Consider the following 53960-nt stretch of genomic DNA (forward strand, 5'->3'; position numbering starts at 1 on the left):
CCCGCGCTGTACCGTTCGAGGCCCTCGCCAACGGCCTTCATGTAGGCGGCGTCCCAGTCGACGTCGACACCAGCGGACTGGGCCGCGGCCTCGGCGTCGCTGAACCCCGAGGTGTCGCTCACTGCGGCGAGGTAGTAGGGCGCGGGGAACGACTCGCGCTCGCCGACCGCGGTGAGCAGGCCGACCCGGTCGTCGACGAGCGGTTCGGCTGCCGCGAGCGCCTCGTCGAGCGAGCGGTCCTCGCCGCCGCGGCGGAGCGCGTCGTCGGTTGCGTCGCCGCAGTCGCAGTGCGGGACGGGCGCGACGAAGCGTTCGACGTACGGGAGTTCGAGGACCGTTCCGGGGCGGGCGTTCCCGCGGAGCGCGTCGGCGGCGAGGCGGCCGGCGTGGGCGCCCGCGAGGCGGACCGCCGACCGGTCGGCGGTCGGCGACTCGGCCGGCTGCTGGTCGGTCGCCGCGACCCGCCTGGCGAGACAGTCGAAGCAGGGGCCGTCGGGTGCGAGGACGGCGACGCCGGCGTGCACGCCAGCTAGCGGGTGGCCGCCCAGTCCGCCGACTTCGACGGTGACGAGCGGCGTGTCGCCGGCCAGTGCGTGGTCGTTCGCGGCGCGGAAGCCGCCGGCGCCGGCGACGCCGACCACGACACCGAGCGCGGCGTCCGCGACACCGGAGACGTCGGTCGATTCGACGGTCGCGTCCACGTCGCCGAGTGCAGCGCGGACGGCGTCAACTGCGGGGCCGTCGCCGACGACGGCGACGGTCACTGCGGGTCCTCCGGGAGCATGGCTACTGGGAGGCGCGAGGACGGGAAAACAGTACGGGATTCGGTAGTGGGAGCCGGTCTACGTGAGCATCGACTGCGCGACGTTCGCGAGTTCCGCGGGCGGTGCGTCGGCGAGGCGGTCGTCCGCCAGCTTCAGGCGGAGTCGCGGGCGGCCGACGTCGATGGGAACCTTCTCGGTGTCGATGAGGCCGAGGTCCTCGAGCTTCGTCTTCGTGCGGGAGAACGTCGCCTTCGAGGCGATGCCGACGTCCTCGCCCCACTTGCTGATGTCGTAGAGCAGTTCGCGGTTCTTCGCCGCGACGAGCAGGCTGACGGTGACCTCGTCGAGCCCGTCACCGTCGCCGCGGGCAGTCTCCATCGACGCGAGGACGCCGCTGAAGTCCTCCTCGACGTCCGGGCTGATCTCGTCGTTCAGCGTCTGGCGGACGCGGTCGATGGCCGGCGTGCGGAGGTTGAACGGCTCGGCGCCCTCCCAGTCGGTGGTGATGGATTCGTAGGCCGTCCCGGTGAACTCGGCGTCGTCAGTGGCGAGGCCGCCGACGAGGCCGCCCGCCTCGAGGAGCGCGACCGTCCGGTCCTCGGTGACAAGCATCGAGCTCCGGGCGTCGTCGCCGAGCACGCGGAGTTCGAGGTCGCCGGCTTCGACGAGATTGGCGGTGTTGCTCGCCACGATGAAGTCGTCCATGACGTCCTTGAGCGTTCGTTCGTCGCCGAGCAGGCGAATCGACGGCAGGTCGCCGTCGAAGGCGTTCGCGGCGTCGACTAACTGTTCGACGGCGCTCCCCGCGGGGTTGACGACGAACAGCTCGTCGGGTTCGGCCGCGAAGACGGCCTCGAAGACGTCTTCGACGTTCGTGCCGAGAAGATTCGATGGCATCTATGGCTGCGTATAGGTATCCAGGGTATTTAATTTTACCGGAAGAGGCGAGTGTAAAACGGCAGTATGACGGGCTTACTCCCCGAAATTCCCGGTCTCGCGGGTGTGGTTTTTATCGGCGAGGAGGGTGGCTGCCTCGTCGGCCCAGTAGAACTCCCCGTCGACGATGACCGGGTGGTCGGCGCCGTCGAACCACGCGGCGAGGTCGGCCGCCGACGCCGCCAAAGCGGTGGGGTTGCCACAGAGCCTCGGTGGGTTCTCCGCGTCGGCGGCGACAGCGTAGCTCCCGCCGTGGCCGTCGCCAGCGAGTTGCTCCCAGGAGACGTGGTAGTCGTCGGGCCGGCTGGTGACGTGGGCGACGAGTGCGTTCTCCGCGTCCGTTCGGGAGAGCGTCTGCATCCCGTCGCCGACGACGGCGTAGTCCTTGCCCATGCGGATGCGTCGGCGGGCCAGGCGGAGCGCCGTCTCGATGGGGAAGCCGTGGACGAGCAGGCGGGCGAACGCGGTCCCCACCTTCGCGGCCTGTTCGTCGAGGACCTTCCGGAACGTCACCGCGCCAGCCACGCTTCCCTTCTTGACGAGGTCCAGTCCCTCGTAGTAGGAGCCACAGGCGTTGAGGAAGAACGTCTCGACGTTCGTCTCCGGGAGCTCCGAGACGGAGAGGGTGCCGTCCGCGCAGCGCAGGCCGCTCACCTCGCAGTGGCCGACGTAGTGGACGAACTCGTGGTGGTCGACGAGCACGTCGGCGAGTTCCGCCCGCGTCAGCCCGTCGTACAGCGCCACGTCCATCGGCAGCGACTCCGCCCGGTCGCGGTAGATGTCCGCGACAGCGTCGTGTTCGCCCGCCATGCTCCGGTCGTTCAGCACGACGGCGACCGACATCCCTTCGTCCGGCCTGTCGAGGTAGCGGAGGTGGTTTCGGTAGGCCTCCGGGAGCGTCTTGAACACGTCGATGGGGGTGCCGTCGGCGAGCCACCCCTGGGCGCGCCCGGGTCGCTCCTTTGGTTTCAGCATCTCGACGGTGGCGACCGGTCCGGGCGCGCCGCGGTAGAAGTCGTCCAGCGACCGCTCCATCAGCTCCCGCTTCTCGAGTTCCGCGGTCTCGGGCGGGTAGACGACGGCGAGTCGGTCGAGCAGGAACGGGAGCGTCTGGACGTGCTCGAGGTTGGGGGCGACGTGCATCGAGAGGTGCCACTCCGGGAACCGGTCAGCCACGCGCCCGAACGGGACGTCCAGGTAGGTCCGCAGACGCTCGGCCGGCGACGCCGCGTAGGCGGTCGCCGGGTCGAAATCGAGGCTCGCGAGCACGTCTCGCTCCGCGAGTTCACACTCCCCCCGCGGCCCCGTGGTCCGGGCGAGGCAGTCCAGCCAGAAGACTCGCGCCAGCGTCTCCGGGGCGTCGGTCGCCAGTGACTCGAAGGGGTGGTTGACGCCCGTCGAGGTGGCGCGCAGTCGCGGCGTCGCGCCCGACTCGACGCTCACGCTGGCGCCGAGGTAGTAGGCGAGGGGCGCGGCCACGAACAGCGAGCGGAGCGACCGCGGAACGACGAACTCGATGCCCGTGTCTGGCGTCTCCTCTACGACAGTGGCCGGGATGTCGAGAGCGTCACCGAACTCGAACTCCGGAGGGTGGCGCCGCATCAAGCGGGCCGTCCGGTCGGGCGTGGTGACGCGGTGGGCGGAGGCCGCGTGCGTGATGGCCGTGGCGACGCCCTCCAGCGTCTTCGGGATGGTGACCGTCTCGGTGGGTGCGCGCGTGGCGGTCCGGAAGCCCACGGCCACGCGCGTCGGGTCATCGAACTCGACACGCAGGGCGTCATCGCGTTCGAGGACTGCCGGGGCCTCGAGGCGCACGACCAGTTCGACGGCCGGCGACGCGTCGAGAACGTACTCGCCCGCGTCGAGTCGCGTCCGTCCAGTGAGGGCGAGCGCCGTCCGCTCGCCAGTCTCGGCGTTCCGGGCTGTGGTGACGCCAGCCGGCAGCGAGAGTCGACTGACGACGCCGACAGCGTGTCCGTCGACAGGTTCAGTTCCTGACCACTCGGCGTCGACGGGTTTCCAGTCCGGGGCGCGAACTTCGACGTCACTGACGCTGTCACCGATACGCAGCCCAGTGCCCGTTCGCGTCCACCCGTTCACTCACCGAACAGGTTGACTGCGGGGCATATATTTCTGTCGAGGGATGTTCGTGAATTTAGTGCCCGACGGTGGGCGCTCGGTAGACTTATGCCTCGCGCGACGGCCTGTTGAGACATGAGCTACGAGGATGTCCGGGAGGTAGACCCGGCCGTCGCGGACGCGCTCGTGGGCGAACGGGAGCGCCAGAACGGTACGCTCGCGATGATCGCCAGCGAGAACCACGTCAGCGAGGCCGTCCTGGAGGCCCAGGGCAGCGAACTCACGAACAAGTACGCCGAGGGCTACCCCGGCAAACGCTACTACGGCGGCTGCGAGTTCGCCGACGACGTCGAGACCCTCGCCATCGACCGCGCGAAGGAGCTGTTCGGTGCCGACCACGTCAACGTCCAGCCCCACAGCGGGTCGTCCGCGAACATGGGCGTCTACTTCGCGACGCTCGACCCCGGCGACAAGATTCTCTCCCTGGACCTCACGCACGGCGGCCACCTGAGCCACGGCCACCCGGCGAACTTCGCTGGGCAGCTGTACGAGGTCGAGCAGTACGAGGTCGACCCGGAGACGGGCCGCCTCGACTACGACTCCCTCCACGAGATCGCCGAGGAGTTCGAACCGGACATGATCGTCTCCGGGTTCTCCGCGTACCCCCGGGAGGTCGAGTGGGAGCGCATCCAGGAGGCAGCGGACGCCGTCGGCGCGCTCCACACGGCGGACATCGCCCACATCACCGGCCTCGTCGCGACGGGCGAACACGCCTCCCCGGTCGGCGTCGCGGACTTCGTCACCGGGTCGACGCACAAGACCATCCGCGCGGGCCGCGGCGGCATCATCATGTGCGACGAGGAGTACGCCGACGACGTCGACTCGGCCATCTTCCCGGGCGCACAGGGCGGCCCCCTGATGCACAACATCGCGGGGAAGGCCGTCGGCTTCAAGGAGGCCCTCCAGCCGGAGTTCGAGGACTACGCCGAACAGGTCGTCGAGAACGCGAAAGTGCTCGGTGAGACCCTCCAGGACCACGGCTTCTCGCTGGTCTCGGGCGGCACCGATACCCACCTCGTGCTCGTCGATCTCCGGGACTCCCACCCGGACATCTCGGGCGGTGACGCCGAGGACGAACTCGAGGAGGTCGGGATCGTGCTGAACGCGAACACCGTCCCGGACGAGTCCCGGTCGGCGTTCGACCCGTCTGGCATCCGCGCCGGCACGCCCGCGCTCACCACCCGCGGCTTCGACGCCGAGGCGATGGAGACGGTCGGGGACTGCATCGCGAAGGTCATCGACAACGTCGGCGACGGCGAGGTGTACGCGGAGGTCGCGGCGACCGTCGAGGACCTCACGAACGAGTACCCGCTGTACGAGTAGCGAGCGGTCGCTCCCGGGCGGCTACTCGAAACCGCTCGTGAAGATGGCGACCCACTGGCCGTAGTCGGGCGCGGTCTTCACCTCGATTCTATCCACCCACTTCACCCACTGGAAGCCGCGGCGCCCGGGCGCGACGAGACGCAGCGGGAAGCCGTGACCGTAGGACAGCGGTTCGCCGCCGACGTGCGTGGCGAGCAGCGCGTCGCGGGCTTCAGCCAGCGGGAGCGTCCACCGGTAGCCCGTGACAGACTCGAAGGTCACCCAGCCGGCGTCCTCCGTGGGGCCCGCGTCGTCGAGCAGGCGGCCCACTCTGACGCCCCGCCACTCCCTGGTCGCGTACCAGCCGCTCGTGCAGTCCAGTAGCGCTTCGGCCGAGTCGTCGGGCGCGACGTCGTCGTAGCCGTACTCGACGCGGCGTTCGAGGGCGCCCTCGACGGCGAGCGTCCACTCGTCCGTGTCCACGGGGCCGGGGTCGTCGGCGACCCACGACGTCTCCGGGAAGTCGTTTCCCTCACCGCCGACGTGCTTGCTGCCAGTGAACCGGCCGAGGGTACCGAACGCCGCGGAGAGCCGTTTGCGGGCGTCGAAGCCCGCGAGACCCACGGCCGCGACGACGGAGTAGCCGACAGCGGCGCGACGCGCGGCGTCGACGTCCGTGCGGGGCGGTCGGAAGCGGACGGCGAGGTGGACGAGCAGCGGCAGGACGACGAGCAGACCGAGGACGGCGTGGACGGTGAGTCCGGTCGTCGGCCCGACGGAGAAGCCGCTTCCGAGCGCCCAGTAGAGCCCCGTCACGAGCGCCGCGAGCGTGAGGACGAGCGCGCCGACGCTCGCCACCGTCCCGGCGGTCCAGTTCCCGGGCCTGAGACGGCTCCGGACCCGGCGGAGTTTCCAAAACAGCAGGACCGGGAGGCCGATGCCCGCCGCCGCGTGCACGCCGTACACCCACGCCAGGCGCGGCGTCGCTGCGAACAGGCTGGCGACGCCAGTCGCGAGCAGGACGGTCACGGCGCCGAGGACACCCCAGTCCACGAGCGACGCGGGCGGTTCGAGACGCATCCGGTGACAGTTTGCGCGCCACGGCCATCAACCCATCCCCGAAATCCGCGCTCTACCCCCAAGAACGTGGTTATATCTGTGTGTATCACTGCGGAGTTGAGCACGAACCCGAATGTTGAAGGACGCGGGCCGCCCACTTACTGGTAATGACGAACGTCATCGACGGGAACGCAGTGGCCGCCGAGGTCCGCGCGGGCCTCGAGGACGGCGTGGCGACGCTGAAAGACGCCGGCGTCACGCCGACGCTCGCGACCGTCCTGATGAACGACAAGCAGGCCAGCGCGACGTACGTCTCGATGAAACAGCGGGACTGCGAGGAACTCGGGATGGGCACCGAGGACGTGCGTATCGACTCCGACGCGCCCGCCGAGGAACTGTTCGACACCGTTGAGGAGCTCAACGCCCGCGAGGACGTCCACGGCATCCTCGTCCAGGACCCGACGCCGGACCACGTCGACGAGGAGCGCGTGCTCTCGGCCGTCGCCCCGCGCAAGGACGTCGACGCCTTCCACCCCGAGAACGTCGGCAAACTCGTCGGCGGCAACCCCCGGTTCAAACCCTGCACGCCCCACGGCATCCAGAAGCTCCTCGAGAGCGAGGGCATCGACCCGGAGGGGAAGGACGTCGTCGTCGTCGGCCGCTCGAAGATCGTCGGCAAGCCACTCGCCAACCTCCTTATCCAGAAGGCGCCGGGCGCCAACGCCACAGTCACGCTCTGTCACAGCAGGACCGAGGACCTCGCCGCCCACACGCGCCGTGCCGACATCGTCGTCTCCGCCGTCGGCGTCGAGGACCTCATCGACGGTCCGATGCTCTCGGACGGCTGTGTCGTCATCGACGTCGGCATCAACCGCGTGGACGCCGACAACGAGAAGGGGTACCGGCTCACCGGCGACATCGACTTCGAGAGCGCCAGGGAGAAAGCGAGCGCGATCACCCCCGTCCCCGGCGGCGTCGGCCCCATGACCCGCGCGATGCTGCTCTACAACACCGTGAAGGCCGCAGGCGAACAGCACGGCGTGGACGTCTCCCTCCCCTGAGCGCTCGCGTACGGCGACGGACTAACTCAAGAGCGGCTGTGCAGCTGCTGACCCCGCTACGTACTGTTTCTGTGTCGGCCTACCCGAGGCGGTCGAGGTGTGTTCGCGCTCGCTCGACGCCGCTGTCGTCGCCGCTGAGCGAGTCCCCGATGGCGCGAGCCGCGAGCACGAGGCGCTCGCTGTCCTCTGGGTTCACGTCGCCGTCCAGGGCCTTCACGCGTTTCACGTGGTCGCGGAGTCGGTCGAGGAGGCCGCGCTCCGGGTCGGGCACCGCGTCGTCGCAGTAGGCCCTGATGTCCACCCGGTAGGCGCCCACCGCCGCCGCGTACGCGAGGCCGCGGGCCGCCCGCATCGACTCGGGGACGTCCGCCGGTTTGGGGCGTTCGCCGCTGTCCGCGCCGTTGAGGAGCGCGAGCAGGTAGCGCGTCTCCGCCTCGTCGACGCGCATCGCGCCGCCGACGAACACCGCCGCGCGGCGGAGCTCCTGGGCCCCGAGATAGGTGTCGTCCAGGTCGAGGAGTTCGCCACCTGCGATGAATCCGCGGGAGCGGACGTACTCCCGGCAGGCGTCGACGGCGGGGTCGAGCGCGCCCCGGAGGTCGTCGACGGCCGCGTTCCGGGCGTCAGTGAGGTCGAGTTCCGCTCTGCCGTCCGTCTGCGTCGCGCGCTCGCCGACGCCGACGCTGCGCATACTGCCACACTCGGGACACTCGACGCTGCCCGTCTCGAAGTACGACCAGCGCGCCCCACACGCCTTGCACTCGCGCTCGCCGCGTACGTCCATGCGAGCAGGTTCGACCGGGGCGGGGAAAACTCCCGTGCTCCGGTCAGGCCGGAACCCGCGCCAGCCAGCGCGCGGGTTCCCCCAGTTCGTCGTCGGTCGGGAGGTACTCGGGCCCCTCCCAGACGACCGAGGCCCCCTCGAGGCCGCGGTCGGCGGCGACGGCCTGGAAGAACGCCCGGCCGCGCTCGTACTGCTCGCGTTTGAGTCGGAACCCGAGCACGCGCTTCAGGAGACGGACGAGCGGGCCGCCGCCCTTCCGTCGCGCGTCTACCTTCCGCCGGAGGTCGTCGTACTCGTCGTCGAAGGCCTCGTCCATCAGCAGTTCGGCGTACCCCTCGACGGCGGTCATCGCGACGTTCAGTTCGCGGAACGCCTCGCGGTTCAGGTCGCCGTCGGCGAGCGCCGCCACTCCGTCCTCCAGGCGGGCCTCGAGGTAGTCCGGGAGCCACGGCGCGGCGCCGAACTCGGCGGCGTGTGTGACCTCGTGGAACGCGATCCAGCGGCGGAACCGCGGGAGGGCGACGTCTAGCTGGTCGGCGACGCGGACGATGTTCGGGTGGACGAAGTAGAGGCCGTGCTCGCCGTCGGCCAGCAGCAGCGGGTCGTACTGGCCGAGGACGTTCCGGGAGATGAACGCGAGCGCGCCCGCCGTCGTCGCGGTGTTGATGGAGCGCGAGAGGTCCGGCAGGAACGTCGCGCGCTCGTTCAGCGGTTCGAACGCCCGGCGAAACGTGGCGACGTTCGCGTCGATCCAGTGGTGGCGGTTCTGGAGTTCGAGGGTCTCCGGGACGTCGAAGTCGACACCCGACACCTCCCGGATGCGGCTACGGGCGTCGCGAACGTCGGCCGCGTACGCCTGGGGCTCGGCGCCGGACTGGGGCAGGTCGCCGGGCGCCGTGCTGGACTTGGCCGCGTCAGCGACCGCGTCCCAGTCGATGGCGCCGTCGCCGCTCGCGTCCGCGACGGCGCGGACGCTCTTGAGAATATTCATACTGCTAGTCCGGCCCGAACGGCCAAATTCCTTCCGGGGGTTACTCGCGGATCTGGATCGCCTTGTCGCTCTCGCTGCTCTCGCCACCGCTCCGACGCCGCATGCCGACGAGCGCCGCGAGACCGACGAAGACGACGAGCGCGACCACCGCCCCCATCCCGAGTCCGCCGTCCTCGTCCTCTTCGGAGTCCGTATCCAGGTCGAACGACTCGTCGTCCTCGCTACCACCGCGGCTCATCGACGGCGAGAAGTCGAAGTCAGGATCGTGCAGGTGGAACTCGATGATTCCCATGCTCGTACGTAGGTGGAGACGACATTTAGCCGTTGGGGCGGCCGCGTTCGCGGCAGTCGCCCGTCCCCCACGTGTGCCTCCATCTCCCCGGGATTCTTGTCGTCGGCCGGGGGAGGAACCCTATGGACGAGCACCGACGCGAGTTCCTCGACCGACTCCTCGACGCGCGGAGCCCCGCCGGCTTCGAGACGGCGGCCCAGCGGGTGTGGGTGGAGTACGTCACCGAGTTCGCCGACGACGTGCAGACGGACGCCTACGGAAACGCGGTCGCCACCTACGAGGGGAGCGACGACCCGGACGCGACGTCGTTCGCGTTCGCCGGCCACGCCGACGAGGTCGGGTTCATCGTGGCGAGCATCGCCGACGACGGCTTCCTCCGCGTCGAACCCATCGGCGGCGTCGACGGCACGGTGAGCGAGGGGACCCAGATCCAGATCCACACCGACGAGGGCGCCGTCAACGGCGTCATCGGGCAAACAGCCGTCCACCTGCGCGGCTTCGGCGGCGACGACGAGGCCGCGGACGTGACCGAGCAGCACGTCGACATCGGGGCCGAGGACGGCGACCACGCCCGCGAACTCGTCTCGGTCGGGGACCCGGCGACGGCAGCGGCTGGCGTCCACGACCTCGCCGGCAGTCGACTCGCCGGGCGCGCGCTGGACAACCGCACGGGATCGTGGGTGGCCGCCGAGGGACTGCGGCGGGCCGTCGAGCGGGACGTCGACTGCACGGTCCACGCGGTGAGCACAGTACAGGAAGAACTCGGGACGAAGGGCGCCCAGATGGTCGCCTTCGACCTCGAACCAGACGTCTTCGTCGCCGTCGACGTGACCCACGCTGCGGACAACCCGACCTACCCCGCCGACCGCGCGAGCGAGGTGGAACTCGGCGACGGCCCGACGGTGAGTCGTGGCGCGTCGAACCACCCGAACGTCGTTCGCGCCGTGCTGGACGCCGGTGAAGCAGCGGACGTGGACGTGCAGGTGGAGACCGACGGCATCAGGACCGGGACGGACGCGGACGCGTTCTTCACGGCCAGAGGCGGCATTCCGACGCTCACGCTGGGGATTCCGAACCGCTACATGCACACGCCCGCGGAGGTCGTCGACACAGACGACATGGGGGGCGCGGCCGACCTGCTCGCGGCGTTCGCGGACCGCGAGGCCGCCCGAGACTCCTTCGCCGTGGAGTTCTGAGTAGCGGTCCGGTACGCTTATGCACGCGACCCGATGCGCTAGGAGTATGAGCGGCCGACCACTCGACGTGTTGGAGGAATCCCTCGAGGAGTCCGTGACGGTCCGCCTCAAGGACGGGGAGGAGTTCACGGGCGTGCTGACGGGCTACGACCAGCACATGAACATCGTGCTGGAGGGTGAAGACACAATCATTATCCGTGGCGACAACGTCGTCACCATCAAACCATGACGGGAGCTGGAACCCCGAGCCAGGGGAAGAAGAACATCACGACGCACACGAAGTGCCGCCGCTGCGGCGAGAAGTCCTACCACACGAAGAAGAAGGTCTGCTCGTCCTGTGGCTTCGGCAACTCCGCGAAGCGCCGTGGCTACGAGTGGCAGAGCAAGACCGGCGACAACTAACGACCCTTCTCTCCGCGGTTCTCGAAGCGCGTAGCCGTGGCTCCGGCAGCGGAGCCGCGACCGTCCCTACCGCTCGTTGTGCACGTACGTGGACAGAACGTGTCGCGCTATCGGCGAGGTCGACACGGTTGCGGAAGGTTTACCGGGTGGCGCGCGGTAGGAGGAGCTATGTCACGCGGGCACGAGGACGGCCCCGAGTTCGACCACCCGACCGAGAAGTGCGGCGTCGTCGGGGTGTCGCTGTCGGACCGTGCGGCCGCCCTCCCCACGTACTACGCGCTGTACGCCCTCCAGCACCGCGGCCAGGAGTCCGCGGGGATCGTCACCCACGACGGCTTCCAGCAACACCAGCACGTCGGCATGGGGCTCGTCGGCGACGCCTTCGACGAGGACGACGTCGAATCGCTCCACGGGAGCGCGGGCATCGGCCACGTCCGCTACCCGACCGCCGGGAGCGTCGACAAATCCTGCGCACAGCCGTTCTCCGTCTCGTTCAAGGGCGGTGCGCTCGGCCTCAGCCACAACGGCAACCTCGTCAACGCCGACGAGATCCGCGCGGACCTCGCGGCCAGCGGCCACGCGTTCACGAGCGACGGCGACACAGAAGTCATCGCCCACGACCTGGCGCGCAACCTCCTCGACTCCGACCTTGTGCGCGCGGTCCAGACCACGATGAACCGCATCCATGGGTCGTACTCGCTGACCATCATGCACGACGACACCGTCATGGGCGTTCGCGACCCGCTCGGGAACCGGCCGCTCGTGCTCGGCGAACTCGACGACGGCTACATCCTCGCCAGCGAGTCAGCCGCCATCGACACGGTCGGCGGCGAACTCGTCCGCGACGTGAAACCCGGGGAACTGGTCGTCCTCCACGAGGACGGCACCGGCTTCGACTCCTACCAGCTCGTCGACGAACCGAACACCGCCCACTGCTTCTTCGAGTACGTCTACTTCGCGCGCCCGGACTCCGTCATCGACGAGGAGCTCGTCTACGAGGTGCGCCGCGAACTCGGCCGACAGCTCTGGCGGGAGGGCGGCGTCGAGAGCGACGTCGTGATGCCCGTCCCCGACTCCGGGCGCGCGTTCGCCTCCGGCTACGCCGAGGAGGCCCAGGACGACGGCGAGGACGTGGAGTTCGCGGAGGGCCTGATGAAGAACCGCTACGTCGGCCGGACGTTCATCATGCCCACCCAGGAGGCCCGCGAGCGCGCGGTCCGCCTGAAGCTCAACCCCATCAAGTCGACCGTCGAAGACCGCGCGGTCACCATCATCGACGACTCCATCGTCCGCGGGACGACGAGCGGGCAGCTCGTCGACCTGGTTCGGGAGGCCGGCGCCAGTGAGGTCCACGTCCGCATCGGCGCGCCGCCCATCAACGCGCCCTGCTACATGGGCATCGACATGGCGACCCGCGACGAGCTCATCGCGGCGGACAAGACGACCGAGGAGATCGCCGACGTCATCGGCGCTGACAGCCTCTCGTACCTCTCGCTCGACGCCGTCACCTCGGCCATCGGGAAGTCCGAGGCCGACCTCTGCACCGGCTGCGTCACCGGCGAGTACCCCTACGACGTCGAGGGCGAAGCGTCCGACCGAGACGCCAAGCGCCCCCAGGTCGACGTGCCGGCCGACGACTAGTTGAGGACGTACAGCAGGAGGTAGACGACGATTCCGAGGGCGAAGGAGACGAGCCACAGCGACGCGGCGACGCGGCCCACCTTCGCGTGGTTGGTGTCGTATATTTCCCGAACACGGCGCGTGGTCGCGAGCAACAGCGCGTAGTAGACCAGCGGGATGGCGACCAGCGCCAACCCGATGTGGATGGCGAGAACCGGGAGGTAGACGAACGTGTAGACCGCTCCGTCGCCCGGGAACTCGGTGGTGCCGTGGACGACGATGCGGTAGAGGTAGAGCGCGAGGAACGCGGCGAACAGCGCCGTCGTCGTCACCATCGCCGCGCGGTGTTTCTCGACCTCGCCGCGGCGAATCGCCCGCCACCCCAGCAGGATGGTGCCGATGGCGATGGCGCTGATGGAGGCGTTCAGCGTCGGAATCGCGTCAACGAACCACGACGGAGCGTGCGGGAGCACCGTCGCCGGGACGGCGCCCCTGACGGCGGCGACAACGAGCGCGATGGAGACCAGCGAGAGCACCGCCGTCAGGGAGCGAACGTTCCGCCGGGCGAATCCGTCTGCCATTGGTCTGGCTTGGGAGGCGGCCCCCATATCGGTTTCCGTGTTCCCCACCCACGTGGGGCGCCAGAATCGTAGGGGTTTTAATCGGGCGGTGGGTACCGAGTAGTGCGGAAACGCACCAGCGAGCGTGGGTAGCCGAGCTAGGTCAAAGGCGCAGCGTTGAGGGCGCTGTCCTGTAGAGGTTCACCGGTTCAAATCCGGTCCCACGCATCGCTAGGGTGGGCGAAGCCCACCGAAACCCGAGGCGGCTCCGCCGCCGAGGCCGACACGCGATGCACGGTGATATCCCCCTCAAGGGACATCACCCACGCACAATCCTACCGAAGCTACACCCGACAGCCACGCGGCTGTGGTTCTCCTCGGCGTCGTCAACCGACGAGCCACCGGCTCACCGGTTCGGGAGACACGGGAACCGGAGGCGCCGCAGAACAGTCAGTCGGCGAAGACGGCCGCGAGACCGGCGTCGGCGTCGGGTTCGCAGTGCGAGACGCTGAGGTGGACGCCATCGACGCCGACGGAGACGTTGACATCGTCGACGCCGCAGGCGTACTCGCTGACGTGCTTTCCCGACCGTCGGATGCGCAGTTCTTCCTCGAGCAGACCGGCGTCGGCGAGCACGTCGATTTTCCGGTAGGCGGTCGAGGACGGCAGGTCGCAGGCCTCCCCGATCTCGGCGGCGGTGAGCGACTGCTCGCTGGTCGCCTCGAGGATGGCGCGGCAGTCGGGGTCGTCGAGCGCCGCGAGGATGGCCTGGACGGCACTCTCGGCGGTGAGTTCCGTGGGCTTCTCTGGAGTCGAGCGGTGCGACGGGACGGACGGCGGTGACTGGCTCATACCTCATGAGAGGGATGCCAGGGGGAAGAGTGTAGGCCCACGGTATCGGGGTGGATTTAAGTAGGGCGGAGCAGCGCGTGGTCCGAGGAGTCTGCCGTCAGCACTCGTCCTCCAGAACGTCCGCGAAGAGCTTGCGCTGGGCGGCGAGGAGGTGTTCGGTAATCGTCGAAGGCGAGACATCCAGGGTCTCGGCGACCTCGCTGGCGTTCGCGCCCCGTGGGCGCTCGAAGTAGCCCATCTCGTAAGCGGTCTGGAGGACCTCGAGCTGGCGCTCGGTGAGCGTCGAGCGGTCGACGAAGACGGCGTCGCGGGAGGCGGCCTCCGTCGGTGCGCGCACGAAGCGCTGGATGTCAACCTCGGGGAAGCGCTCCCGGAGTTCGCCCACTATCTCCTGGAGTTCCTCGAACTCCCGGGCGTGGAACACCAGCTGTAGCGCCCCGCTCTGGGCGAAGTACCGGTCGACGGGCGTGTCGAACTCGCCGAGGCACGCACAGGGGCAGTCGGCGTCGTCGTGGCGGACGCGGTAGAGGTTGCGGTCGGCGTACGTGAACACGAGGTCGGCGTCGTAGTCTTCCGGGACCGCGTCGGCGTCCACGAGGAACTCCGTGACGCTGCCGTCGTCGGTGGCGACACTGGTCGAGACATCGCTGACGACGGTGTCGGCGCGCGCCGACAGGTCGGCGATGGGGCAGACCGGCGGCGCGGGGAACTCGACGGTCACGCGGATCCCGGCGGGCATTCCTCAGCCGGTTGACTCGCTCCGCACTTCACTCTGCGGATTGCCGGGAGCGAGGAGAGAGTGCCGACGCGGAAATCGACCGGGGACTCAGTCGTCCTCGAGTTCGATGTGTCGGCCGCTGACGCTGTCGGCGTCGAGCTGGTAGAGCTGGATGCGGAGGTCCTGTTTGGACTCGCCCCACACCTCGAACAGCGGGCGTTTCGCGTCGCCGAACTGCTCGACGTGCTCGACGGTCATCTCGTCGGTCGTGATCTCTTCGAGGCTGCCCTTCGCGACCGCGCTCCGGTAGGTTCGGCCGTCCTCCTCGTGGACGACGACGCGGGCCGCCGGCGACGAGGAGAGGAACGCGCGCTTCTCGCTCTCTGGCGTGGAGACGAGGCGGAGGTAGAACGTCCGGTCGTCGGCGTCGTAGCCGTAGGAGATGGGAATCGAGTACGGGTCGTCGTCCCGGGCGAGCGACAGCACCCCGGTCTCGTGGCGGCCGAGGAGAGCATCCGTCTCCGCCGCGGTCATCTCGGTCTGTTTCTCCAGGGCCATCGTGGTACGCCGGCACCTTCTCGGCGGGAATCTTTATAGTTGCTCATCTGCAGGGGGAGGAGAAATCGGGCCAGTGAGAACTGCCTAGGCGGCCGGCGGCTGGAGCGTCACTCCGGGGCGGCGTCCTCGCCGACCGAGAACGCGTCCTCGGGCACGGGCGACCCGCAGACGACGCAGCCGTTCTCGACGAGCGCGTCCCGCATAGCGGGGTTGACCATCATGGACTCCCCGCAGTCGGGACAGACGAAGACGATGTCCTCACTGGGGCTCATCGCTACGTCAGTTTACGTTCGCTCGGGATAAATCAACCTCCTTCGTTCCAGCCTGCTGGGAAGCAGCGTCGAATCGCCTAACGTGTTCGGGTCGAAGGGGTCACCGGAACCGTCCAGTCAGCGAGGAGAGGCGGCGCCTGAGGGCGTCCAGACGACCCGCGAGGGAGAGTCCGGGGCGCGACCGACCGCCGCCCAGCCCGGGGACATCAGGCAGCAGGCGGCGGGCGTAGCGCCGGACCGCCAGCAGCGCCGTCGCGACGACGAGCAGTGGGAAGCCGGCGAGCGCGACGACCGACAGGGGTTCGACCGCCGGCGACACCTGCGCGCCGAGACCGTACGCGACGTAGACGCAGCCGACGAGGATTGCGACCGTCGCGCCCGCGGCGGCGAAGCCGAGGCGCCGTGTCTGGCGGTGGAGGTGCGCGCAGTACGCCTCGACGGTGTCCGCGACGTGGACGGTGGAGTCGCCACTGGACTCGCGCCGGCCGGCCCGGCGCGTCGCGCCCGCGTGTTCGCGCGTGAACCTCGCGAGGCCGGGCCGAGGACTGAGGGCGCCGTGGACGACGACGCCGGCGGCGAGCGCGGCGCCGACGCAGACGGCCGCGACGCCCGCGGACACCGGTGGCGTCAGGGTGAACGGGTTGCCGTCGGCCGGCCGGTAACGCTGGACGACGGCGAGCGTCGCCGCGAGCATGAACGCGCCGAGGGCGAGGACCCGCCACGCGAGCGTTCGGACGCCGTCGAGGGCGTCCACGTGGGCGTCGAGGGAGAGGTCGTCGAACGCCACCATCCCTCCGCCGTCGTCCGGCGGGTCGGGCCGGCGGTCCGGCGGGGTGCCGCCGGGCGGGACGTCGAAGGCCAGCGGGTTCTCGACCGTCTCCTCGACGAACCGCGCGGGGGTGGTGAAGCGGTCCTGGAGCGACGCGGCGACGGCGTCGTCGAAGCGGTACAGCGAGGACTCGCCGAGCGCGTCGCCGGCGTCCAGCGAGAGCAGCGAGACGTGGTCGAGTGCCGGCTGGACGTTCGTGAGCGTCACGACGCCCCACTCGCCGGCCGGCTCCTCGACGTCGGTCAGGCGCGCGACGTCGTCGCTGTCGGCGGTCGTCGACCAGACCTGACCGACCGAGCGCACGCCCCAGTTGCGGTGGAAGAGGACGTAGTCGCCGCGGTCGAGGTCAGCCAGCACGTCGGTCTCCCGGGTTGCCCAGACGTGGGTGTCGGCGAGCGAGCGGAACAGCTCCGAGACGGCGGGCGGTTCGGTGGCCGTCTCGTAGCCGTCACCGAAGGCGTCCGCCAGGTCCGCGCTTCCGAGCGCGGCGAGGTAGACGCGGCCGGCGATGTCGGCAGGCATACAGGAGCGCTCACACCCCTCCTACTTAGACCCACCCGACCCGCAAGCGGGGTATTGAAATGGTGGCACTCCTATACGGGAGCGTATGCCGAAGTATTCGACGGGCGGCGCTGGCAGCGGCGGTGGCGGCCAGACCTGCGAGCTCTGCGGGTCTACCTCCGACTCGCTGCGAACCGCGAGCGTCGCCGGGGCGGAGCTCACGGTCTGCCCGGACTGCGCGAGCCACGACGAGAGTCCCGACGCCGAGGAGACCACCGACTCCACGGTCGACCGCAAGAAGCGGGCCGCACAGAACACGGCCAAGCAGTTGGACGCCGCGACAGGGGGCGACTCCTCGCACTGGGAGGAGGGCGGCACGAACTACGAGAGCGACCGGCTCCCGTACCTCGTCTCGGACTACGGCGAGCGCGTGGTGCGCGCCCGACAGGACGCCGGCCTCCAGCGGGAGGAACTCGCCGAGGAACTCGAAATCGACACCGCGGACCTGCTGGCGGTCGAGCAAGGTCGCGCGACGCAGGCGAACGTCGGGGGCTCGGTCGTCGCCGCCCTCGAGGAGCACCTCGACGTGGAACTGAGCGACGAGTAACGCCGGTTCGTTTTTCTACCGCGGGCGACTCGCGTCAGTCATGGCGGACTCGCTCGCGCCCGCGGCACCGTACACCACCAGTTTCGCAGCGACAGTGACGGACGTCTCGGGCACCGACGTACGACTCGAGGAGACCTACTTCTACCCGGCGGGCGGCGGTCAGCCGGCCGACCGCGGCACGCTCGGCGGCGTCACCGTCGTCGATGTCCAGTCGACCGGCGAGGGCGTCGTCCACCGACTCGCCGAGGAACCCGGCTTCGAGGCCGGCGACGAAGTCCAGGCCGAGGTCGACCCCGAGTTCCGGCGGTACTGCCGCCGCGCGCACACCGCGAGCCACGTGCTGTACGGCGCGGGGCGTCGACTCCTCGACGACCTCGGCTACGGCGGCTTCGACATCTCCGAGGAGAAGGTCCGCGTGGACTTCGAGACGAGCACCGAGATAGACGACGACGTGCTCGCGGACCTCGAGCGACTGACGAACCGCGCAGTCTGGGACTCCCACGACGTGACCTGGGAGCAGGTCCCGGCCGAGGAGGCGCGCTCCCGCGAGGACGTGGCGTTCAACACGAAGACCGAGGAGGGCGTGATGAGCGACGCCGACACCGTCCGCGTCGTCACCGTCGAGGATTGGGACGTCGCGGCCTGCGGCGGCACCCACGTCGAGAACACCAGCGAGATCGGGCCGGTCTCCGTGCTCTCGCGCTCGAATCCGGGCGAAGGCCTGACCCGCGTGGAGTTCGCCGTCGGCCCGTCCGCAGTCGAGCGCCGGGCAGACGTGCGCCGCGCAACCCTCGACGCGGCGACCACGCTCGGCGTCCCCGAGGACGAACTCGACGACGCCGTCGCCCGCCTCCAGGAGACCAGGGAGTCCCTGGAAGGTGAGCTCGCGGACCTGAAGAACGAGGTGCTTGGCTCTCGCGTCGCCGGCCTCGACGCCGTCGAGCGCGACGGCGAGACGTGGCGCGTCGGCACCCTCGACGGGTTCGACGCGAACGAAGTGGGCGAGGCAGCGAAGGACGCGGCCGGCGACGCCGCCGACGTGGTCGCCGTCGCGGGCGGCGAGGGCAACACGTTCGTGGTCGTCGCTGCCGACGGCGCCGGCACCGACGCCGGCGACGTCGTCGAAGATATCACCGGCGAGTTCGGCGGCGGCGGAGGCGGTGGCCCGACGTTCGCCCAGGGCGGCGGCATCGACGCCGACGCCGAGGCGGTCGCGGACCACATGCGGGACGCGTAGCGACTACCGACCAACCGACAGCGGGCGGACTGAAAGGGGCTGGCGTCTCGGGGAAGACGGACGACGGAAGCACGCGACCGCAGGGAGCGCGCGCACCGAGTCCCTCGACCCGAGTCGCCAGGGGCTTTCTCCACCGTGTCATCTCCACAGTCAGCGACACCCAATCCGAACGAACACAGAACCGGACACCTTTTTTCAACCCCTCCGAATACACCGAGTATGGACCTGACCGCCGAACAGCGACACGTTCGGGACGCCGTCCGGGAGTTCGCGGCCGAGGAGATCCGCCCGACGGCGGCCGAGACCGACCGCGATCAGACGTTCCCGGAGGACGCCTGGGACGGCCTCGCGGAGATGGAGGTGACGGCGATGACCGTCCCCGAGGAGTACGGCGGCCTCGACGTGGATTCGGTGACGTACAGCCTCGTCAACGAGGAGGTGGCGTACGGCGCGCTCTCCGTCGCGACCGCGCTCTCCGTGCACTGCCTGGCGACCTCCTGCATCGCGGAGTTCGGAAGTGACGAGCTGAAGGAGGAGTGGCTGCCGGAGATGGCCGACGGCCGCCCCGTGGGCGCGTTTGCGCTCTCGGAACCCGACGCCGGCTCCAATCCCGCCCAGATGTCGACGACGGCCGTCGAGGAGGACGGCGAGTTCGTCCTGAACGGGAAGAAGCAGTGGATCACGAACGGGCAGCGCTCGGGCGTCGCCATCGTCTTCGCGAAGGTGGACGGCGACGACGACAAGATCACCCAGTTCCTCGTGCCGAAGGACACCGACGGCATCGAGGTAGGGAAGAAGGAGGACAAACTCGGCCTGCGCGCGAGCGACACTACCGCGCTGCTGTTCGACGACTGCCACATTCCCGCCGAGTACCAGCTCACCGAGGAGGGCCGCGGGCTCTCCGCGGCGCTGCACATCCTCACCGGCGGTCGCATCGGCATCGCGTCCCAGGCTGTCGGCCTCGCGCAGGCGGGCCTCGACGCAGCCGTGGAGTACGCCCACGAGCGCGAGCAGTTCGACAAGGCGCTCTCGGAGATCCAGACCATCCGCCACAAACTCGCGGACATGCAGACCCAGACGCGGGCCGCACGCCTGCTCGCCCGCGACGCAGCGCGACTCGCGGACGCCGGCGAGGACCACCGCGGGGCGGCCGCGCAAGCGAAGTACTTCGCCAGCGAGGCGGCCGTCGACGTGACCAACGAGGCGGTCCAGATACACGGCGGCTACGGCTACACCACGGACTTCGACGTCGAGCGGTTCTACCGCGACTCGAAGATCACGACCATCTACGAGGGGACCAGCGAGATACAGAAGGAGGTCATCGCGCGCGACCTGCTGGACTGAGTCAGTCCTCGCGCTCGCCGTCCGGTTCCGCCGCTTCGCTCCCGACGGGTTTCGCAGGGATGCCGGCTACCGTCGCGTCCGCCGGCACGTCCCGGGTGACCACGGAGCCAGCGCCGATGGTGGCGTCCTCGCCGACTGCAAGGTCACCGATGAGCGTCGCGTTCGCGCCGATGGTCGCGCCCGCCCCGACCGTGGGGTGGCGCTTCACCGGTCGCGGGTCGTCGCCGCCCAGCGTGACGCCGTGGTACATGTGCACGTCGTCGCCGACCACCGCGGTCTCACCGACGACGACGCCGTCGCCGTGGTCGATAGTGACGCGGCGGCCGATGTCGGCGCCCGGGTGGATCTCGACGCCCGTGGCGAAGCGCACGAAGTGGGCGACGAGGCGGCCGAGCAGCGGCCAGCGCTCGTACAGCGGTGCGGCGAGGAAGACGTGGAACCAGACCGCGTGGAGGCCGGGGTAGACGAGGAAGACTGTGAGGTCATCGAGCGCGGCGGGGTCCCGGCGCCGCATCGTGCGAACGTCCTCGCGGATCCGCGATAGCATCACGTCCCCACTCCGACGGCACGAACCAAAAGTCCTGCCGGTCGGCGTCGCCGCACCGAACTTTCTAACGCCCCTGGCGAGAAGGACGAGTCGTGACCGACGACTACGACGCGGTGGTCTACGACCTCGACGGGACGCTCGCGCGACTCAACGTCGACTGGGAGCAGGTCGAGCGCGACGTCTCCGCCCGTCTCCGTGCGGCCAACGTGGACCCCGACAACTTCGACACCTGGGGGCTGCTGGAGGCGGCCGAGGACGCCGGCATCGGCGAGGAGGTCGACGAGATTATCGCCGACCACGAGCGCGACGGAGCGACGCGCGCCGAGCGCCTCCCGTGTGCCGACGAACTCGCCGACCACGACGTTCCGCTGGGGGTCTGCTCGCTGAACTGCGAGGACGCTTGCCGGACCGCCCTGGAGCGCCACGACATCCTCGACGCGTTCGGGGTCGTCGCGGGCCGGGACACCGTTCCCGCGCGCAAGCCCGACCCTCGGGCGCTGACCTGGGTCATCGACGAACTCGGCGTCGAACCCGAGAACACGCTGTTCGTCGGCGACTCCCCCTCGGACGAGACGACCGCGAACCGCGCCGGCACCGCGTTCCGCCGGGTCTAGACGTCCTGTCGGGCCGTCTTTCGCGCGTACCAGTACGCCGTGAGCGCGGTCAGAATCCAGACGATGGCGCCGACACGGACGGCGAACGACACCCGCGCCTCCCACGTCGGCAGCGTGTAGAACAACGAGAGTCCGGCCACAGTCGGCGCTCCGAAGACGATAGTGAGGACGAACGTCGTCTGCATCACCCACCCGAAGTCGACGCCATCCGGGTCGGTCTCCTCCTGTAGCTCCGGCACGCGCGAACGCAGACGTGCCGTCGGCTTAACTCCCCCCTTTCGAGGCTGCGGCCGGGGCCGTTCGACGGACAGTCGACCGGCCACGACGTCTAAATCGTCCAGGGCGCCACCAGTGGGGCGACGAACCGATCACTGCGATTGGTCGAACTGCTACAGTCTGCGCGCTTCGAGGAACGCGGAGACGGCGTCGTTGAACGCGTCCGGCGCCTCCAGCATCGAGAGGTGGGCGGCGTCCGGGAGCGTCGTCCAACTTCCATCCTGGACGTTCTCTGCGAGGTACTCGTGGAACGCGGGCGGCGTGAGGCCGTCGTGTTCGCCCGTGAGCGCGAGCAGCGGGACGTCGAGCTCTCCGAGGCGGTCCCGGACGTCGAACGCGTGGGACGTCAGGAAGTCCCGTTCGACCACCTCGCGGCCCGCCTCGCGCATCGCTCGCTGCGAGAACGCGAGTTCGGCGTCGGTCGGGTCGTGGAACAGTCGTCCGTCGCCGTGGAGGAACTCGATGGCGCGGTCGAAGCCGCCGTCCTCGCCCGCGAGCCAGCGCCGGAGGTCCTCGTGAACAGAGAGCTTCGCGCCCGAGCCGGCGAGAACGACGGCCTCGACGTCGGCGTCGTGGTCCAGCAGCGCGCTGAGGACGACGCCCCCGCCGAGGCTGTTCCCGAGGACCGCGCGAGCACCGACCTCGGTGGCGACGGCGAGGACGTCCCGCGCGTAGGCGTCGAGCACGTCCGGCCCGGCGTCGAGCGCCAGGTCGTCGCTGTCTCCGTGGCCGCTCAGGTCGAGAGCAGCGACCGGCCGCTTGCGGGAGAGGCGGCCGAGCTGTGACTTCCAGACGGCGTGCGTGCCGCCGCTCCCGTGGACGCAGAGCAGCGGGGCGCCGTCGCCACCGCGGTCGACGAGGCGGTAGGCGGTCCGGCGGCCGCCGTGGGTGACGGTCTCCATGCTCCCGGCGAGGGCGACCAGTGCCAAAACACCTACGAAGGTGTGAACCGCAATTCCACCTGTCGAGCGAAACGACGCACCGTACCCCCGAATCCACCGGAAGCTTTATAAGTGTGGAAGGATTACCATAGGTTAGTTAATGAACTTCGATACACTCACTGAACAGAGCGATACGGTGGCCCGCCGCTACGACTACGGCGACGAGCAGGTGCTCGTGGCCGACCTGGGCGTCGCCGCCGACGAGGCGACCATCGACGTCGTCGACGACACCGTCATCCTCGTCCTGGAGGCCGAGGACGAACCCGTCCAGCACGAGTTCGAAACGCCCGAGGGAAGCGTCGAGAAAGCGTATATCAACAATGGCGTCGTCACTGTCGAGGTGGAACAATGAAACTCACGGTCAAGCCCCTCAAGCAGAAGGACGCCGGCCGCGGGTTGGCCGCCGTCGACCGCCAGTCGATGGAGGAACTCGGCCTCGAGAACGGCGACTACGTCCTCATCGAGGGGAAGGGCGACCAGGGGCGCGCCGTCGCGCGCGTCTGGCCCGGCTACCCCGAGGACGAGGGCGAGGGCATCGTCCGCATCGACGGCCGTCTCCGCCAGGAGGCCGACGTCGGCATCGACGACCGCGTCACCGTCGAACCCGCGGACATCAAGCCTGCGACCGCAGTCACCGTCGCGCTCCCGCAAAACCTGCGCGTGCGTGGTGACATCACCCCGATGGTACGGGACCGCCTGAGCGGCCGCCCCGTCACCACCGGCCAGACCATCCCCATCTCGTTCGGCTTCGGCGGCATGAGCACGGTCTCCGGCCAGCAGATTCCCGTCAAAATCGCCGAGACGGACCCCGACGGCACGGTCGTCGTCAGCAACGACACGGAGATCCAGGTGTCCGAGCGCCCCGCCGAGGAGATAGCACCGGGCGCCGCTGGCAGCGATGGCGGCGACGGCACGCCGAACGTCGCCTACGAGGACATCGGTGGCCTCGACCGCGAACTCGAGCAGGTCCGCGAGATGATCGAACTGCCGATGCGCCACCCGGAGCTGTTCCAGCAGCTCGGCATCGAGCCGCCGAAGGGCGTGCTCCTGCACGGGCCGCCGGGCACCGGGAAGACGCTCATCGCGAAGGCCGTCGCCAACGAGATCGACGCCAACTTCCAGACCATCTCCGGCCCCGAGATCATGTCGAAGTACTACGGGGAGTCCGAGGAGAAGCTCCGCGAGGTCTTCGACGAGGCCGAGGAGAACGCGCCCGCCATCGTCTTCATCGACGAACTCGACTCCATCGCGCCCAAGCGCGGAGAGACGCAGGGTGACGTCGAGCGGCGTGTCGTCGCACAGCTCCTGAGCCTGATGGACGGCCTCGAGGAGCGCGGCGACGTGACCGTCATCGCGGCGACGAACCGCGTCGACGCTATCGACCCCGCGCTGCGCCGCGGTGGCCGCTTCGACCGCGAGATCGAGATCGGCGTCCCGGACCAGGACGGCCGCAAGGAGATTCTTCAGGTCCACACGCGGGGCATGCCGCTCGCGGACGGCGTCGACCTCGACTCGTTCTCGGAGAGCACCCACGGCTTCGTGGGCGCCGACCTCGAGAGCCTGGCGAAGGAGGCCGCGATGAACGCGCTCCGGCGCATCCGCCCGGACATCGACCTCGAAGCCAACGAGATCGACGCCGAACTCCTCGAGTCCATCCGCGTCACCGAGCGCGACTTCAAGGACGCGCTGAAAGGCATCGAGCCCTCGGCGCTCCGCGAGGTGTTCGTGGAAGTGCCGGACGTCACCTGGGACCAGGTCGGCGGCCTCGGCGAGACCAAGGAGCGCCTCCGTGAGACCATCCAGTGGCCGCTGGACTACCCCGAGGTGTTCGCCTCGATGGACCTCGACTCCGCGAAGGGCGTGTTGCTGTACGGCCCGCCGGGCACGGGGAAGACCCTGCTCGCGAAGGCCGTCGCCAACGAGGCCAACTCGAACTTCATCTCCGTGAAGGGCCCCGAGCTCCTCAACAAGTACGTCGGGGAGTCCGAGAAGGGCGTCCGCGAGGTGTTCGAGAAGGCACGGTCGAACGCACCCACCGTGGTGTTCTTCGACGAGATCGACTCCATCGCCGGGGAACGCGGCCGCGGCATGAGCGACTCCGGCGTCGGCGAACGCGTCGTCAGCCAGCTGCTGACGGAGCTCGACGGCATCGAGGAACTGGAGGACGTCGTGGTCGTCGCGACGACGAACCGCCCCGACCTCATCGACAACGCGCTGCTGCGCCCGGGCCGCCTGGACCGCCACGTCCACGTGCCGGTGCCTGACGAGGAGGCGCGCCGCGCCATCCTCAAGGTCCACACGCGCAACAAGCCGCTCGCCGACGACGTCGACCTCGACGACCTGGCCACCCGCACGGACGGCTACGTCGGCGCCGACATCGAGGCGCTCGCCCGCGAGGCCACGATGAACGCCACCCGGGAGTTCATCAACTCCGTCGACCCCGAGGAGGCCATCGAGTCCGTCGACAACGTCCGCGTCACGATGGAACACTTCGAGAACGCGCTCGGCGAGGTGAAGCCGAGCGTGGACGAGGAGGTCCGCGAGGAGTACCAGGAGATCGAGAGCCGCTTCGAGAAGGCCGAGGCGCCCGACTCCGAGGAGCCCGCCCCCGGAGCGTTCCAGTAGGACCTTTTTGCTGCGCGGGGTGCGCGCGGAGCGCGCACCACTCGTCGCGAAACGCTACGCTAGAAACTCCCCCGTGCTCCCTTCGTTCGCACGGGTGAAACTCGCCCTTCGGGCGAGTATACTTACGCTTTCTTCGACGCCACCGCGACCGCCTCGTCTGACGGTCTCCGTCGGTTCTCACGCTGTTTCGCCCGACGACTTTTCCGCGTCAATCACGTACTTTGTCCAATGGTACCAGACCTCTCGATAGACGCCGACTGGAACCGACTGTACATCGACGGCGAGTGGGTCGACTCGTCGGGCGACGAGACGCTCTCAGTCGAGGACCCCTCGACACGGGAGGAAGTAACGCAGGTGCCGGCGGCGACCGAGGACGACGTCGACCGCGCGTTCGAGGCGGCCGCGGCGGCGCAGTCCGAGTGGGCCGACGCGCCGCCGGTCGAACGCGAGCAGGTCGCCCAGGGGTTGGTGCAGGCGCTCCAGGAGCACAGCGACGAGATTGTCGAACTGCTGGCGGCCGAGGCCGGCGGGTCACACTTGATGGGCGAGACGTCGGTCCACATCGTGACCGACCAGGCCGGCGAGGCCGCCACGTTCCCCCGGCGGATGACGGGCCAGCAGGCCGACTCCAACATCCCCGGGAAGGAGAACTTCGTCCGGCGGGAACCCCAGGGCGTCGTCACGGTCATCTCCCCGTGGAACTTCCCGCTGAACCTCTCGGGGCGGGCGGTCGCGCCCGCCATCGCCGCGGGCAACAGCGTCGTGCTCAAGCCCGCCTCGAACACGCCCATCACGGGCGGCCTGCTGTTCGCGAAACTGTACGAGGAGGCGGGGCTCCCCGACGGCGTGCTCAACGTCGTCACCGGCAGCGGCTCGGACATCGGGGACGCCGTCGTGGGCCACCCCGAGAGCGACGTCGTCTCGTTCACGGGGTCGACGCCGGTCGGGCGGGGCGTCGCCGAGACGGCTGGCGAGAACCTCTCGCGGGCCGCGCTGGAACTCGGCGGCAACAACGGCCACATCGTCACCGCGGACGCCGACGTCGAGGAGGCGGTCGACGCGGCCGTCTTCGGGTCGTTCGTCCACCAGGGCCAGGTCTGCATCTCCATCAACCGCCACATCGTCCACGAGGACGTCTACGACGACTACGTAGACCGACTCACCGAGCGAGCCGAGTCCCTGCCAGTGGGCAGCGCCCATGACGACGAGACGGTCGTCGCGCCAATCATAGACGAGTCCCAGCGTGACCAGATGCTCGACTACGTCGAGGAGACGGTGGACGCCGGTGCCACCCTCGAAACCGGCGGCGAGACCGTCGAGATGGACGGCGTCGAGGACTCCCTGCTCGTGGCGCCGACGGTGCTCTCGGACGTCACCAACGAGATGTCCGCGGCGTGCTTCGAGCACTTCGGCCCCATCGCTCCCGTCATCCCGTTCTCGGACGTCGACGAGGCCGTCGAGATACACAACGACACGGAGTACGGGCTCTCCGGCAGCGTCCACGCCGGCGACATCGGCGAGGGCATGGAGATAGCGGGGCGTATGGACACCGGGATGGTCCACGTCAACGACCAGCCCATCAACGACGAGGCGCACGTCCCGTTCAGCGGCACGAAGGCCTCCGGCGTCGGCGGCTACAACGCCACCGACATCCTCGACGAGGTCACGGAGAAGAAGTGGATCTCCGTCCAGCACGAGTCCCGGAACTACCCCATCTGAGCGCCCGACTGCGCCGACGCCCTCGGGGAGGACTTGCTACCGCGGACTCTCCCTCTCGCCGATTGTGGTCTCCGTGGCGTCCGGGTAGACGTCCGCGAGGAACTCCCGGAGCGCCGCCGTGAAGAACTCGGGGTTGTCGAGGTTCGAAGCGTGGCCCGCCCCGGGCACCTGCAGCATCGACGCGTCTGGAATCTCGGACTCGAATATCGGCGCGTGCCGCTTGATGAACGGCGGTTCGTGTTCCCCGTACAGCACCAGCGTCGGCACCGAGATGGCGGCGAGGTCGACCGACGTCCGGTGGAACGCGGCGACGGCGCGCACCACCTTCGCGAACTCCGCGGTCGTCATCTTCGGTCCCGCGGCCCGCAACTGCTCAATTTTGTCGTAGTCACCGCTGACGCTCTCGCCGTGGAGACGCTGCTGGAGCCACACCATCGCCCGCTCGACGCGCTCGTAGCCGAGGAGACGGACCGGCGGAACGGTCGCCCGGAGCACGGCGGAGCGCTGGAGCCACTCGCTCCACCCGGCGAGGTCTGGGGAGAACGTGTCGGCGAGCACCAGTCCGCGCAGCCGGTCCGGGTAGGTCGCCGCGTACACCTGGGCGATGCAGCCCCCCGTCGAGAGGCCACAGACGACGGGCCGGTCGAGGTCCAGGCCGTCGACGAGCGCGTGGAGGTCGTCCGCGAACTGGTCGATGGAGTACGCTGACCGGTGGGATCCACCAGTGCGTCCGTGCCCCCGGACGTCGTACGCGATGGTGGTGTAGTCGTCGGCGAGGGCGTCGACCTGCGGCGCCCACTGGGAGTGGTCGAGGATGGCGCCGTGGACGAGCACGAGCGGCGGCCCGTCGCCACGGCGCTCGTAGTACGTCTCGACGCCGTTCGTGTACACCGTCGGCATACCAGAGGTACGCCGTCGCTACCGATGAACCTTCTCACGGCCAGAATCGGGTCGGTGCTGTGGACCGGGCTACTCCAGTTCCTCGGCCGCGCCCTTCTCGACGAGCGGCGCGGCGTTCTCCTCGGGGAGCGTCACGACGTCCTCCGCCTCCAGGGAGTACGGTCGTTCGTCCACACCGAGGATTTCGCCCACGTCGTGGGTCACGCGCACCGTCGTGCGGTCGATGTCCGCGCCACCGTCCTCCGGGTCCGCCACGTCCTCGGCAGCGTCGTCCCCGGTCACTCGCTCGAGGTCCTCGGCGACTGCCTCCGGAGGTTCTGCGTCCGCCGACCGGTCCGGTTCCGCGTCCGTCGACTCGTCGTCCATGCCGCCGCCCATCGCTGCGGCCGCCGAGGAGTCCGACGGCTCTGCGTCCGTGTCCGGTGATTTCGCTGGGGACTCCCCGGGCGGCGTCGTGTCCGCCGACCGGGTCTCGGCGTGGGCCTCTCCCGCCGCCTCGGCGTCGTGGCTGCTCTCTGCCTTCCCGGCGATGACGTCCAACACGTGGGTCTTGTTCGTCTCGATGCGGTCGACGATGTCCCCGTAGAGGTCGCGCTCCTCGGCGGTCAGCCCGTTCTCGTCGTCGGGCATTCCCGCCGCCGCGAGGCTCGCCTGCTTGACGAGTTTCCCCATCCGGCGCTCGTAGATTGCCTCGGTGACCTGCTCGGCGGTCTCGATCTTGTCCGTCAGTTCCTGGACTTCGGGGTCGCCGAACGGGTCGTCGGCGGCCGCCGCGGCGGCGTCGCGTCGCTCCTTCAGGTCCGCGAGATACTCCGCCACGTCGCCGTAGAACGAGTCCCGGAGCTCCTGGAGGCCGTCGGTCGCTCGCTCGCGGGTCTGGGCCGCGCGTAGGTCTTCGAGTTTCATTCTTTGGCCTTCTCGGCTGCGCCGCGGGCCATCAGGAAGATGCCCGCGTACTCTGGTACTGACACGACTCCCGGTTCCACTGTAAGCGTTTCCCCGAGCAGTTCGAGCGTGCGCTCGGCCGTCACCTCGACGCTGATGTCGTGGCCGACGAACGTCTCGGGGACGGCGTCGACCAGCGGGTCGAAGTCGTTGAGTTGCTCGCGGGTGAGCCGCTGGACGTGCAGGCCGCTGCCGCCGTGGAGCGTCCCCGGCAGTCGGATGAGCCGGTTCGTGTCCGTCGTCACCGGTTCGTCGATGGGCGCGTTCTCCGCCTCGACGGTCTCGGCGACGTACTTCCGGGCGACTTTGAGGAACGCGGGGTGGACGTCGACGTTGCCCGCCTTCACCGCCTCGGTGTTGTTCTCGACGACGTTGTAGATGGCGCGCGCGGACTTCTCGCCGACGCCCTCGAAGCCCGAGAGGTACTCCACGGCGTCGTCCTCGCCGCGCGCGAGCAGGTCGTCCGCGAACGCCCCGAGTCGGTCGGTGACCCGCCTGCCCCAGCCGCCGTCCGCGGGGAGCGTCCGCTTCGAAGTCGGATTCTTCAGGCCGATTCCTTCGACGGTCTCCTCACTGACGAGGGTCTCCAGGTCGAGTTCGTTCCCCCGGACGTAGTCCACAATCTCGCGGCGCTGCTCGCGTTCGAGTTCGTAGACGCCCGGGTCGCGGACGTGGACGTGGTAGCCCCGGCCGCCCGAGAACGTCACCGTGAGGTCCTCGAAACCGAAGTCCCGTTCGAGGAAGTCGAGCAGGCGGTAGAGGGCGTCCTTGCACTTCGCGAGCATCTCGGCGTACGTGTCCTCGCCGAGGGTGACGTTCGGCAGGTGGTCGGCGTCCAGGTCGAAGACGAGGTCGGAGCCTAGCCACTGCTTCTCTTCCATCGTGCTCGCGCCGGGGTGCTCGTAATATCCCGCGGAGAAGTAGACGTGGCGGGGGCGTTCGCGTTCGAGGAACGCCGAGGTGTCCCCGAGGTCGAGCGTGGACTGGTGGCGGACCATCGTCGTGTCCGGCCCCGACGTCCACGGGATGTGGCCCCACTCGCGGTCGTCTGCCCGCGGCGGGAGCGTGACGTCCGCTCGGCGGTAGAAGTCGCCGAACCGACCCCGAAGATACGCTCGCGTCCGTTCCTCCATATCGACAGTCGGGTACGACGACCTGTGGTAAATGCGTGTCGTTCGTCTGCCGACTGGGTACAGGGTGGGGCCGACTAGTTGCCGCGGAGAATCTCGGAGATGCGGTCGCGGATGCGGTCGCGGTCGCCGAGTCGGAGGTAGTAGGCGCCGACGCCGTCCTCGTAGTAGTCCTCGATCTCGCGCTCGACGGTGAACCCGAGGTGGCGGTAGAACTCGATGGCGTTATCGTTGCTCACGCGGGCGTGACAAGACGCCTCCCCGGCCTCTCCAGCGACCGACGCGACGAGTCGCTCGCCGTAGCCGTGGCCGCGGTACTCAGGTGCGACCGCGAGGAAGAGGATGTAGCCGTCCGAGCGCGCGGCGGCGAAGCCGACGAGCGTGTCGCCGTCGAGGAAGCAGTGGACCGACGAGCGCCGGTAGGCGTTGGCGAAGAAGCCCCGGCGCTGCTTCAGGAGGCCTTCCTCGCCCCGGATGCGTTCTTTCAGTTCCCAGGCGCTCTCGAGGTGCTCTGAACTGCCCGGGGGCACCACGCGCTTGTCGACCGTTACGCTCACTGGGAGTGGGTAGCAGGCCCGAGACTATAATTCCACCGTCGCACGGCGCCAAAATGCTTTCACGTCGCGTCGCCCTCTGGTGGGACGATGCCAGGTGACGACGGAGTCGGCGCCGAACAGGTCCACCGGACGCACCGGAGCGACGCGGGGCACGGAGGGGGCGCAGCGCCCCCGGGTCCCGAGCCAGCGGCGACCCCGGGTGGGGCGTCGTGAGCTACACCCTCCGGGAGCACACCGCGGACGTCGCCGTGGAGGCCGAGGCGAACAGTCTGGGGAGCGTCTTCGCAGCCCTCGCAGAGGGGATGGCGGCCGCGATGGTCGAGGACGTCCCGGACGCCGGCGACCGCTTCGACGTCGAGGAGCGCGCGGGGAGCCGCGAGCGCGCGCTCTACGACTACCTCGACCGACTCATCTACGAACGGGACGTTCGCGGCGTTCTGCCCGTCGACAACGAGGCCGTGGTGCGCGAGGTCGACGACGAGTGGGTGGTCGAGGCGAGCGCGCGCGGCGTCCCCCTCTCGGCGGTCCACGGCCGCGACCTGAAGGCCGTGACGTACTCCGAGATGGTCCTCGAAGAGCGGGCGGACGGCTGGCACGCCTACGTCGTCTTCGACGTGTAGAGACCTCGAACGGGCACGCTTTTCGGTCGCGGGAGCGTAGCGCCGCGCATGTCCGCAGCCGTCGCCGACGCAGTCGCCCACGTCAGGTACGTGGTGGACGGCGCACCGACCGTCAGGGCCGTGCAGTTCCTCGCGGCGGTGCTGAGCGAGCCACTGAACGCCGCGCTCGTCGGCGGCGGTCTGCTCTCCGTCGTGTTCGCGATGGTCGCCTTCCTCCGCTACCGGCCCGCCAGCACCGACGTGCGGGCGCTCCGGGCGACGCTCTCTGGCTACCGCGAGTTCGTCCCGTGGATGCTCCGACTCGCGCTCGGCTTGCCGCTGATCGGCGCGGGGTTCGCCGGCTACTTCTTCTCGCCGGCGGTCCAGGCACCGACCCGCGTCTTCCAGGTGACCCTGGGCTTCTTCCTGCTGTTCGGGCTGGCCACCCGGGCGGTGGCGCTCGTCGGTCTGGCCGCCTACCTGGTCGGCCTCGTGGTGCGCCCCGAACTCGTGCTCGCCAGCGAGTACGTCGGCGGCTTCCTCGGCGTGTTGCTACTCGGGAGCGGGCGCCCGAGCGCCGACCACCTGCTCAAGGAGGTGGCAGCCGCCGAAGGAACCGTCTACGGCCGCTTCGAACCACTCCACCCGCTCGTCGAGCGGTTCCACGGCCTCGTCAGACCGTACGAGCAGTACGCGCCCACCGTCATCCGCGCCGGCCTGGGGTTCAACTTCGCGCTGCTCGGCTTCTGGGAGAAGCTCGCGAACCCCGGCCTCGCGCTCGAAGTGGTCGAGAAGTACGACCTCACGGCGGTCGTCCCCGTCGACCCCGGACTCTGGGTCGTCGGCGCCGGCCTCACCGAACTCGCGGTCGGCGTCTTCCTCTTCGTGGGCCTGTTCACGCGGGCGACCGCTGCGACAGCGTTCATCGTGTTGACGACGACGCTGTTCGGCCTGCCCGACGACCCGGTGCTCGCCCACGTCACGCTGTTCGGGCTCACGTCCGCGCTGTTCGTCACGGGCGCCGGCCCGCTGTCCATCGACGAGCGACTCGGCGCCGTCGCCGACTACTCGCCGCTGCGGCCGGCAACCGAGTAGCCGGTAGACGAAACGCCTACCAGCGAGAGGCGCGCACTCTCGACCATGAACACGTTCGACGCCGGCGACCGGACGCTCTACGAGGTCGAGGAGAACGTCTGGGAGCTGGAGGCCGACGAGGAGATGCGCGTTCCGGCGCGCGTACTCGCTAACGAGGCGCTACTCGAGCACATCGGCGACGACCGCACGCTCGACCAGCTGCGGAACGTCTCCTGCATGCCGGGGGTCGTGGCGCCCGCGCTCTGCATGCCCGACGGCCACCAGGGCTACGGCTTCCCCGTCGGCGGCGTCGCCGCCTTCGACGCCGAGGAAGGTTGCATCTCGCCCGGCGGCGTCGGCTTCGACATCAACTGCGGCGTCCGCATGGTGAAGACGAACCTCACCTACGAGGACGTGCAGGGTCGCGAGGAGGAACTCGTCGACGCGCTGTTCGACGCGGTGCCCTGCGGCCTCGGCGGGGGCGGCGTCCACGACGGCACCCACGGCGACCTCGAAGCGGCACTGGAACGCGGCGTCGACTGGTGCGTCGAGGAGGGGTACGCCACTCGCGAGGACCGCCTGCACTGCGAGGACGAGGGGATGCGGCCGGACGCCGACCTCTCGGCGGTGTCGAAGAAGGCCAAGGACCGCGGCGCGAGCCAGATGGGGTCGCTCGGTTCTGGTAACCACTTCCTCGAGGTCCAGCGCGTCACGGACGTGTACGACAACGACACCGCCGACGCGTTCGGCCTCGAAGCGGACCAGGTCGTCGTGCTCATCCACTGCGGCTCCCGGGGCCTCGGCCACCAGATCTGCTCGGACTACCTCCGGCGCATCGAGGACGAGCACCCCGAGTTCCTCGCGTCGCTGCCGGAGAAGGACCTCGCCGCCGCGCCCGCCGGCTCCGAACTCGCCGACGACTACTACGGCGCGATGTGCGCCGCCATCAACTTCGCGTGGGTGAACCGACAGCTCATCACGCACGCCGTCCGCGAGACGTTCGCCGACGTCTTCGACCAGTCCTGGGAGGCCCTGGAGATGGACCTCCTCTACGACGTCGCGCACAACATCGCGAAGCGCGAGACGCACGACGTGTACGAGGTCGAGGACGGCTACAGCCTCGAGGGCGACGGGGAGCGGGTCGAGCGCGACCTCTACGTCCACCGGAAGGGCGCGACGCGCGCGTTCCCCGCCGGCCACCCCGACGTGCCGACGGCGTACCGGGAGGTCGGTCAGCCGGTCATCATCCCCGGAAGCATGGGTGCCGGGAGCTACGTGCTCAAGGGCGGCGCGGAGTCCCTCCGCCGGTCGTTCGGCTCCACCGCACACGGTGCTGGCCGCCTGATGAGTCGCACGCAGGCCAAGCGGGAGTACGGCGGCGGCGCGGTCCAGACGAGCCTCCGCGAGCAGAACCAGATATACGTGAAGGCCGCCTCCGGCGAGACCATCGCTGAGGAGGCCCCCGGCGTCTACAAAGACGTCGACGAAGTGGTCGGCGTCTCCGACGCGCTCGGCATCGGCGACCTCGTGGTCCGGACGTTCCCGGTCTGCAACGTCAAGGGATAGCTACTGGACCGCCGGCTCCTCGAGGTAGGGGCGACGAATGCGTCCCTCCGTCTCCGTATTCACGCCGTGTTCTCGCGCCCGCTCGACGAGCGCGTCGCTGAGGCTGCTGGCGGCCCGCACCACGTCGTCCTCGTCGATTGCCCGGACGATGTGGTCCGTCACGACGTGGTAGTCCGAGAGCGCGACCTCGTAGGTCTCCTCGGGGTGGACCGGTTCGCCGCCGACGCGCGCCCCAACCACCGAGTAGTCCCGGTCGTCGTACACCAGGCTGGCGCCGGAGACGTGGCCGAACCACCAGTCGGGAACGTCGTCGCCCGGGTGGACGGCGGCCAACTGGAGGTCGGCGAACGCGTCGAGCAGCGTGGCCCCGTCCACCTCGGTGACCAGCACCTCGTTGTCGAACGGGCAGAGACCGTGGAGGTCGGCGACGGTTACGTCGCCGTCCAGCGGGTCGTCCTGTCTGATGCCGCCGACCAGCAGAGCGACGTCGGCGCCGCCGGCGGACCGGAGCGCGTCCGCGACGAAGTTCCCGACCGGGCTCTCGCCCGCCTTCAGGTGGCGCTCCGTCCGGCGTACCGGCCCGTCGACGCGGGTGACCGTCTCCGCCATACGTTCGCGGAGTGCCGCTGCCACCGCCTCGTCGACGGGGTAGTCGGCCGTCTCGCGGTGGGTTGCTGTCGGGTCGCCGTCGCTGAGCGTGACCTCGAGGAGCGTGTGACCGCCGGACCCTGGTCGGGCGACGAGCGTACCCTCGACGCTGTCGGCCATCCGGTCGTGCTCGTGGCCGCCGAGGACGGCGTCGACGGTCGTTTCGCGGGCGATGTCCTCGTCCTCGCCTCGGTGGGAGACGACGACCACGTGGTCCGCGCCGGCATCCCGGAGGTCGTGCTCGGCGTCGCGGACCGCGTCGACCGCGTCGCCGACCGCCAGGTCGGCCGCGACCGGGTTGATGTCGGGCGTCGACTCGGCGGTGACGCCGACGAACCCGACGGTCGCGTCCCCCACGTCGAGGAGCGCCGTCGGCGTCGTGTGGTCGGCGGCGAAGCGCTCGCCGTCGTGGTGGGCGTTCGCGTTCAGCCACGCGCCCGGGAACTCGCGAGCGGCACGGCGCGCGGCGTCGTAGCCGTGGTCGAAGTCGTGGTTCCCGAACACCTCGACGTCGGGCTCTACCGCGTCGAAGAACTCCTGGGCTTGCGCGCCCTCGCAGGCTAGCGAGAGGACGCCCGGAGCGGTGTCGTCGCCGCCGCCGGTGACGAGCGTCGCCGCGGGGTCGTCGCGGAGGGCGTCGATGGCGCCGGCGAGACGGCCGACGCGCTCGGGCGTGTCGTAGGCGTTCTCCACGTCGGCGTAGTGGAGAATACGGACGGTCATGGACGCTCGTACTGCGACTGCGGCGAAAAGGGTTCCGTGAAGAGTTCTGGAGTCAGGACTGCGTGGTCGTCGTCACGTCGCCGCACTCGTGGGTCGCTACGTAGGAGATTTCGACGTCGTCCTCCTGGACTGCCACGCCGAGGGCGAGACAGGACTCCGCGGTGGTCTCGCTGTTGAACAGCGTGCTGTACATCCGGTTGGTGTCCCTGACTCGGGCTCGGACCCGCCACTCGCCGCGCTGCTGTGGGAACGCCGGCGGTTCGAACGTGGCGCCGTGGACGCTCTGGCCGGCGTCTTCGCCGTCGGTCCCCTCGATGCCGACGTCCGACCAGAACACCACCTCGCCGTCGAGTTCTAGCTGGAGGTCCAGCGAGACCGACTGCGAGAGCGAGTTGCTGACCCGGACGCTGTCGAGGCGGGGGTTCTGCGACCCCGACCCCGACCCGGAGTCCGAGGAGCAGCCCGCGAGCGCGGCGAGCGAGACGACGCCCGCACGGAGCGCGTTCCGGCGCGTGATGGGTGGCATACAACCCACGTGGGAACACCGCCGAGTAAAGCGTGTGGGTTTCAGTCTCCCGACTGACGGGTCTGGCGCTCAGCGAGAGAACCCCGGGCCGGTCGGACCACGTGGTCCCCGCGGATCCTCGCCCTCGGCCAACTCGACGAACTCCGATTCGGGTTCGCCCGACACCGCCTCGCCGTCCTGAAAGCGGACGAAGTTCAGGTAGAACGGCTCCCCACAGCCGGGCTCGTCCGCTCCCTCCGTCTCTGGGTGATGCGACCACTCGACGTCGCTCTGCCCGCAGACGAGCTGCACGCCGTCTGCATCGTCGGCTTCGAACTCCTCGGCGGGCGAGACGTAGTTCCACCCCGCCAGCGGGAACGGCGTCACTGACTTGTCCGCCATGTAGGGGTCGCGGTCGAGTTCGGCGACGGCACCACAGCGCGGACAGTAGTACGTCACGGCGACCATGCAACGGATTCGCGCTCGAAGGGCAAAGGCTGCTCGTCGAGCGTGCACTGTCAACAGGGCCCGAGCCGTGGGAAGGTTATTGGATGCGCGTCCGAAACCGGCGGTCATGACGCCGCCCTATCCGAAACTGGACGCGCACCTCGAGGCCGTTGGCGCGGACGGCTATCTCCTCGACGCCGACGGCGAGGACAGCAGCCAGTACTACCTCTCGGGCTACCACGCGCCGGACAACTTCGTCACGTTGTACACCGACGGCGAGGTCCATCTGCTCGTCTCGGGGCTGGAGTACACGCGAGCAATCGAGGACAGCGACGCCGACGAAGTACGGAAGTTCGACGCGTACGGCTACCGCGAGAAGGCCGCGGACGTGGGGCCACCGAAGGCCACGAAACTGGTCGTCGCCGACTTCGTCGCGGAGTTCGGCGTCGAGTCGGTTGCCGTGCCCGCGTCGTTCCCGACCGGCACGACGGACATCCTGCGCGACCACGGCGTGAGCGTCACGCCTGCGTACCACGACCCGGTAGAGCAGGTGCGCGCCGTGAAGTCCGAAGAGGAGGCCGAACACATACGCGAGGCCCAGCGCGCGAACGAGGCGGCGATGGCGGCCGCCGAGTCCCTCGTCGAGGAAGCGAGCGTCGAGGATGGTGTGCTCCACCACGCTGGCGACGTATTGACGAGCGAGCGCGTCCGCGACCGCATCGAGGCGACGCTCCAGGACCACCAGTGCGAACCCAGCGAGACCATCGTCGCGTGCGGGCCGGCCGCCGCTCGCGCCCACGACACCGGTTCCGGGCCGCTGCGAGCAGACACGCCCATCGTCGTGGACATCTTCCCGCGGCACAAGCGCACGCGGTACTTCGCGGACATGACGCGGACGTTCGTGAAGGGCGACCCCAGCGAGCAGGTCCAGGAGTGGTACGACGTCGCGTTCGAGGCGTACGAGGCGGCACTGGACGCCATCGAACCCGGAGCGACTGGCGAGGACGTCCACTTCGCCGTCTGCGACGTCATAGAGGACGCCGGCTACCCCACGACGCGCAGCCACGACGGTCTCGAGAACGGCTTCTTCCACAGCACCGGCCACGGCGTCGGCCTGGACGTCCACGAGTCGCCACACGTCGCCGAACACGGCGAAGTGCTGGAAGCCGGTCACGTCATCACCATCGAGCCAGGTCTCTACGAGCAGGGCGTCGGCGGCGTCCGCGTCGAAGACCTCGTCGTCGTCACCGAGGACGGCTACGAGAACCTGACCGACTACCCCGACGACCTGCGAGTGCTCTGACAGGCGGACGAACTAGCAGCCAGCCAATCGCTACCGACGCAGCCGGCAGTGTGCTATTGCTATCGACAAGCCGGTAGCCTGGTGGTCGCCGGGAGAGCTTCGCTCTCCCGAGACCTCGGGAATCTTCGATTCCCGGTGGACTGTAAGGGCGACGACCGAGCGAGCGGCGCTCCGCGCCGCTCGCGAGAGAGGAGGGCTTACGAGCGGCTTACAAGGGCCATACTTCGGAAGGCCTTTTGTCGCACCCGCGGACGTATCTACCATGATAGACGAGACTGCCGAGGAGATCCGAGAGATGCGGACGCACTCCTCCTCGGTCGTCGCCGTGAAGGCCGCTCGCGCGCTCCGGGACCTCATCGACAAGGACTACCCGACCGTCGAGGAGTACGTACGAGCACTCGAACGGAACAGCAACGCCCTCCGCCGCGCGAACGCCTCCCACGCGTCGCTCGTGACCACTCAGCGGGCCGTCGTGGACGCCGTGCGTGACGCCGACCCCGCGTCCGTCGCAGAGGCAAAGGAGGTCACTGCGGCCGCCATCGAGGACGTCGTCGAGACCGTAGAGAACGCGAAACACGCGGCCGCAGAGGCCACCGCCGAGCGCATCGAGGACGGCCAGACGCTGCTCACCCACGACTACTCCTCGACGGTGCTGGAGGCGCTGGAGCTGGCCGCCCAGGACGGCAAACACCTGGAGGTGTTCGTGACGGAGGCCCGCCCGCGCCACCTCGGGCGGAAGACGGCGCGCACGCTCGCGGAGATCGACCGCATCGAACCGACGCTCATCGTGGACGGCGCCTCCGGCTACTATCTCGGCGACTGCGACCGCGTGGTCCTCGGGATGGACTGCATCGTGGATGACACGTACTACAACCGCGTGGGGACGTACCCGCTGGTCGCGACGGCCGCGGACGTCGGCACGCCCGTCACCGTCTCGGGGTCGAGCGCGAAACTCGTCGACGACGGCTTCCGCTTCGAGAACGATTACCGCGACCCCAGCGAGGTCATCCGGGAACCCCCGGAGGGCTTCGAGGTGAAGAATCCGGCGTACGACGCGACGCCGACCCGACTGCTCGACGTCGTGGTGACCGACGAGGGCGTCGAGGAGTACTGACTACGGGCCGCTCAGAGCGGTTCAGTCCAGGCGCTTCGTGCTGATCTCGTACGTCTCACCCTCGTAGCGGATGTACTGGGGTTCGTCGACGCCGAACGGCGGTATCGTCGCGTCCGGCGCCTCCAGCCTGACGGTCTGGACGCCCTCCTCGAAGAACGGGATGGTGTTCCGGAACAGCGGGCGGCTAGCCGTCCCCGGACCGGGCCGGACAATCTGCTCGGTGATGCGTTCCCTGACGGGTTGCCCCGGCGGGACGCCCGAGCGTTCGACGACGAACGCCGACGGCTCCTCTTCTTCGGTCGGTTCCTCGTCGGTGGTCACGACGACGTTGTCGCCGTCCCGCGACGCCGAGACGTCGTCGGTCGGCGTCAGTTCGACCGGGTCGCCCAGTAACTCGAAGTGCGCGCCGAGCGCCACGTGGAACGAGTCGTGGTCGTCGCCGAGCGGGAACCAGCCCTGGACGGTGAACGCGTACTCGCCACCGCCGAGGCCCGCGAGCGTGACGTCCTGGTCGGTCGACGACCCACCGGTCGGCGACTGGTCGTTGTCCACGGCGAACGACCACTCGTGGGACGCGCCTGCGGGGAGTATGTGGAGTGGCTGAGGCCAGAACTGCGGCGCGACGTGGAACCACTCGCCGTCCACGCGCTTGGACGCCGACCAGCCGTAGAAGTTCGCGTGGTACTCGTAGTCGGTGTCGTTCGCGAGCGTGAACGTCGTCGAGTCTGCGGGCAGGTCGAGTTCGTCGTCGGCCGGCGTCAACGACAGACTCGCTCCCGTCTGCTCGGGGTAGCAGACCGCTCGGCCCTCGTCGCCGAGCGGGCAGTCGCTCTGGGTCGTCGGGATTCCGAGTGACAGCAACTCCTCGGGGGTCGCGTCCGACGACGTGGTCGTCGATGTTGTCGGCGTGGTCGATGCGGTCCGTTTCGTCGGCGTATCGGTCCCCGAGGGCTGGGCGCCGGTGCCAGTGCAACCGGCGACTGCCAGCGACGCTAGCGTGCCGAGGAGGGCGCGGCGTCTCATACCGGGACGGTCGGCAGTGGCCGGTAAATGCTTCGTGGGGACGACCACGCGCGTTTCACATGTACATCCGGTCCTCGGGGCGTTCCTCCTCTGCGGTGGCCTTCATGCGCTCGCTGAGGTCCTCGTAGTGCTGGGCGACCTCCCCCGCGAACGCCTTCAGGGGCTCCGTGTCCACGCCGAGGTCGTAGACGCCGTCGACGGCCTCCACGAGGCGAATCGCTGCCTCCACGTCCGGCACCTGCGCGTGGACGGGCGTCGTGTAGACGCAGGCCCGGAGCTGCGAGTCGATGCCGCGGCCGAGCAGTTCGCCGTTCACGCCGTCGAGGAACCCGTTGCCCATCGCCGGCACGTCGACATCCCCGAGTCGCTTCTCGCGGTAGTCGTCGGTGGCGATGTAGAACGTGCGGTGTTCGTCCGGGCCGTGGGCGATGGGGACGCCGGAGAGCACGGCGACTTCGTCGACGTCCTGGCCCTCGAGCCAGGAGAGCAGCGACCGCGCGAACGGTTCGGCCGCGAGAGACGGGATGAACAGTTCGCCGACGAGCACGGTGACGTCGAGTCCCGGCTTCGAGAAGAACCGCGTGTGGTGTCGCGGCACGCCGTTCTCGAAGGGGGTGATGGCGGGCAGGCTGTCGACGACGACGTGCCCGGTCTGTTCGAGTTCGAGGTGGTCGACGAGGTAGTCCGCGGCGGTGAGGCCGGCGAGCCCATACTGCGAGAACCCGCAGAGCAGCGCGTCGTTCGGGGTGGAGTCGTGCGTGTAGTGGAAGTCGGCCTGCTCGGTGCGAACTGGTGTGTCGGCCATGTGTGAGAGAACGGGGACGACGTCCTTAGCCGTTAGCCCGGACTGGGGAGGGGTTGTCCGAAAGCCTCAGTCGTCGGCGTGCATCTCGACGCGCCCCTCTATCTCGGGGTCGATGCCGCGCTCGCGGGCGTACTCGGCGAGCACCTGGTGTTGCACGCCGAGGCGCTCGACGCGGTGGGCCTCGTCGAGGGCGGGGAACTCGTCGTCGGAGTAGAACAGGTAGTCCGTGGTGGCGAGCGTGTACGTGCGCTCGGGGTCGACGGCGTCGCCGCCGACGGTGACTTCGACGAGTTCGTCCGTATCGGCGTCCCAGACGAGTTCCGCGCCCGAGACGTGGGCGTGCCACCACTCGGGTTCCGCGAATCCCAGGCTCCCGCCGCGCGCGCCGCGGAACACGTCCAGCAGTTCCGCGCCAGTCAGTTCCGCGACGCTCACCGGTTCCTCGAAGGGCACGACGCTGACGAGGTCCGACACCGTCACCTCGCCCTCGATGGCAGGGCCGTCCCGGACGCCACCGGAGTTCTGGAGCGCTACGTCCGTCCCCGCGGCCCACCGGTAGGCGTCCGCGACGAAGTTCCCGATGCGGGACTCCCCGCGGAACAGCGTCTTCTCGGTGCGCTCCAGCGGCGTCTCGACCTCCCCGACGACGTCGTTCAGCCCGGTCTCGTCCATCCGCTCCTGGAGTCGCTCGGCGAGCGGTTCGTGAACGGGTTCGTCGGCGACGACGCGGCGGGTCACGTCCCCGGATTCGAGGTTCACTTCGAGGACGACCTCGCCGCCCGACCCCGGTCGCGTGAGGAGCGTCCCGTCGATGCGCTCGACGCGCTCCGAGGCGATGTGGCCGCCGAGGACGGCGTCCACGTCGGTGGCGGCGGCGAGTTCCTCGTCGTCGCGCCCCAGGTGGGAGAGCACGACGACGTAGTCGGCGCCCGCGTCGCGGAGGTCGGCGGCGGCCTCACGGGTCGCGGCGACCGGGTCGGTGACGGTGAGGTCGCTCGCCATCGGGTTCAGCGCGGGCGTAGCGTCGTCGAGGACGCCGAGGAAGCCGACGCGTACGCCGTCGCGCTCGACGATGGTCCACGGTTCGACGCCGCCGATGGGGTCGCCGTCGCGCGAGACGTTCGCGCTCACCCAGGTCTGTGGGGAGTCGGCGACGATTTCGGCCGTGGTGTCGGCGCCGTAGTCGAAGTCGTGGTTGCCGAACGTCGCCACGTCGGGGTCGACAGCCTCGTAGAGGTCGAGCGCCTGCCGGCCCTCGGTCACGAGCGAGAGCACGCCCGGCGACGTGTTGTCCCCGGACCCGGCGGCGATGGCGTCGCCGCGGTCGCGGAGGAGGGAGGCGAGTCGCCCGGCCTGCTCGGGCGTGTCGTAGACGTTCTCCAGGTCTGAGTAGTGGAGGATGCGGACCGCCATTGTCGACCGGAGGCGCGCACCCCCAATGAGGGCTTCGACCGCGACTGATAAATGCCGGTAGCGGCTAGCTGGAGCCATGTTGACGGTGGCGACCGACGACGGGGAGACGCTGTACGTCGCCGAGGACGAGGCCGAGCGCGGACAGGACGGCCCGTTCCTCGTCGTCTACCGCACGCCCGAGCGGGAACGCCGGTGGGGCTGGTTTTGCACGAACTGCGAGTCCGTCGACAACGCGATGGACTCGATGGGGCGCATCGAGTGCAACGTCTGCGGGAACTTCAAGAAGCCCGACGAGTGGGACTCTGCTCACGAGTAGCGCGCCCGTCCTCCCGCAAGCCGGACGATATACACAACGTGTCGGGACCTGGGTGCACGAGCCGCGTCGACAGCGAGAAGACGGCGGCTGGGCTCGACTGCGACTACCAGCGCCGGCGACTCCATGAATCGGACAGCTAGAGTTCCACTCCGATTGGTTTCCGTTCGTCCAGTTTTCTGCGTCTTTCTTCGACGTTCTGCACACGGTGGGAAAGCTTATAACCTGCTTTGCCGAAGGGTAGTACGCATGGGGACTGTTACCACCCCTCCCGACGAGCAGGCCCGGTCGATCTTCGCCGACCTCGGGTACAGTCTCGCAGGTGACGGCGCGGAGTTCTCCGCGACTCGCGACTGGAAGGAGATACGAGTCTCCGCCGTCACAGAGCACGTCGACACGCCCGACGACAGCGGCTATCGCTGTTTCGTCACGTGGGCGGACGAGGCCGACGCACTCGAGCGAGAGTTACGCCGCGTAGATCCGCCCTACGAGTGGGCGGTGATGGGGGTCGAAGAGGACGGCGACTACGAGGTAGCGCGCGCGCCGCCGGTCGAGTAACCGGCACGCCCGCGGTATTTTTCGAGGAACTGCTGCCTACCGGAGGGACTCCCGCGTCGCCGCGAGTCCCGCGTCGGCGTCGACGTCCGCACCCAGCGCGTCGAAGGCGTCGGCGAGCGCCGCGACGACCAGGGTCACGTTCTCCGGGCGAGCGCCGTGGCCCATGCAGCCGATGCGGAACACGTCGCCCGACAGGTCGCCGAGCCCGGCGGCGATCTCGAGGTCGTAGGCGTCGAGCACGTAGTCGATGACCGCGCCGTCGTCGACGCCGTCGGGCACGCGGACGGCGTTGAGACTCGGCAGCCAGTAGTCGTCTTCCGGATTGAGGCCGAGCCCCATCGCCTCGACGCCGGCCTTCAGCGCGCCCGCCATCTCCAGGTGGCGCTCCCAGCGGTTCTCGATGCCCTCCTCGGCCACGAGGCGGAGTGCCTCCCGAAGCGCGTAGACGTTCGAGACCGGCGCTGTGTGGTGGTACGCGCGCTCGTCGCCCCAGTAGCCCTCCAGCAGCGAGAGGTCGAGGTACCACGAGCGAGCGGGCTCCTCGCGGTCCAGAACTTTGTCCATCGCACGGTCGTTCAGCGTCAGCGGACTGGCACCCGGCGGACAGGAGAGGCACTTCTGCGGGCCGGCGTACGCCGCGTCGATGTTCCAGTCGTCGACGCGCAGTTCGACGCCGCCGATGCTCGTCACTGTGTCGGCGATCACGAGCGCGTCGTGGTCGTGGGCAGCCTCGGTGATGGCGGGCACGTTCGGCTGCTTCGCGCCCGTGGACGTCTCCGCGTGGACGAACCCGAAGACGTCCGGGTCGTACTCCTCGCAGGCGTCGGCCACGTCGTCGGGGTCCAGGGGTTCCCCCCACGGGGCGCCGACGCGCACCACGTCGCCACCCGCCCGGCGCGCCATCTCCGCCATCCGGTCGCCAAAGTAGCCGTTCGTCGGCGCGAGGAACGTGTCCCCGGGTTCGACGAGGTTGCCGATGGCCGCCTCCATCGCCGCGCTCCCCGTCCCCGAGACGGGAATCGTCCACTCGTTGTCCGTCTGGAACGCGTACCGGAGCAGTTCCTGGGTCTCGTCCATGATGTCGACGAACGACGGGTCGAGGTGGCCCACGAGCGGCGTGCTCATCGCCCTCAGCACGCGCGGGTGGACCGGGCTCGGCCCCGGACCCATCAGCGTTCGCTGCGGCGGATTCAGCTCGCCCACGTCTGGCGCGTCTGTCATGGCAACACACGCGTCCGGAGCGAGCAAGAAAGTTCGGGATGCGGGAGTCGTCGGCGGAGTTACGTGACCCCCGTGTGAACGGCCGGTATGCAGACCGACACGCCGTCGTCGCTGACGGAGGTGGTGGACAGGGCCATCGACGGGTTCCTGGGCAACGTCGTCGACGCCCTCCCGGAGATACTCACCGGCCTCGTCTTCCTCGCGCTCGCGGCGGTCCTCATCAGGCTAGTCGTCGCCGTCGTGCGGTGGTTCCTGCGTCGCATCTACCACAGCCAACCCATCTACGTCCAGCTGGGCGGCACGCTCGCGTCCATCGGGCTCTGGTTCGGGGCGCTGCTGGCGTTCCTCTCCGCCGTCGGCCTCCCGGAGATCGCGGCCGCGCTCGGCACCGCCTCCGGGTTCCTCGCACTCGGCGTCTCCTACGCCCTCTCCGGGATGCTCGCCGACGCCGTCGCGGGCATCTACCTCCTCCGCGACCCGGACTTCAACCCCGGCGACACCGTCGTCGCGGGCGACGTGACCGGCACCGTGAAGACCATCGAACTCCGGAAGACGCGCTTCGAGGTCGGCGACGACACCGTGGTGCGTGCCAACGCGGAGGTCGAGAAGAAGTGGACGAAGAAGGCCGAGTGAGCCCCGTTTCGGGGGGCGCCGCCGCACCCGCGTGCTTATGAGTGGGCGCGCCGTAGGCCGAACATAATGTTCGTCGGCCACGCCACGTTCGCGTTCGGCGTGATCGCCCTCCTCGCGCTCCGCCTCGGGGCGTCCCGGGAGCGCGCGCTGGTCCTCGGGGTCTTCGCCGGCCTCTTCGCCGCTGTCCCCGACGTGGACATGGCGTACGCGGTCGTCGGCCTCGTCGCCGCGGACCCGACCACGCCGTCCGCCGCCGTCAACTCGTTCTGGGGCGCCTCGACGGTCGTCCACCGCGCGGTGACGCACTCGCTCGTCGTCGCCCTGCCAGCCGCCGCGGGGTTCGCGCTCGCGCCCACGCACCGGCGTGTCGCGGCGAGCGTGCTGGTCGCCATGGTCGCGGCCGTCGCCCTCGTCTCCGGCCCCCTCGGCGTGTTCGTCGTCGCGCTGTTCGCCGCCGCCGGCTGGCTCGTCGCCGTCGGCGGCCACCGCTTCGGGGTGCGCGGGAAGAGCCTGTTCGGCGTCGCGCTGTTCGGGCTCGCCAGCCACCCGTTCGGCGACCTGTTCACGGGCCAACCGCCGCGCCTGTTCTACCCCCTCGATGTCGTCGTCTTCGACGGCCGCATCGCGCTCTCCGCGGACCCCACGTTCCACCTGCTCGGCGCGTTCGGCGTCGAACTCGTCGCGATCTGGGTGGGCGTTGTGGGCGCGCTCGCGCTCGCCGACCACCGGCTCACCGACCACATGGACGGCCGCGCGGCGGCCGGCACGGCGTACGCGCTCGCTGTGTTCGTGATGCCACCGCCGACCCTCGACGTCTCCTACCACTTCGTGTTCGGCGTCGTCGCCGTCGGCCTCGTCGCCTCCGTCCCCGTCCCGCGAGGACGCTCGATTCCCCGCCCGACGCCGTTCAACGCGCTCGTGACCGGGCTGACGACGGTCACAGTCGCCGGAGCCGCCTACGCCGTGGCGTACGCCGCGGGACTCGCATGACCCGGGTACTGCAGCCAGACGTTTGTTAAGGGAGGGGTGTGAGTTCTGGATATGACTAAGACTGACCGCCTCTCGCCGCTGATCAAGGACCAGCGGACGAACGCAGTAGTCGCGTGGCTGCTGGTCCTGTTCGTCGCGCTCGTCGGCGTCGAGAGCGCGCCCGAAGACCTCGTCTGGGTGACGTTCTCCGCGGCCGTCGTGGTCGTCGTGCTGGTACCGCCGGTGGCGTTCCGGAACGCGGCCGCGATGCTACCCTGGGAGGTGCTCCTCCTCGTCGCGCTGCCCGTCTTCGGCCGCGCGTTCACCGCGCCCGGCCTCTCCAGCGACGTGGCGACGTACCTCGCGGTGGCCGGTCTCGCGCTCGTCATCGCCGTCGAACTCGACGTGTTCACGCCGGTCGGGATGACGAACTGGTTCGCGGTGCTGTTCGTCGTCATCGGGACGATGGCGGCCGCGGGCCTGTGGGCCGTCGTCCAGTGGACCTCCGACGTGCTCCTGGGCACCTCGTTCATCCTGCCCGCCGAGCCACCGTTGACGGAGGCCCAGGAGTCGGTCGCGCTGAACGCGCTGATGTGGGACTTCGTCGCCGCGACGGCCGTCGGCGTGCTCGCCGGCGCCATCTTCGTGGTCTACTTCCGGCGGCGGGCCAACCCCCGCGTTCGTCTCCCCCAAAACGTCGAGGAGGTGGTCGAATGAGGCTCCGCGACCGTGTCGGGCTCTCCGAGCACCGCCAGGGCCAGCTCTCGCGGGCGATGCAGCTCACGCTCGTCGGCTTCGTCTTCGTGGGGTTCTACCGGATGAATCCCGGCATCATCGTCAACTCCGGTCTGGGCCTGCTCATCACGTACGTCCCGGCCGCGCTCGAACGCGACTACGACATCCCGATGGACGCCGGGCTGACCCTCTGGATTACGGCGGCGGTGTTCCTGCACGCGCTGGGCACCGTCGGCCTCCCCGGGAGTTCGACGACGTTCTACGGGCCCGGCGGCATCTCGTGGTGGGACCACCTCACCCACGCGCTGTCGTCCTCGCTGGTCGCGGCCGCTGGCTACGCGACCGTCCGCGGACTCGACGAACACCACGCCGACATCGACCTCCCGCCGAAGTTCATCTTCGTCTTCCTGCTGCTGTTCGTGATGGCGTTCGGCGTCGCCTGGGAGGTCATCGAGTTCGTCGTCGGCTATCTGGGCTCCGTCATGGGCGGGAACATCCTCACCATCTACGGCATCGAGGACACCATCCTCGACCTCATCTTCAACACGCTCGGCGGCGTACTCGTCGCCGTTTGGGGGACGGCGTACCTCACCGACGTCTCGGCAGCCGTCCGCGACCGCTTCGACGGCAGGATGGCCGGCGACTAGCTTTATCCGGCGCGCGGCGGTACACTGTACTGATGGTCTACAAGAAGATCGAACTCATCGGCACCAGCGAGGAGAGCTTCGACGCCGCCGCGGACGACGCCATCGACCGCGCCGAGGACACGCTCGAGAACGTGAAGTGGGCGGAAGTCGTCGACCAGGGCGTCGAGATAGCGAACGCGGAGAACAGGCAGTACCAGGTGGAGATGAAGGTCGCCTTCGAACTCGAGGGCTAGGTGCGGAACGACTCGCCGCAGCCACACTCGCTCTCGACGTTCGGGTTCTGGACGTGGAACCCGGCACCCTGCAGGCCGCCCTCGTAGGCGAGCTGGCTGCCGCCGACGTAGTTCAGGCTCGACTGGTCGACGAACAGGCGGATGCCGTTGCTCTCGAATATTTCGTCCTCGGGTTCCGGCTCGTTCTCGAAGCGCATCCCGTAGGAGAGCCCTGCACAGCCGCCCTGCTGGACGTAGAGTCGGAGTCCCGCTACGTCCTCGTCCATCCCCTCGCTGTCCATCAGCTCCGTGGCCTGCTCGGCAGCGGACTCGGTGGCCGTGACGACCTCCCCTCCCTCGCCCTGTTCGACGGTCGTGCTCATGAGCACACCTTCGCAAGCAGCGGGGAAAAGGATGACGCCCCTACTCGTCCGCGAACCGCGCGTCGACGCTCGCCGCGTGTCCCTCCAGTCCCTCGGCGTCCGCGAGCGTCGTGATGGTCTCCCGGAGTTCCTCCAGCGCGTCCCGGTCGAGGCGCTGGACGGTCGTCGAGCGGACGAACGTGTCGACGCTGAGGCCCCCGGTGACCTTCGCTAGCCCGTTCGTCGGCAGCACGTGGTTCGTGCCGGTGGCGTAGTCGCCCGCCGCGACGGGGGCGTACGGCCCGAGGAACACCGACCCGGCGCTGTCGACGCGGTCGAGGATGGCCTCGTCGTCGTCGGCCTGGATGGAGAGGTGTTCGGCGGCGTACGCCTCGGCGAACAGCACCGCTTCGCTCATCGAGCGCGCCACGAACACGCCGCTCGCGTCGCTCCCCAGGGCTTCTTCGATGGTTTCCGCGCGAGCCCGGTCGTCGATTCTTTCCTCGAGTTCCTCGCAGATGGCGTCGGCCGTCGCCTCGTCGTCGGTCACCGCGACGACGCTCGCGTCCGGGTCGTGTTCGGCCTGCGCGAGCAGGTCCGCAGCCACGAACCCCGGTTCGGCGGTCTCGTCCGCGACCACGAGCAGTTCGGAGGGACCGGCGAGGAAATCGATCTCCACGTCGCCCCGGACCTCGGCCTTCGCCGCGGTCACCCACTTGTTTCCCGGGCCGACGACCTTCTGGACGCGGTCGACGGTCTCCGTGCCGTAGGCCAGCGCCGCGACCGCCTGTGCGCCCCCCGCGGCGTACACCCGGTCGGCGCCCGCGGCGTGGATGGCCGCCAGCGTCACCGGGTTCAGCTCCGCCGCCGGCGGCGTCGCCACCGCGACCTGGTCGACGCCCGCGACGCGGGCGGGAATCACGCCCATCAGCACCGACGACGGGTAGGCCGCGGTACCGCCCGGAGCGTAGACGCCGACGCGTTCGAGCGGCCGGAACCGCCGCCCGAGCTCTCTCCCCTCACCGAACTCCTGGCGCCAGTCCTCGGGCACCTGGGCCTCGTGGAACGCCCGGACGTTCGCCGCGGCGTCCTCGATGGCGTCGCGCGTCGCGCCGTCTATCTCGTCGTAGGCGCGCTCGGCGGCGTCGGTGACGTCGAGGTTGCCGACCTCCACGTCGTCGAACTCGCTGGCGAACTGGCGGAGCGCCACGTCGCCCTCCGTCCGCACGCGGTCGACGATGTCCCGCACGTCCGAGCGGACGGCGTCGACGCCCGCGTCGCGCTCGAACAGCGCGCGGCGCCGCTCCGGCCCGAGGTCCGCGACGGCTTCGTAGTCCATGCTGCGCCCTACGCAGGGCCGCCGAAAAACGGTTTCTACACGCGGTCGGGGAGCGTCGTCACCGGATGGAGGGAAGCTCCAGGCGGGTCGCTAGCTCGCGGCTGGGTTCGGCGAGCGCGACGAGTTCACGCTCCTGGCTGTACTCGACGACGCCAGCGTCGGCCATCTTCGGCACGTGGACGTGGTAGAGGTCGGTGTGGATGGCGGCGACGTCCTCGGCGGAGATCTCGGTGATGCGGGCGTCGTGTTCCCAGACGGCGAGTTCGTCGGCCACGTCCGGCAGCGTGAGAGGGGTGTCGTACTCCGCGAGGCAGGCGACGACGAAGCGCCGACGGGGGTTGGACAGTACGTCCATGAGGTCGTCAGTGTCCACGTCGACGGCGGCGAGTGCAGCGTGGTCGACCCTGACACCTTCGTCTGCAGTCATTGTGACTTAGATTCGTCCCCACGGTAATGAGCTGTCGGTCTCATAGATAAGGTCTTTAAGAGTCGTCGGCGGTGATTCGCCAGTTCCCGGCGGCCCCGAAATCGCACACCGCCGGCTGTCTCCGGCGGTTTCGTGGCGCTTCCACCGCGAGGGTGGGCCTGCTACGGAGTCGGGGCCGCTGGCTGCACTGGAGTCACCCGCTGTAGGTCCCTTCTGTCGGCAGCGTGAACGAGAACGTGGTCCCCTCGCCGGGCGCCGAGTCGACTCGGATGTCGCCGCCGTGGCGCTCGACGATGCGTTCGCAGAGCGCCAGCCCGATGCCGGTGCCCGCGTGTTCGTCCTGGCTGTGGAGGCGCTGGAACACCTCGAAGACGCGGTCGGCGTTCTCCGCGTCGATGCCGATACCCTCGTCGCGCACCGACACCACCCACTCCCCCGCCTGGCGCTCCGCGGTGACGTCCACCCGCGGTGGTTCGTCGCCGCTGTACTCGATGGCGTTGTCCAGGAGGTTCTGGAACAGCTGTCGCAACTGCCCCGGGTCGCCGTCCACGACCGGGAGGGGGTCGTGCGTGATCGCTGCGTCCGTCTCCTCGACGCGCACCTGCAGGTCGTCGAGGACGTCTGACAGCACCCCGTCAAGGTCGACTGGCTCGAACGGGTCGCCCTGCGTCTCCACGCGGGAGTACTCCAGCAGCCCCTCGATCATCGCGCGCATCCGCTCGGCACCGTCCACCGCGAACTCGATGAACTCCCGGCCGTCCTCGTCGAGGTCCTCGCCGTACCGGTCCTCGACCAGCTGGAGGTAGCTCGACACCATCCGCAGGGGCTCCTGGAGGTCGTGAGATGCCGCGTACGCGAACTGCTCGAGGCGCTCGTTCGACGCCTCCAGTTTCCGCTCGTATTCCTTGCGCTCGGTGACGTCGCGGACGATGCCGGTGAAGAAGCGCTCGCCGTCGTACTCGGCCTCGCTGAACGAGATGGCGAGCGGAATCTCGGTGCCGTCCCGGTGGCGCCCGGGCGCCTCGACGAGGTCCCAGTCGAGGTTCTTCTCGCCCGTCTCGAGGTAGTTCCCTAGCGCCTGGAAGTGCCGCTCGGCGACGTCGGAAGCCATCAACATCGCCAACGGTTCCCCCACGAGTTCCGCCGGTTCGTAGCCGAAGATGTCCTCGACGGCCGGGTTCACCGACTGGACGACGCTTCGCTCGTCGATAGTGACGATGGCGTCGTTGGCCGCCTGCGTGAGCGCCCGGTACTGCTCGAGGCGCCGCTGGTTGTTCGACCCCTCGCGGTCGAGTGCCGAGGCGAGGACCCCTGCGACGCGCTGGAGGAACGCCCCATCATGCTCCGTGAACGCCCGAGGCTCGGTCGTATGGACGCTCAACACACCCCACGGGTCCGCGACGGGTCCGACGACCACGCCGACGCCACCCACGGCGTCGTGGCCCTCGAGCAGGTCCGACTCGGGCGTCCCTTCCACGTCCGCCACAACCGGCTCCTCCGAGGTAAGCACGCCCCACAGCCACGAGTCCTCGTCCGCGGTGACCGTCGCCGTTCCGACCGCGTCCGTCCGCCAGCCCACCCCCTCGCGGAGCAGGAGTTCGTCGGCGGCGCGCCGTTCGAACACCGCGACGTAGGCGGCCTCCAGGGAGTCCGCGGCAGCCTCGGCCGCGTGGTGTAGCAGCTCGTCGGTGTCGCTGGTCTCGAGGGCCACCTGGCCGAGTTCCGCGAGGCGTTCCTGTCGGCGGCCGCTCTCCCGAAGCGCGGCGTCCGAATCGGAGCGCTGGTCCATTCGGTCGATAGTAACGAGTCAGCGCGTAAGGCCTTCGTGGCTAGGTGCCCCTGTCTGTCGGACGACGCGGGGTTAGAAACCGCGGGGGTCGAACGCTGCCGCCCGGTTCAGGGGGTGGACACCGAGTAGACGCAGCTGCTCGGACGGGTCGGTGCGTCGTCACCGAGGGACACGGTCGGCCGAACAGGCACTCCAGCGGTCCAGCGGTCGGCGTTGGCGCGCGCTGGCTGTCGACGGCGGCTACTGGCACGGAGAACAGTCACCCGCAGTACTGACGACGAATCGAGGGGTAGATTCCGGGGCTGCAACTGCAGGCAGTGTTCCCAAACCGGTCGCGGCCGTTCGACTAGGTCGGCACGAACCGAGTGACTCCAGATGAACCAGGCACCCACCGCCACCACCAGTCCAGTCGCACAGCGGCACTCGAGACAACCCGCGCGGAGCGCACGAACGAGAGGGCGGCGGCGATGAACGTGGACCTGAAACCTCTCGACCAGCAGGTGCTGGTCATCACGGGCGCGACCTCCGGCATCGGGCTGGCGACCGCGCGCATGGCAGCCGAGCGCGGCGCGAAAGTGGTGCTCGCCGCCCGCAGCGAGGACTCGCTGGCCGAACTGGCCGAGGAGATTACGACCGTGGGCGGCGACGCGACGTACGTCGTCGCGGACGTGCGGAACCGCGAGGACGTCCGCGAAATCGCCCGCACGGCCGAGGAGACGTACGGCGGCTTCGACACGTGGGTCAACGTCGCGGGCGCGTTCCTCTACGGCAGACTCGAGGACACGCCCGTCGAGGAGATGCGCGAGCAGTTCGAGACGAACGTCTGGGGGCTGCTGTACGGCAGCCTCGAGGCCGCCGACCACCTGAAGGGACGGGGCGGCGCCATCGTCAACATCGGCAGCGTCGTCTCCGACCGCGCCATCCCGCTGCAGGGGAGTTACTCCGCGTCCAAGCACGCCGTCAAGGGGTTCACCGACGCGCTCCGGATGGAACTGGAGGAGGAGGGTGCCCCCATCTCCGTGACGCTCGTCAAACCCGCGGCCATCGACACGCCGTACCCCGAGCACGCGAAGAACTACATGGACGAGGAGGCGGCGCTCCCGCCGCCCGTCTACGCCCCAGAGACGGCCGCGCGTGCCATCCTGCAGGCCGCCGAACAGCCCCAGCGGGACGTCTTCGTCGGCGGCGGCGCGAAGGGAATGGCGGTGCTGGGCAACTACGCCGCGAGCCTCACTGACCGGGTGATGGAGGCCACGTTCTTCGACCAGCAGACGACCGGCCGGCCGCCGTCCCAGCCCGACCGGAGCGGCATCGACGAGTCGGTCGGCGACCTCGAACAGCGGGGCGACCACGAGGGCCACGTCGCGAAGTCCAGCGCCTACACCCGGCTCTCGCAGGGCGGCTCCTCGTCCGGGCGGGCGCTACTGAGCGCCGGCATCGTCGCTGCGGGGTTCTACGGCGCCTACCGGATGCTCCGTGGACGGTGACTACGGCAGCGGCTACGGCGTGAGAATGTCGCCCGCGACACTAACGACCGACCTCATCCGTGGGCGGCGTGCCCCGTTGGCCGGGAAACCCTCGTGGCGGGCGGGCGACCTCGTTGAGGTCGCCGAGTGGCGAGCCGGTGAAACCGGCGAGCCGGGTGGCGCATAGCGCCACCAGATGCCGAGCCGACTTGCGCCGTCTCGGCGAGTGATTCGTGACGTGAATCGACCGGACGCTGCGGGCGCCGACCGGGCGCGGTGCGGACGCCAGCCGGGAACCGAAGTTCCGTATCGCACGCCGGGGTTCTCCGAGCGTCATCGCGTCCGCGTGGACGAACTCGGTCGGGGACAAACGGCGCGCACTCGGACGTAGGGACCCGCGTAGAAAGAGGGTTACGCCCCGTCCTCGTCGAGGGCGTACACCTGCTGGCGGCTCTCACAGAGCCCGCAGACGCACTCCGCGAGGCCCGGGTCGGCGAGTTCGGCGAGCGCCTCGTTGGCCGTCTCCTCGGAGAGGCGCGCCTCCTCGGCCACCTCCGCGGGGGAGAGCGGGCCGCAGTTGTCCAGTACGACGCGCGCGAGCTTCGCCGCGCACGACAGCGTCCCGGACTCGCTCATCATTCGACCGTACTCTACTCGCGTCAAAAACCCTTCGTAAACCGGCGAGTCGGGTGCGAGTCGCGGAACGCTTACGGCTCGCCGCGTCGACCACCCAGACCATGGTCGACATCACCGTCCTCCGCCGAGGAGCGCACGGCATGCCGATGGACGAGTACGCCGCCGCACTCCGCGAGCGCCTCCCCGACCGCGAGGTCGCGCTCGCACGGACGCCGGGCGAAGAGCGCGCGCTGGTCGCCGACGCGCGGGTCGTCACCGGCAGCGCCATCGACGAGGAGCTGCTCGCGGTGGCCGACGAGCTGGAGCTGTTCGCGTGCTCCTACGCCGGATACGGCCACCTGCCGATGGACGCGTTCCACGAGCGGGGCGTCGCGGTGACGAACGCCGCGGGCATCCACGCGCCGAGCATCGCCGAACAGGTGCTTGGCTACCTGCTGACGTTCGCCCGCGACCTCCACGAGGGGTGGCGGCGCAAGCAGAACCGCGAGTGGCGGCACTACCAGGCCCGGGAACTCGGTGGCTCGACGGTCACCGTCGTCGGGATGGGCGCCATCGGACACGCCGTGGTCGAGCGGCTGCAGGGCTTCGACGTCGACACCATCGGCGTGCGGTACACCCCGGAGAAGGGCGGCCCGACGGACGAGGTCGTCGGCTTCGAGGAGGAGGCGTTCCACGGCGCGCTCGCCCGGACCGACTACCTCGTGCTGGCGACGCCGCTCACCGACACCACGCGGGGGCTCGTCGACGAGGCGGCGTTCCAGACGCTCCCCCCGGAGAGCGTGCTCGTGAACGTCGCTCGCGGCGGTGTGGTGGACACGGACGCGCTGGTCGCGGCCGTCCAGCGCCAGGCCATCCGGGGCGCCGCCCTCGACGTCACCGACCCGGAGCCGCTTCCCGAGGAGCACGCGCTGTGGAACTTCGAGAACGTCCTGTTGACGCCGCACAACGCCGGCCACACGCCCGAACACTGGAACCGCCTCGCGGACATCCTGGCGACGAACGTCCCGCGGCTCGACAGGGGCGAGGACCTGGAGAACAGAGTGGACTAGCAGTACGACCGAGACCGGTTGTCTACAGCCAGCCCTCGCGGGCGAGCAGTTCGCCGTTGAGGAGGCTGGCGCCCGCGGCGCCGCGGACGGTGTTGTGCGCGAGGCA

60 protein-coding genes and 1 tRNA gene (2 of these 61 running past the window's edge) are annotated in these 53960 nt (G+C 69.4%); 28 read left to right on the forward strand and 33 right to left on the reverse strand.

Translation table 11 applies throughout. The annotated features are described in order from the left end of the window. The 3 genes from HALDL1_12230 to HALDL1_12240 all read right to left on the reverse strand — a co-directional run. Positions 1 to 764: the beginning of a biosynthesis docking scaffold protein, SagD family gene (locus HALDL1_12230; GenBank protein AHG04274.1), read on the reverse strand. 934 nt of this gene lie to the left of the window's left edge; only the first 764 of its 1698 coding nucleotides appear in the window; the start codon lies at positions 762 to 764; the stop codon falls past the left edge of the window. A 78-nt stretch (positions 765 to 842) separates the two neighbouring features. Further along, positions 843 to 1661 carry a hypothetical protein gene (locus HALDL1_12235; GenBank protein ID AHG04275.1) on the reverse strand — a complete coding sequence of 273 codons (819 nt, stop codon included), beginning with the start codon at positions 1659 to 1661 and terminating at the stop codon, positions 843 to 845. A 75-nt stretch (positions 1662 to 1736) separates the two neighbouring features. After that, positions 1737 to 3800 carry a hypothetical protein gene (locus HALDL1_12240; GenBank protein AHG04276.1) on the reverse strand — a complete coding sequence of 688 codons (2064 nt, stop codon included), beginning with the start codon at positions 3798 to 3800 and terminating at the stop codon, positions 1737 to 1739. 114 nt (positions 3801 to 3914) lie between these two features. Here HALDL1_12240 and glyA point away from each other — a divergent pair, with 114 nt between their 5' ends. After that, entirely contained in the window at positions 3915 to 5162 is a 1248-nt protein-coding gene (gene glyA, locus HALDL1_12245; protein AHG04277.1) for a serine hydroxymethyltransferase, read from the forward strand. Positions 5163 to 5183: 21 nt separating this feature from the next. On the opposite strand, the gene HALDL1_12250 is transcribed toward glyA, so the two are convergent. Next, positions 5184 to 6221, reverse strand: coding sequence for a sulfite oxidase (locus HALDL1_12250; GenBank protein ID AHG04278.1), 1038 nt, complete (start codon positions 6219 to 6221; stop codon positions 5184 to 5186). A 146-nt stretch (positions 6222 to 6367) separates the two neighbouring features. Between HALDL1_12250 and HALDL1_12255 the strand changes: the two genes are divergently transcribed. Beyond that, positions 6368 to 7261: a bifunctional 5,10-methylene-tetrahydrofolate dehydrogenase/ 5,10-methylene-tetrahydrofolate cyclohydrolase gene (locus tag HALDL1_12255; protein ID AHG04279.1), complete on the forward strand. Its 894-nt coding sequence runs from the start codon at positions 6368 to 6370 to the stop codon at positions 7259 to 7261. Positions 7262 to 7340: 79 nt separating this feature from the next. Here HALDL1_12255 and HALDL1_12260 read toward each other — a convergent pair whose 3' ends face one another. The 3 genes from HALDL1_12260 to HALDL1_12270 are packed head-to-tail and all read right to left on the reverse strand — an operon-like array spanning position 7341 to position 9328. After that, positions 7341 to 8045: a hypothetical protein gene (locus HALDL1_12260; GenBank protein ID AHG04280.1), complete on the reverse strand. Its 705-nt coding sequence runs from the start codon at positions 8043 to 8045 to the stop codon at positions 7341 to 7343. Positions 8046 to 8088: 43 nt separating this feature from the next. After that, a complete protein-coding gene (locus tag HALDL1_12265; protein AHG04281.1) occupies positions 8089 to 9036 on the reverse strand; it encodes a hypothetical protein in 948 nt (315 codons plus the stop codon). Between the two features lie 40 nt (positions 9037 to 9076). Then, positions 9077 to 9328 (reverse strand): hypothetical protein, encoded by a 252-nt coding sequence (locus HALDL1_12270; protein AHG05332.1) that lies wholly within the window; start codon positions 9326 to 9328, stop codon positions 9077 to 9079. 122 nt (positions 9329 to 9450) lie between these two features. On the opposite strand from HALDL1_12270, the gene HALDL1_12275 reads away from it, so the two are divergent. The 4 genes from HALDL1_12275 (at position 9451) to HALDL1_12290 (ending at position 12567) form a co-directional block, all read left to right on the forward strand. Next, entirely contained in the window at positions 9451 to 10524 is a 1074-nt protein-coding gene (locus tag HALDL1_12275) for an endoglucanase (protein AHG04282.1), read from the forward strand. Positions 10525 to 10570: 46 nt separating this feature from the next. Then, on the forward strand, positions 10571 to 10753 hold the full coding sequence (locus HALDL1_12280) for an snRNP (GenBank protein AHG04283.1): 183 nt from the start codon (positions 10571 to 10573) through the stop codon (positions 10751 to 10753). Next, positions 10750 to 10926 (forward strand): 50S ribosomal protein L37, encoded by a 177-nt coding sequence (locus tag HALDL1_12285; GenBank protein AHG04284.1) that lies wholly within the window; start codon positions 10750 to 10752, stop codon positions 10924 to 10926. Before HALDL1_12280 ends, HALDL1_12285 begins: the two co-directional genes overlap by 4 nt. Positions 10927 to 11094: 168 nt before the next feature. Next, the gene (locus HALDL1_12290) at positions 11095 to 12567 is read left to right on the forward strand and encodes an amidophosphoribosyltransferase (protein ID AHG04285.1); all 1473 of its coding nucleotides are present in this window, start codon (positions 11095 to 11097) and stop codon (positions 12565 to 12567) included. On the opposite strand, the gene HALDL1_12295 is transcribed toward HALDL1_12290, so the two are convergent. After that, positions 12564 to 13127 (reverse strand): hypothetical protein, encoded by a 564-nt coding sequence (locus HALDL1_12295; GenBank protein AHG04286.1) that lies wholly within the window; start codon positions 13125 to 13127, stop codon positions 12564 to 12566. The genes HALDL1_12290 and HALDL1_12295 overlap by 4 nt on opposite strands. 122 nt (positions 13128 to 13249) lie before the next feature. On the opposite strand from HALDL1_12295, the gene HALDL1_12300 reads away from it, so the two are divergent. Next, positions 13250 to 13334, forward strand: a tRNA-Leu gene (locus tag HALDL1_12300). Positions 13335 to 13556: 222 nt separating this feature from the next. On the opposite strand, the gene HALDL1_12305 is transcribed toward HALDL1_12300, so the two are convergent. The 5 genes from HALDL1_12305 to HALDL1_12325 form a co-directional block, all read right to left on the reverse strand. Next, complete coding sequence (locus HALDL1_12305; protein AHG04287.1) at positions 13557 to 13958, reverse strand: hypothetical protein; 402 nt, start codon at positions 13956 to 13958, stop codon at positions 13557 to 13559. 97 nt (positions 13959 to 14055) lie between these two features. After that, complete coding sequence (locus tag HALDL1_12310) at positions 14056 to 14697, reverse strand: XRE family transcriptional regulator (GenBank protein ID AHG04288.1); 642 nt, start codon at positions 14695 to 14697, stop codon at positions 14056 to 14058. An 87-nt stretch (positions 14698 to 14784) separates the two neighbouring features. After that, the gene (locus HALDL1_12315) at positions 14785 to 15234 is read right to left on the reverse strand and encodes a pyridoxamine 5-phosphate oxidase (protein AHG04289.1); all 450 of its coding nucleotides are present in this window, start codon (positions 15232 to 15234) and stop codon (positions 14785 to 14787) included. 107 nt (positions 15235 to 15341) lie between these two features. Beyond that, positions 15342 to 15506 (reverse strand): hypothetical protein, encoded by a 165-nt coding sequence (locus HALDL1_12320; protein AHG04290.1) that lies wholly within the window; start codon positions 15504 to 15506, stop codon positions 15342 to 15344. A gap of 100 nt (positions 15507 to 15606) precedes the next feature. Next, positions 15607 to 16857 (reverse strand): hypothetical protein, encoded by a 1251-nt coding sequence (locus tag HALDL1_12325; GenBank protein AHG04291.1) that lies wholly within the window; start codon positions 16855 to 16857, stop codon positions 15607 to 15609. Between the two features lie 85 nt (positions 16858 to 16942). On the opposite strand from HALDL1_12325, the gene HALDL1_12330 reads away from it, so the two are divergent. From HALDL1_12330 to HALDL1_12340, 3 genes are all read left to right on the forward strand, one after another. Then, the gene (locus HALDL1_12330; protein ID AHG04292.1) at positions 16943 to 17443 is read left to right on the forward strand and encodes a transcriptional regulator; all 501 of its coding nucleotides are present in this window, start codon (positions 16943 to 16945) and stop codon (positions 17441 to 17443) included. Between the two features lie 40 nt (positions 17444 to 17483). Continuing rightward, positions 17484 to 18680, forward strand: coding sequence for an alanyl-tRNA synthetase (locus HALDL1_12335; GenBank protein AHG04293.1), 1197 nt, complete (start codon positions 17484 to 17486; stop codon positions 18678 to 18680). Between the two features lie 219 nt (positions 18681 to 18899). Next, positions 18900 to 20024, forward strand: a complete 1125-nt coding sequence (locus tag HALDL1_12340) for an acyl-CoA dehydrogenase (protein ID AHG04294.1) — start codon at positions 18900 to 18902, stop codon at positions 20022 to 20024. A 1-nt stretch (position 20025) separates the two neighbouring features. On the opposite strand, the gene HALDL1_12345 is transcribed toward HALDL1_12340, so the two are convergent. Continuing rightward, positions 20026 to 20571, reverse strand: a complete 546-nt coding sequence (locus tag HALDL1_12345; GenBank protein AHG04295.1) for a serine O-acetyltransferase — start codon at positions 20569 to 20571, stop codon at positions 20026 to 20028. Between the two features lie 92 nt (positions 20572 to 20663). Between HALDL1_12345 and HALDL1_12350 the strand changes: the two genes are divergently transcribed. After that, positions 20664 to 21185 carry a phosphoglycolate phosphatase gene (locus tag HALDL1_12350; GenBank protein AHG04296.1) on the forward strand — a complete coding sequence of 174 codons (522 nt, stop codon included), beginning with the start codon at positions 20664 to 20666 and terminating at the stop codon, positions 21183 to 21185. On the opposite strand, the gene HALDL1_12355 is transcribed toward HALDL1_12350, so the two are convergent. Beyond that, complete coding sequence (locus tag HALDL1_12355; GenBank protein ID AHG04297.1) at positions 21182 to 21424, reverse strand: peptidoglycan-binding protein; 243 nt, start codon at positions 21422 to 21424, stop codon at positions 21182 to 21184. The genes HALDL1_12350 and HALDL1_12355 overlap by 4 nt on opposite strands. A gap of 150 nt (positions 21425 to 21574) precedes the next feature. Next, a complete protein-coding gene (locus HALDL1_12360; GenBank protein ID AHG04298.1) occupies positions 21575 to 22363 on the reverse strand; it encodes a carboxylesterase in 789 nt (262 codons plus the stop codon). A 139-nt stretch (positions 22364 to 22502) separates the two neighbouring features. Between HALDL1_12360 and HALDL1_12365 the strand changes: the two genes are divergently transcribed. The 3 genes from HALDL1_12365 to HALDL1_12375 all read left to right on the forward strand — a co-directional run bounded on the left by HALDL1_12365 (position 22503) and on the right by HALDL1_12375 (position 26746). After that, positions 22503 to 22754 carry a hypothetical protein gene (locus HALDL1_12365; GenBank protein AHG04299.1) on the forward strand — a complete coding sequence of 84 codons (252 nt, stop codon included), beginning with the start codon at positions 22503 to 22505 and terminating at the stop codon, positions 22752 to 22754. Then, positions 22751 to 25027 carry an ATPase AAA gene (locus HALDL1_12370; GenBank protein ID AHG04300.1) on the forward strand — a complete coding sequence of 759 codons (2277 nt, stop codon included), beginning with the start codon at positions 22751 to 22753 and terminating at the stop codon, positions 25025 to 25027. The genes HALDL1_12365 and HALDL1_12370 overlap by 4 nt, the downstream gene beginning before the upstream one ends. A gap of 228 nt (positions 25028 to 25255) precedes the next feature. Beyond that, positions 25256 to 26746 (forward strand): aldehyde dehydrogenase, encoded by a 1491-nt coding sequence (locus HALDL1_12375; GenBank protein ID AHG04301.1) that lies wholly within the window; start codon positions 25256 to 25258, stop codon positions 26744 to 26746. Positions 26747 to 26782: 36 nt separating this feature from the next. Here HALDL1_12375 and HALDL1_12380 read toward each other — a convergent pair whose 3' ends face one another. The 4 genes from HALDL1_12380 to HALDL1_12395 all read right to left on the reverse strand — a co-directional run bounded on the left by HALDL1_12380 (position 26783) and on the right by HALDL1_12395 (position 30278). After that, positions 26783 to 27646, reverse strand: a complete 864-nt coding sequence (locus tag HALDL1_12380; protein AHG04302.1) for an alpha/beta hydrolase — start codon at positions 27644 to 27646, stop codon at positions 26783 to 26785. A 69-nt stretch (positions 27647 to 27715) separates the two neighbouring features. After that, a complete protein-coding gene (locus HALDL1_12385; protein AHG04303.1) occupies positions 27716 to 28552 on the reverse strand; it encodes a hypothetical protein in 837 nt (278 codons plus the stop codon). After that, positions 28549 to 29724: a DNA primase gene (locus HALDL1_12390; GenBank protein ID AHG04304.1), complete on the reverse strand. Its 1176-nt coding sequence runs from the start codon at positions 29722 to 29724 to the stop codon at positions 28549 to 28551. The genes HALDL1_12385 and HALDL1_12390 overlap by 4 nt, the downstream gene beginning before the upstream one ends. Positions 29725 to 29798: 74 nt before the next feature. Next, positions 29799 to 30278: an acetyltransferase gene (locus HALDL1_12395; protein ID AHG04305.1), complete on the reverse strand. Its 480-nt coding sequence runs from the start codon at positions 30276 to 30278 to the stop codon at positions 29799 to 29801. A gap of 209 nt (positions 30279 to 30487) precedes the next feature. On the opposite strand from HALDL1_12395, the gene HALDL1_12400 reads away from it, so the two are divergent. Genes HALDL1_12400 through HALDL1_12410 form a run of 3 tightly spaced genes read left to right on the forward strand, consistent with a single transcriptional unit; the run spans position 30488 to position 33517 of the window. Then, positions 30488 to 30898, forward strand: a complete 411-nt coding sequence (locus HALDL1_12400; GenBank protein ID AHG04306.1) for a hypothetical protein — start codon at positions 30488 to 30490, stop codon at positions 30896 to 30898. A gap of 48 nt (positions 30899 to 30946) precedes the next feature. Continuing rightward, positions 30947 to 31972, forward strand: coding sequence for a DoxX family protein (locus HALDL1_12405; GenBank protein AHG04307.1), 1026 nt, complete (start codon positions 30947 to 30949; stop codon positions 31970 to 31972). A 45-nt stretch (positions 31973 to 32017) separates the two neighbouring features. Next, the gene (locus tag HALDL1_12410) at positions 32018 to 33517 is read left to right on the forward strand and encodes a tRNA-splicing ligase RtcB (protein ID AHG04308.1); all 1500 of its coding nucleotides are present in this window, start codon (positions 32018 to 32020) and stop codon (positions 33515 to 33517) included. Here HALDL1_12410 and HALDL1_12415 read toward each other — a convergent pair whose 3' ends face one another. The 3 genes from HALDL1_12415 to HALDL1_12425 all read right to left on the reverse strand — a co-directional run bounded on the left by HALDL1_12415 (position 33518) and on the right by HALDL1_12425 (position 35861). Continuing rightward, positions 33518 to 34888, reverse strand: coding sequence for a 2', 3'-cyclic nucleotide 2'-phosphodiesterase (locus tag HALDL1_12415; GenBank protein ID AHG04309.1), 1371 nt, complete (start codon positions 34886 to 34888; stop codon positions 33518 to 33520). It abuts the gene before it with no gap. 52 nt (positions 34889 to 34940) lie between these two features. Further along, complete coding sequence (locus HALDL1_12420) at positions 34941 to 35414, reverse strand: hypothetical protein (GenBank protein ID AHG05333.1); 474 nt, start codon at positions 35412 to 35414, stop codon at positions 34941 to 34943. Between the two features lie 69 nt (positions 35415 to 35483). Then, positions 35484 to 35861: a hypothetical protein gene (locus HALDL1_12425; protein AHG04310.1), complete on the reverse strand. Its 378-nt coding sequence runs from the start codon at positions 35859 to 35861 to the stop codon at positions 35484 to 35486. A 106-nt stretch (positions 35862 to 35967) separates the two neighbouring features. Between HALDL1_12425 and HALDL1_12430 the strand changes: the two genes are divergently transcribed. Together HALDL1_12430 and HALDL1_12435 are read left to right on the forward strand one after the other, a co-directional pair. After that, positions 35968 to 37143, forward strand: a complete 1176-nt coding sequence (locus HALDL1_12430; protein AHG04311.1) for a peptidase M24 — start codon at positions 35968 to 35970, stop codon at positions 37141 to 37143. 262 nt (positions 37144 to 37405) lie between these two features. Continuing rightward, positions 37406 to 38257 (forward strand): translation initiation factor aIF-2B subunit alpha, encoded by an 852-nt coding sequence (locus HALDL1_12435; protein AHG04312.1) that lies wholly within the window; start codon positions 37406 to 37408, stop codon positions 38255 to 38257. A gap of 21 nt (positions 38258 to 38278) precedes the next feature. On the opposite strand, the gene HALDL1_12440 is transcribed toward HALDL1_12435, so the two are convergent. The 3 genes from HALDL1_12440 to HALDL1_12450 all read right to left on the reverse strand — a co-directional run bounded on the left by HALDL1_12440 (position 38279) and on the right by HALDL1_12450 (position 41498). Further along, positions 38279 to 39280 (reverse strand): hypothetical protein, encoded by a 1002-nt coding sequence (locus tag HALDL1_12440; GenBank protein ID AHG05334.1) that lies wholly within the window; start codon positions 39278 to 39280, stop codon positions 38279 to 38281. Positions 39281 to 39335: 55 nt separating this feature from the next. Next, complete coding sequence (locus HALDL1_12445; GenBank protein AHG04313.1) at positions 39336 to 40085, reverse strand: hypothetical protein; 750 nt, start codon at positions 40083 to 40085, stop codon at positions 39336 to 39338. Positions 40086 to 40151: 66 nt separating this feature from the next. Beyond that, positions 40152 to 41498, reverse strand: a complete 1347-nt coding sequence (locus HALDL1_12450) for a 2', 3'-cyclic nucleotide 2'-phosphodiesterase (GenBank protein AHG04314.1) — start codon at positions 41496 to 41498, stop codon at positions 40152 to 40154. Between the two features lie 76 nt (positions 41499 to 41574). Between HALDL1_12450 and HALDL1_12455 the strand changes: the two genes are divergently transcribed. Next, the gene (locus HALDL1_12455; GenBank protein ID AHG04315.1) at positions 41575 to 41814 is read left to right on the forward strand and encodes a GNAT family acetyltraansferase; all 240 of its coding nucleotides are present in this window, start codon (positions 41575 to 41577) and stop codon (positions 41812 to 41814) included. Between the two features lie 246 nt (positions 41815 to 42060). After that, the gene (locus HALDL1_12460) at positions 42061 to 42369 is read left to right on the forward strand and encodes a hypothetical protein (GenBank protein AHG04316.1); all 309 of its coding nucleotides are present in this window, start codon (positions 42061 to 42063) and stop codon (positions 42367 to 42369) included. Positions 42370 to 42405: 36 nt separating this feature from the next. Here the strand turns inward: HALDL1_12460 and HALDL1_12465 are convergent, their stop codons facing one another. Then, the gene (locus HALDL1_12465; GenBank protein ID AHG04317.1) at positions 42406 to 43590 is read right to left on the reverse strand and encodes an alanine--glyoxylate aminotransferase; all 1185 of its coding nucleotides are present in this window, start codon (positions 43588 to 43590) and stop codon (positions 42406 to 42408) included. 87 nt (positions 43591 to 43677) lie between these two features. On the opposite strand from HALDL1_12465, the gene HALDL1_12470 reads away from it, so the two are divergent. From HALDL1_12470 to HALDL1_12490, 5 genes are all read left to right on the forward strand, one after another. Next, a complete protein-coding gene (locus tag HALDL1_12470; GenBank protein ID AHG04318.1) occupies positions 43678 to 44223 on the forward strand; it encodes a mechanosensitive ion channel MscS in 546 nt (181 codons plus the stop codon). A 66-nt stretch (positions 44224 to 44289) separates the two neighbouring features. Further along, on the forward strand, positions 44290 to 45213 hold the full coding sequence (locus tag HALDL1_12475) for a hydrolase (GenBank protein ID AHG04319.1): 924 nt from the start codon (positions 44290 to 44292) through the stop codon (positions 45211 to 45213). A 51-nt stretch (positions 45214 to 45264) separates the two neighbouring features. Beyond that, the gene (locus HALDL1_12480) at positions 45265 to 45909 is read left to right on the forward strand and encodes a hypothetical protein (GenBank protein ID AHG04320.1); all 645 of its coding nucleotides are present in this window, start codon (positions 45265 to 45267) and stop codon (positions 45907 to 45909) included. Next, positions 45906 to 46574, forward strand: a complete 669-nt coding sequence (locus HALDL1_12485) for a hypothetical protein (GenBank protein ID AHG04321.1) — start codon at positions 45906 to 45908, stop codon at positions 46572 to 46574. Before HALDL1_12480 ends, HALDL1_12485 begins: the two co-directional genes overlap by 4 nt. Before the next feature lie 32 nt (positions 46575 to 46606). Next, positions 46607 to 46807 (forward strand): dodecin, encoded by a 201-nt coding sequence (locus HALDL1_12490; protein ID AHG04322.1) that lies wholly within the window; start codon positions 46607 to 46609, stop codon positions 46805 to 46807. Here the strand turns inward: HALDL1_12490 and HALDL1_12495 are convergent. The 4 genes from HALDL1_12495 to HALDL1_12510 all read right to left on the reverse strand — a co-directional run bounded on the left by HALDL1_12495 (position 46804) and on the right by HALDL1_12510 (position 50703). Then, the gene (locus tag HALDL1_12495) at positions 46804 to 47169 is read right to left on the reverse strand and encodes a heme biosynthesis protein HemY (protein ID AHG04323.1); all 366 of its coding nucleotides are present in this window, start codon (positions 47167 to 47169) and stop codon (positions 46804 to 46806) included. The two genes, HALDL1_12490 and HALDL1_12495, sit on opposite strands and share 4 nt — an antisense overlap. Before the next feature lie 40 nt (positions 47170 to 47209). Further along, positions 47210 to 48487: a histidinol dehydrogenase gene (locus tag HALDL1_12500; protein AHG04324.1), complete on the reverse strand. Its 1278-nt coding sequence runs from the start codon at positions 48485 to 48487 to the stop codon at positions 47210 to 47212. Between the two features lie 58 nt (positions 48488 to 48545). Further along, complete coding sequence (locus tag HALDL1_12505; GenBank protein ID AHG04325.1) at positions 48546 to 48914, reverse strand: hypothetical protein; 369 nt, start codon at positions 48912 to 48914, stop codon at positions 48546 to 48548. Positions 48915 to 49107: 193 nt separating this feature from the next. Then, positions 49108 to 50703 (reverse strand): histidine kinase, encoded by a 1596-nt coding sequence (locus tag HALDL1_12510; GenBank protein AHG04326.1) that lies wholly within the window; start codon positions 50701 to 50703, stop codon positions 49108 to 49110. A 467-nt stretch (positions 50704 to 51170) separates the two neighbouring features. Here HALDL1_12510 and HALDL1_12515 point away from each other — a divergent pair, with 467 nt between their 5' ends. Then, positions 51171 to 52190: a short-chain dehydrogenase gene (locus tag HALDL1_12515; protein AHG04327.1), complete on the forward strand. Its 1020-nt coding sequence runs from the start codon at positions 51171 to 51173 to the stop codon at positions 52188 to 52190. A 390-nt stretch (positions 52191 to 52580) separates the two neighbouring features. Here HALDL1_12515 and HALDL1_12520 read toward each other — a convergent pair whose 3' ends face one another. Further along, positions 52581 to 52805, reverse strand: a complete 225-nt coding sequence (locus HALDL1_12520; protein ID AHG04328.1) for an ArsR family transcriptional regulator — start codon at positions 52803 to 52805, stop codon at positions 52581 to 52583. Positions 52806 to 52906: 101 nt separating this feature from the next. Between HALDL1_12520 and HALDL1_12525 the strand changes: the two genes are divergently transcribed. Beyond that, positions 52907 to 53854, forward strand: coding sequence for a 2-hydroxyacid dehydrogenase (locus HALDL1_12525; GenBank protein AHG04329.1), 948 nt, complete (start codon positions 52907 to 52909; stop codon positions 53852 to 53854). A gap of 22 nt (positions 53855 to 53876) precedes the next feature. Here the strand turns inward: HALDL1_12525 and HALDL1_12530 are convergent, their stop codons facing one another. Beyond that, positions 53877 to 53960 carry the end of an aspartate-semialdehyde dehydrogenase gene (locus HALDL1_12530; protein ID AHG04330.1) on the reverse strand. 954 nt of this gene lie beyond the right edge of the window, so only the last 84 of its 1038 coding nucleotides appear in the window; the start codon falls outside the window, past its right edge; it ends in the stop codon at positions 53877 to 53879.

It is taken from the genome of Halobacterium sp. DL1, assembly GCA_000230955.3.
In the GTDB taxonomy this organism is placed as follows: Archaea; Halobacteriota; Halobacteria; order Halobacteriales; family Halobacteriaceae; genus Halobacterium.

Bases quoted from the DNA above. Each gene is read 5' to 3' on its own strand.
- HALDL1_12420 (AHG05333.1), bottom strand. From the start codon at position 35,414: ATGCCACCCATCACGCGCCGGAACGCGCTCCGTGCGGGCGTCGTCTCG.
- HALDL1_12255 (AHG04279.1), top strand. From the start codon at position 6,368: ATGACGAACGTCATCGACGGGAACGCAGTGGCCGCCGAGGTCCGCGCG.
- HALDL1_12435 (AHG04312.1), top strand. From the start codon at position 37,406: ATGATAGACGAGACTGCCGAGGAGATCCGAGAGATGCGGACGCACTCC.
- HALDL1_12295 (AHG04286.1), bottom strand. From the start codon at position 13,127: ATGGCAGACGGATTCGCCCGGCGGAACGTTCGCTCCCTGACGGCGGTG.
- HALDL1_12265 (AHG04281.1), bottom strand. From the start codon at position 9,036: ATGAATATTCTCAAGAGCGTCCGCGCCGTCGCGGACGCGAGCGGCGAC.
- HALDL1_12505 (AHG04325.1), bottom strand. From the start codon at position 48,914: ATGACTGCAGACGAAGGTGTCAGGGTCGACCACGCTGCACTCGCCGCC.
- HALDL1_12390 (AHG04304.1), bottom strand. From the start codon at position 29,724: ATGGAGGAACGGACGCGAGCGTATCTTCGGGGTCGGTTCGGCGACTTC.
- HALDL1_12495 (AHG04323.1), bottom strand. From the start codon at position 47,169: ATGAGCACGACCGTCGAACAGGGCGAGGGAGGGGAGGTCGTCACGGCC.
- HALDL1_12405 (AHG04307.1), top strand. From the start codon at position 30,947: ATGTCCGCAGCCGTCGCCGACGCAGTCGCCCACGTCAGGTACGTGGTG.
- HALDL1_12490 (AHG04322.1), top strand. From the start codon at position 46,607: ATGGTCTACAAGAAGATCGAACTCATCGGCACCAGCGAGGAGAGCTTC.
- HALDL1_12450 (AHG04314.1), bottom strand. From the start codon at position 41,498: ATGGCGGTCCGCATCCTCCACTACTCAGACCTGGAGAACGTCTACGAC.
- HALDL1_12525 (AHG04329.1), top strand. From the start codon at position 52,907: ATGGTCGACATCACCGTCCTCCGCCGAGGAGCGCACGGCATGCCGATG.
- HALDL1_12335 (AHG04293.1), top strand. From the start codon at position 17,484: ATGGCGGACTCGCTCGCGCCCGCGGCACCGTACACCACCAGTTTCGCA.
- HALDL1_12385 (AHG04303.1), bottom strand. From the start codon at position 28,552: ATGAAACTCGAAGACCTACGCGCGGCCCAGACCCGCGAGCGAGCGACC.
- HALDL1_12235 (AHG04275.1), bottom strand. From the start codon at position 1,661: ATGCCATCGAATCTTCTCGGCACGAACGTCGAAGACGTCTTCGAGGCC.
- HALDL1_12485 (AHG04321.1), top strand. From the start codon at position 45,906: ATGAGGCTCCGCGACCGTGTCGGGCTCTCCGAGCACCGCCAGGGCCAG.
- HALDL1_12460 (AHG04316.1), top strand. From the start codon at position 42,061: ATGGGGACTGTTACCACCCCTCCCGACGAGCAGGCCCGGTCGATCTTC.
- HALDL1_12345 (AHG04295.1), bottom strand. From the start codon at position 20,571: ATGCTATCGCGGATCCGCGAGGACGTTCGCACGATGCGGCGCCGGGAC.
- HALDL1_12410 (AHG04308.1), top strand. From the start codon at position 32,018: ATGAACACGTTCGACGCCGGCGACCGGACGCTCTACGAGGTCGAGGAG.
- HALDL1_12455 (AHG04315.1), top strand. From the start codon at position 41,575: ATGTTGACGGTGGCGACCGACGACGGGGAGACGCTGTACGTCGCCGAG.
- HALDL1_12330 (AHG04292.1), top strand. From the start codon at position 16,943: ATGCCGAAGTATTCGACGGGCGGCGCTGGCAGCGGCGGTGGCGGCCAG.
- HALDL1_12465 (AHG04317.1), bottom strand. From the start codon at position 43,590: ATGACAGACGCGCCAGACGTGGGCGAGCTGAATCCGCCGCAGCGAACG.
- HALDL1_12475 (AHG04319.1), top strand. From the start codon at position 44,290: ATGTTCGTCGGCCACGCCACGTTCGCGTTCGGCGTGATCGCCCTCCTC.
- HALDL1_12360 (AHG04298.1), bottom strand. From the start codon at position 22,363: ATGGAGACCGTCACCCACGGCGGCCGCCGGACCGCCTACCGCCTCGTC.
- HALDL1_12260 (AHG04280.1), bottom strand. From the start codon at position 8,045: ATGGACGTACGCGGCGAGCGCGAGTGCAAGGCGTGTGGGGCGCGCTGG.
- HALDL1_12285 (AHG04284.1), top strand. From the start codon at position 10,750: ATGACGGGAGCTGGAACCCCGAGCCAGGGGAAGAAGAACATCACGACG.
- HALDL1_12470 (AHG04318.1), top strand. From the start codon at position 43,678: ATGCAGACCGACACGCCGTCGTCGCTGACGGAGGTGGTGGACAGGGCC.
- HALDL1_12500 (AHG04324.1), bottom strand. From the start codon at position 48,487: ATGGACTACGAAGCCGTCGCGGACCTCGGGCCGGAGCGGCGCCGCGCG.
- HALDL1_12270 (AHG05332.1), bottom strand. From the start codon at position 9,328: ATGGGAATCATCGAGTTCCACCTGCACGATCCTGACTTCGACTTCTCG.
- HALDL1_12365 (AHG04299.1), top strand. From the start codon at position 22,503: ATGAACTTCGATACACTCACTGAACAGAGCGATACGGTGGCCCGCCGC.
- HALDL1_12305 (AHG04287.1), bottom strand. From the start codon at position 13,958: ATGAGCCAGTCACCGCCGTCCGTCCCGTCGCACCGCTCGACTCCAGAG.
- HALDL1_12375 (AHG04301.1), top strand. From the start codon at position 25,256: ATGGTACCAGACCTCTCGATAGACGCCGACTGGAACCGACTGTACATC.
- HALDL1_12520 (AHG04328.1), bottom strand. From the start codon at position 52,805: ATGAGCGAGTCCGGGACGCTGTCGTGCGCGGCGAAGCTCGCGCGCGTC.
- HALDL1_12290 (AHG04285.1), top strand. From the start codon at position 11,095: ATGTCACGCGGGCACGAGGACGGCCCCGAGTTCGACCACCCGACCGAG.
- HALDL1_12325 (AHG04291.1), bottom strand. From the start codon at position 16,857: ATGCCTGCCGACATCGCCGGCCGCGTCTACCTCGCCGCGCTCGGAAGC.
- HALDL1_12370 (AHG04300.1), top strand. From the start codon at position 22,751: ATGAAACTCACGGTCAAGCCCCTCAAGCAGAAGGACGCCGGCCGCGGG.
- HALDL1_12415 (AHG04309.1), bottom strand. From the start codon at position 34,888: ATGACCGTCCGTATTCTCCACTACGCCGACGTGGAGAACGCCTACGAC.
- HALDL1_12275 (AHG04282.1), top strand. From the start codon at position 9,451: ATGGACGAGCACCGACGCGAGTTCCTCGACCGACTCCTCGACGCGCGG.
- HALDL1_12430 (AHG04311.1), top strand. From the start codon at position 35,968: ATGACGCCGCCCTATCCGAAACTGGACGCGCACCTCGAGGCCGTTGGC.
- HALDL1_12425 (AHG04310.1), bottom strand. From the start codon at position 35,861: ATGGTCGCCGTGACGTACTACTGTCCGCGCTGTGGTGCCGTCGCCGAA.
- HALDL1_12515 (AHG04327.1), top strand. From the start codon at position 51,171: ATGAACGTGGACCTGAAACCTCTCGACCAGCAGGTGCTGGTCATCACG.
- glyA (AHG04277.1), top strand. From the start codon at position 3,915: ATGAGCTACGAGGATGTCCGGGAGGTAGACCCGGCCGTCGCGGACGCG.
- HALDL1_12310 (AHG04288.1), bottom strand. From the start codon at position 14,697: ATGCCCGCCGGGATCCGCGTGACCGTCGAGTTCCCCGCGCCGCCGGTC.
- HALDL1_12480 (AHG04320.1), top strand. From the start codon at position 45,265: ATGACTAAGACTGACCGCCTCTCGCCGCTGATCAAGGACCAGCGGACG.
- HALDL1_12510 (AHG04326.1), bottom strand. From the start codon at position 50,703: ATGGACCAGCGCTCCGATTCGGACGCCGCGCTTCGGGAGAGCGGCCGC.
- HALDL1_12315 (AHG04289.1), bottom strand. From the start codon at position 15,234: ATGGCCCTGGAGAAACAGACCGAGATGACCGCGGCGGAGACGGATGCT.
- HALDL1_12340 (AHG04294.1), top strand. From the start codon at position 18,900: ATGGACCTGACCGCCGAACAGCGACACGTTCGGGACGCCGTCCGGGAG.
- HALDL1_12380 (AHG04302.1), bottom strand. From the start codon at position 27,646: ATGCCGACGGTGTACACGAACGGCGTCGAGACGTACTACGAGCGCCGT.
- HALDL1_12445 (AHG04313.1), bottom strand. From the start codon at position 40,085: ATGGCCGACACACCAGTTCGCACCGAGCAGGCCGACTTCCACTACACG.
- HALDL1_12250 (AHG04278.1), bottom strand. From the start codon at position 6,221: ATGCGTCTCGAACCGCCCGCGTCGCTCGTGGACTGGGGTGTCCTCGGC.
- HALDL1_12320 (AHG04290.1), bottom strand. From the start codon at position 15,506: ATGAGCCCCAGTGAGGACATCGTCTTCGTCTGTCCCGACTGCGGGGAG.
- HALDL1_12440 (AHG05334.1), bottom strand. From the start codon at position 39,280: ATGAGACGCCGCGCCCTCCTCGGCACGCTAGCGTCGCTGGCAGTCGCC.
- HALDL1_12280 (AHG04283.1), top strand. From the start codon at position 10,571: ATGAGCGGCCGACCACTCGACGTGTTGGAGGAATCCCTCGAGGAGTCC.